Genomic DNA, 55,554 nt, shown 5'->3' with positions numbered 1-55,554 from the left:
CCCCCGCCAAAGCTGCTGCCAAGGCAGCCGCCAAGCCTGTTGCCAAGGCCCCTACCAAGAAAGCGGCTGCAAAGAAGGCCGCGCCTGTCAAGGCAGCGGCAAAGCCTGCAGCCAAGGCCACCGCCAAGAAGGCTGTGGCCAAGAAGACCGCAACACGTGCCGCTGCCGACGCAGCCCCCAGCACGCCGTCGGCCAGCTGATCACGGCTTGCCAGCGGCAAGCACCCAGCCCGCACCAAGCGGTCCGCGCGCCACGGCGCCTGGACCGCTTTTCTTTTTTTGGTGAAACCCGTGAAGTGCGCTAAAAGCGATCTGGGAGCGACACGCGCGCCCTCTTCTCATGTCGCACTGCAGCATGACTGTGTGGGTTAGAGTAGCCATCAGAGACAACGCAACAACGACACACAACGACGCGAAGGGGCCCACACACATGGTGAAGAAAGCGCCACGCCGCACCGCAGAACGCATTCTGGAAGTGACGCTGGACCTGTTCAACCGGTTCGGTGAACCCAACGTCTCCACCACCCTGATCTCGGCCGAGTTGCGCATCAGCCCTGGCAATCTCTACTACCACTACCCCGCCAAGGACGAGCTGATCAACGCGCTGTTTGATCGTTACGAAGGCTCGCTCACCGAGCTGCTGGCCGCAGCAGATGGTGTGCGCAATGTGGAGGACGCCTGGTTCTTCATGCACTCGCTGTTCGAGCTGATCTGGCAGTACCGCTTTCTGTACCGCGATCTCAACGACCTGCTGTCCAAGAACCGGCGCCTGGAGACGCACTTCCAGGCCATCCTCAAAAACAAGACCCGCGCCGTGCGCGCCATGCTCGATGGCATGGGGCGCGCAGACGCCCTGCACATCGACTCGCGCGAGCTAGAGGCCACCGCCACCAGCATGGTCGTGGTGCTCACCTACTGGCTCAGTTTTGAATACGTGCGCGACCCGCGCCGCGCGCTGGAGCCTGAAAGCGCCCAGGCCGCGCTGCTGCGCGGAGCCCACCATGTATTGAACCTGCTCATGCCCTACCTCGAAAGCGGCCAGCGGGCCCACCTGCTGGAGCTGGTCGGCGCCTATGCCGCAGTGCCTGGCTGATACAGAAGCAGCCCACCACAGACACCCAACCACAAGAACTTCCGGAGACACACACCATGGCCAAATGGACCCCCTTCCCCCACGCAGGCGACTACCAGTTCGACGCTGCGAGCGTCAAGAAGCAATGGGCACGACTGCATGGCGGTGATGCCGAACCCTGCCCCAAGGACGCAGCCGCGCTGGAAGCGTGGGCACTGTTCCACAACGGCGACTTTGAGAAAGCGGCGGCTGCAGGCCTGGCGGCCGGTGGAGCGGGCATTACCGCAGCCAACAAGGCCACCTCCATCTACGCCAACTACCTGGAGCCCAAGGAAAAGACGCGGCTGGACCTGTTCATGCAGGTGGCCGAAAGGGCCGAGGCCCAGGCAGCCGCAGAACCGAACAACGCCAACGCCTGGTACTGGCATGCGTATGCGCTGGGCCGCTACAGCCAGGGCATCAGCGTGGCCAAGGCGCTGGCGCAGGGCCTGGGCGGCAAGGTGAAGGAGTCGCTGGAAAAGGCCATCGCCCTGTCGCCCAAACACGCCGATGCGCGCATTGCGCTGGGTGCGTTCCATGCGGAAGTGATCGACAAGGTGGGTTCGCTGATTGGCGGCATGACCTATGGCGCCAAGAAGGACACGGGCCTCAAGTTGTTCCAGGAGGCCCTCAAGCTCAACCCGGGATCGGCCATCGCCATGATTGAGTACGCCAATGCCCTCGTCATGCTGGAGGGCGACAAGAAGATGAAGGAAGCCACTGCGCTCTACGAAAAGGCCGCCACCGCAGAACCCATGGATGCCATGGAGCGGCTGGATGTGGAAATGGCGCGGAGTGAACTCGAAGAAGAATAAGTTCGGTACATCCCCCTGAGGCGCTTCGCGCCTTCCCCCTTCTCTCGACTGGCTACGCCATTCGGGAAGGGGGACGACACCCTCGCTGCGGGACGGCCCTTGCTCGGTGTCCCTGGCGTGGGCAGCGCCAGTTTTGCAGGTCGATGGTCATAGAAAACCGCTTCACGCTGATGCAGCGACAGCGTTACAAGGCCCTCAGCCCCCAAACCGCCGCGCAGCAATCTCCAGAAGTCCGTCAAAAATCAGGTTGTCCACCAGCTCGAACGGCCGTGTCATGCTGGGTGCCATCTTCCAGCCCGCGCCGCCAGTCATGATGCAGGCGGGCTCCTGGCCGCAGTGCTGCAGCAGGTGCTGGTACATGCGCTCCACGGCCCCTGCGATGGCATAGGTGCCGCCACTGGTCAGGGCATCGCTGGTGTTGGTGGGAAAGGGGCGCACTTCACCGGTGGGCACATGCAGCCCGGCCGTGCCCGATTCGAGTGCGCGCAGCATGATGCCGTGGCCGGGCAAGATCAGGCCGCCCATGAAGCGGCCTTCGGTGTCGATGCATTCCACCGTCACGGCCGTGCCCACCATCACCACCACCAGCGGCCGTGCGGGGCCGCGTGCCAGCACATGGTGGCGCGCGCCGATCATGGCCACCCAGCGGTCGGAGCCCAGGCGCGAGGGGTGGTCATAGCCGTTGGTCAGCCCTGCCTCTTGCGCTGATGACACCACCCACGAGGGGGTGACGTCCCACAGCTCCATTTGCTCCTGAACGCGGCGTTTGACGGCATCTCCTGCCACCACGCAGCCCAACATGCGCTCCGGGTGCGGCAGCGAAGCCCAACTGCCTTCGGCCAGGCGGTCGATGTGGTCGAGGAATTCGGCGCCATGCACGATCAGCGCAGCCCCGGGGCGGGGAGCGTCGTACAACGCCCATTTGAGACGGGTGTTACCGACGTCGATGGCCAGAAAAGTCATGCGGCGGATTATCCCGAGTTTTGGCATCGGGGCTGATCCCGCCGAGACAGCCCCACAGCGGCCCGCGCGGGAATGTGAAAAATCGTTTCACACCCTTCGTCTGACACGGGCGCGCCCTCCATTGCCGCTACAGTGGCCTCTCCTTTTTCTTTCTGCAACCTCAGGAGGTACGACATGGGTCTTTTCAGTTTCATCAAGGAAGCCGGTGAAAAGCTGTTTGGCGGTAAGGACGCGCAAGCTGCCACCGCCGCCGCTCCCACGCAGGATGAACTCAACGCCAAGGCGAGCAAGGCCATCGAGACCTACATCGCCGCGCAAAACCTGGGCGCTAGCAATGTGCAGGTGGCCTTTCAGGGCCCCGAAGGCAAGGTCACGGTAAAGGGCACCGCCCCCACCCAAGCCGCCAAAGAGAAGATCACCCTGTGCTGCGGCAACGTGGCCAGCGTGACCAGCGTCGAGAACCTGATGGAGGTGACCAACCCCGAGCCCGAAGCCCAGTACCACGACGTGGTGCGCGGCGACACGCTCAGCGCCATTGCCAAGAAGTTCTACGGCGACGCCAACAAGTACCCCGTGATCTTCGAGGCCAACAAGCCCATGCTGAGCCACCCCGACAAGATCTACCCCGGCCAGAAGCTGCGGATTCCGCCACTGTCAAAGTAAGCCCGACTGGATCTGAGTGCCCAACGTCCGTCCGTGTTTGCTTGCAGACGCGGACGGTGGTTTTTGGTCGTTGCGGAAAATCTTGGGCCACGACTGGTCAGTCCATGGAGACCTAGACCATGCAGCACTGGTCAGGCGTCTTTCACGGAAAGGCCGTTGCGCAGGAACCGCATGTAGGTACCGATCACCTCATCGGGTCCGGCTCCAGGAGCGCGCAGCGGACTTTGCGTGTAGATGAAAAGATAGTCACGGGCGGCGATCAGCATGTATGCGAGGGTTCCCATTTCATCCTTGGAGTAGCCCGCAATCTCCCCGCGTTCAACCGAGCGGCAGAGAAACTTCACATAGCGCTGGAAGACCTCCGCATGGTGCGCCGCCCAAGCCTTGGGTGCCTCGACTTCAGCCTCGTTGAGCACACGCCAGAACCAGGGATGCTCCTGCAGGTAGTCAAATACCGCACGCACCCCGATCTCCTCGACTTCAAAAAAACCATTGGCTCCGCGGGCTCGGGCTCGGACATGCCCCAAAAGGTCCCGACCAAAATGCGGTAGTAGTTCATCGAACAGTAGCTGACGCGACTCAAAGTACAGATAAAAAGTGCCCTGGGCGATGCCCGCGTGCGAGGTGATGCGCTGTACCGACGCCTCCCGGTAGCCGTACTCGCCCACAACCACTGCGGCCGACGACAGCAGCTTGTCTCGGGTCAACGCAGCCTTCTCGGCCCGCTTCATGCGGGGCCTTGGCGGCGGCACAACGCCCTGGCTGTGCAAAAGGTTTGCCTTGCCACTGGCGGACTTCGGTGACTGGGCCAATCCGTTTCCTCTCATGTTGCGCGGTGATGCATCAGGCGTCACCGCAATTCAGTCTAGCGGAACGTCCTCGGGCTAGCGATCTCGGTGTTTACCCGCAATGTGATGCAATGGACTGGACAAAAATGAATTATGACTCACAATTCATTTTATTCCATCAAAATGACACTCCATGCACGCTACCACTCCATCGCACGACCCGACAGACTGGCACGCCGAGCTGGATGCAGAAGCTGCGTTTCGCCAGGCCGTGCGGACCTTTTGCATCCATGAACTGCCGCAGGGTCTCAAGGACAAAGTGCATGGCAACCTTTTCCTCAACAAGCAGGACAACCTCACATTCCTGCACGCATTGCACCGCCGTGGCTGGGCCGCCGGGCACTGGCCGCAGCAATACGGCGGTTGCGACTGGAGCCCGTTGGAGCGTTTCATCTTTGAAGAGGAAAGCACGCTCAACGGCGCCCCCTGGCTGATTCCTTTTGGGGTCAACTATGTCGGCCCTGTGATCTACACCTTTGGCTCACCGGCGCAAAAGGAAAGGTTCCTGCCGCCGATCCTGGCTTCCACCGAATGGTGGGCCCAGGGGTACTCCGAGCCCGGCGCCGGCTCAGACCTCGCATCGCTCAAGACACGCGCCGTGCGCACTGGCAGCGTCTACCGGGTGACAGGCCAAAAAATCTGGACAAGCTATGTGCAATGGGCTGACTGGATGTTCTGCCTCGTGCGCACCAGCGATGAAGGACGGCCCCAACAAGGCATTTCGTTTTTACTGATCGATATGCGCACTCCGGGCATCACGATCCGACCGATCCGCACGATGGATGGTTGCCACCATGTCAACGAGGTGTTTCTGGACGACGTGGAAGTCCCCGTGGAAAACCTCGTGGGTGAAGAGGGCCGAGGCTGGCACTACGCCAAGTTCCTGCTGGGCAATGAGCGCGTGCTTGCTGCGGAGACGGGGCGTTCCATGCGGCAGCTGCAGCACCTGCAGCGCCTGGTTCGTGATCGCGCAGGTGGCGAAGGCGTGAACCTGCTGGAGTTTGAACGCCGCCTGCACAAGCTGCAGCTGCAGTTGCACGTACTGCGTTCCTTTTGCCTGGAAACAGCACGCCACATGAGCGCGCAGGACAGCGCAGGCGTCGAGGCATCGATCATGAAGATCCGCGGCTCCGAACTGCAGCAGGCCATCTCCGAAGCCACCATGGACTGGCTAGGCGCCAGCGCCACGGTCTATGACCCGGCACTGGTGCATGGGCAGCAAGCTACCTCGCTGCTGGGCCCCCCCGAAACCGCAGGCGCCGTGCGCGAATACCTGCATGGCCGGGCCTCCACGATTTATGGCGGCTCCAACGAAATCCAACGCAACATCATCAGCAAGGCAGAGCTGGGACTATGAAACCAACGCAATGGCTCGACGAGACCGACGCAGCACTGGCCGAAGCCGCACAACGCTACCTGAAAGACCAATACCAGCTCGATGCCCGCATGCGCATGGATGGCGCCCAGCGCCGTTTTGATGCACGTGTCTGGAGTGATCTCGGGCACATGGGCTGGCGCGCCGTGTCGGCCGAGGATGCACTCGGTGGCCTGGGTTTCAGGCCATCATCGATCATGCTGCTGTCACAGGCTGCAGGCCGGGCGCTGCTGACAGAGCCTTTCATCAGCAGCGGCGTGGTGCCAGCGCAGTTACTGTCAGCCTGCGTCCCGAGCACGGATCGCGACCGGCTCCTGGCCGAGGTGATCGCCGGGCAGCAATGCCTGGTGGCCACGCCACTGATCAGGGCAAGCGCCATTACATCGGTAGGCCTGCATGCCCAATGGCCGTGGGTGCCCGATGCAGACATCGCGCAGACCCTGCTCGTTCCCACGGAAGGACTGGGTTTGTATGCCATACCGACAGGCAGCCCAGGACTCATCATGCAGACATTGCCGCTGCTGGATGGCAGAGGGGCGGCGTCGGTCGCCCTGCGCGACTGCGGTGCGGTGCTTTTGCCTGAATCCAGTCCGGGCGCAATGGCCAAGGCACACGCACGAGCGCTGCTGCTGGCCACCCTGGCGGTCGCAGCCGACTCAGTAGGCGTCATGCAGGGAGCCATAGCACTCACGCTCGACTACCTCAAGACGCGTAGACAGTTTGGCGCCACGCTGGGGTCGCACCAGGTCCTGCAGCACCGCGCGGTGGACATGTACATCCGCCTGGCCGAGAGCGAGTCTGTAGTGCGCCAGGCCATGCGCCAACTGGCCAACGAGGCGCCGGACAGTGCAGCGCAGGTCCATGCCGCCAAAGCTGTGGCGTGCGACAGCGCGCGCCTGGTGACACAAGAGGCGGTGCAACTGCACGGCGGCATTGGTATCACCGAGGAATGCGCCGTCAGCCACTACCTGCGGCGCGCCCGCGTCAACGAACAGTTGTACGGATCCACCGAACACCATTTCAAGGCGTTCACCAAAGCCTGCAACGCATTGCACCCTTGAACACAAGCCACGGAGGCCCCATGGACTTTGACGACTACCAATGCATCCGCTTCAGACGCCAGGGGCGGGTGCTCACACTGGCGCTGAACCGGCCGCAACAACGCAATGCGGTCAACGCCCGAATGCACTACGAACTGTCCCAGGTCTTCACTGATGCGCAGCGCGATCCCGACAGCGACATCGTGGTCTTGACCGGTGAGGGAGCCGCGTTCTGCGCCGGTGGCGACATAGACTGGATGCAGCGCTCTGTGGACGATCCGGCAGAGTTCGAAAAAACAGCCCGCGAAGCCAAGGACATCGTCTTCAGCCAGCTGGACATGGAAAAGCCCCTGCTGTGCAAGCTCAATGGCCATGCCACAGGCCTGGGCGCCAGCCTGGCCCTGCTGTGTGACATCGTCATCGCTGCGGACACGGCCAAGATAGGCGACCCCCACGTCAGCGTCGGACTGGTGGCCGGGGACGGTGGTGCACTCATCTGGCCCCAGCTGGTGGGCTATGCCAAGGCGCGCAAGTACCTCTTCACCGGAGAGCTGATGACCGCAACAGAAGCCGAACGCATCGGGCTCATCACCGAAGTCGTAGCACCCCAGACGCTGGACGACGCCATCGCACAGCTGGCGGCCCGGTTGGAGCAAGGTGCTACCAAGGCCATTCGCTGGACCAAGATTGCCACCAACCTGCCGCTCAAGCAGCTGTTCCACAGCTATTTCGATGCTGGCGTCGCCTACGAGTGCCTCTCCAACCGCACATCCGACCACGCCGAGGCCGTCAAGGCGTTCTCCGAAAAGCGCAAGCCAGTGTTCACCGGCCGATAGCCCCCAGTCAGTAGAAGTCAGCAGAAATACCCACAGGAGACAACCATGAATCCCGCCAATCGCAGAGACATTCTGAAGTACGGCGCAGCCGCAGCCGCGTCCACCTTGCCCCTTCCCGGGCTGAACCTCGCGCGCGCCCAGACCGCCCCCCTCAAGATTGGGCTCATCACGCCGCTGAGCGGACCCCAGGAGTTCATAGGTTCCTACGTCAAGAACGGCGCAGAGATCGCTGTGGACCAGATCAACAAGGCCGGGGGCATACTGGGCCGGCAGATCGCCCTCGAAATCCGTGATGACAAAGCCAACCCCGCGGCCGCACTGGCCGCCGCACGCGAGCTACTGGGCGCAGGTATCAACCTGCACACAGGAGGTATTTCCAGCGCTGTGGTGCTCGCACTGATTCCAGTGATGCAGCAAGAAAACGGTGTGTTCATGACCTGCGGAGCCGGCACCGAGAAGATGAACCACGAGAACTACTCGCCAAACCTGTTTCGCCCGGGGGATGCCCCAGATGCACGGGGCCGCGCCCAGGCCCGCCTGATGGCAGAAAAATATCCACAGGTCACCCGCTGGACCGGCCTGATACCGGACCACGAATACGGCCGCACAATGTGGGGCATCTTCGTGGACGGGCTGCTGGAGTTCTATCCGGCAATCACTGGCAAAAAGCCGGAGATCCTCGACCCGATCCTCTTGCCCTACGGCGTCTCCGACTACCGCAACTCCATCACCCAGGCCCTGCGCCAGCAAGCGGACGGTGTGTACAACGCGACCTACGGGGGCGATGCAATCACCATGTTCCAGCAGGCGCGCGGGTTCGGGTTGATGCAACGCTACAAGGTGGTGTGCGATGCCGCCAATGAATTCCTCGTGGCCCGGGGCATGAAGCAGCAATTGCCCCCCCACTGGACCGGCATGCACTACTACGCCGAGGCCAACAAGGGCAACGCCATGAGCGACCGCTTTGTGGCCGACTACCTGGCCAAGACCAAGGACCCCGAACCCCTGGGCTGGGCCGCCGAAGCGCACGCCAGCATCTATGCACTCGCCAAGGCCATCGAGAAGGGCAAATCCGCAGACACCAAATCGGTCATTAGCAACCTCAAGGGCCTGACCTGGGACACCGTTACGGGCCCGCGCACGCTGCGCGCAGAGGATAACCAGGCCATCAAAGATGTGGAGCTTGTCTATATCGAGCCAGCCACCACCGACAAGGGCTACCGAGTAGCCCAGTACCAAAAGGTCGAGGGCAAGTCGGTGCTGCTGCCCGCATCGCCCGGCAAGAAGCTCGTGCTGCGCACAGCCTGACGGATAGATGCCATGGTGTTCGCTGACGTTCTGACCCTGCTGGTCAACAGCCTGACCTGGGCGATGGCGACCTTTCTGGTCGCCGCCGGGCTCACGCTGATCTTCGGGACCTTGCACATACTGAACTTTTCTCACGGCGGGTTTTTCATGATTGGCGCTTACGCGGCGTACTCGCTGACCCAAGCTCTGGGCGGCAGCGAATCCATGGCGATGTACCTGTTCGGTGCACTGGCGGGGGGCATGACGGTGGCTGCGCTGGGCCTGACGGTCGATCGCCTCATCCTGCGCCGCCTCAGCGGCGTGGATGACGCCTATGTGCTAATTGCCACCTATGCGCTGCTGCTTGTGTGCGAGGGCAGCACCAAGCTCATCTGGGGACTCAATTACCGCAGCGTCATGCCGCCTGCCGTGCTCGACGGCGCCTGGCTGGCTGGGCAGGCAGTTATTCCAAAGATGTCTGTGTTCATCATTGCCTGTGGCATCGCAGTGTTTGTGGCGATGGAGTTCTTCCTGAACCGCACACGCTCGGGCCGGCTGGTCAAGGCCATTGCCGTCGATGCCTGGATGGCCAAACTGCTGGGTGTGAACGTACGTATGGTGTACACCGCCACCGTGGCCATCGGCTTTGCGCTGGCAGGTCTGGCTGGAGGCCTGCTGCTGGCCAACCAGACGCTGTCTCCCTCACTGGCCAGCGGCTTCGTGATCCAGGCTTTCGGCGTGATCATCATTGGCGGCATGGGCAGCATCAGCGGCGCTTTTCTGGGCTCCATCCTGCTGGGGCTGATTGACGCCGTCGGTCAGTGGGTGCTGCCTAGCCTGCCAGGCCTGCCCTTCTTCATCGCCATGACGCTGATTTTGCTGCTGCGCCCCCAGGGGCTCATGGGCCGGAGGCACTGAACCATGCAAGCCAGTCTGTTCGTGGGCTCCCACCTGCGCCGTGACCTGTTGATCCTGCTGGCGCTGGCGGTCGTGGGCCTGCTGGTGCCGCACTTGCTCAACCGCGGCCTGATCTTCATTGCCGGCATGGTCTGGATCAATGCGGTCTTTGGCCTGTCGTTCAACCTGCTGTTTGGCACATCGGGGGTGTTGAGCTTCGGGCAGGCCATGTTCTATGCAGCGGGGGCGTATGCCACCGCCGTACTCACCCAGCAGTTGGGCTGGCCACTAGTGCCGTCTTTGTTGATCGCAGCGATCACAGGTGGCTTGCTGGCAGGTTGTATCGGTTTTGTGGCGCTGCGCCGCAGCGAAGGGGTGTATTTCTCTATCCTGACGCTGGCTTTTGCCGAGCTGCTGCACCTGCTGGTGGCCAATACGGGCTTTCTGGGCAAGAACGATGGCCTCAACGCCCTGCCACGCCCCCGGTTCAGCCTGGGCGGATGGGAGTGGGACCTGGGCCGGGGTGACTCGTTCTACTACTTCATCGTGCTGGTGAGCGTGGCGCTGATCGCATTGCTGCGCTGGGTGACGGGCACCGGCTTCGGGCGTGCCTTGCAGGCGATCCGCCAAGACCCGGAGCGGGCAGAGTTTCTGGGCATTCCGGTTCAGCGGTACCGCTGGATGGTGTTCACCCTGGCGAGTGCCACCACTGCAGCTGCCGGCTCGCTGGTGGCGCCCTGGGCCCAGATCGTCACCCCCGAACTGGCGCACTGGTCCCAATCGACCAACCCCATCCTGTACACGCTGCTGGGTGGCAGTGCGTATTTCTGGGGACCCGTGCTGGGTGCCGTGGCACTGAGCACGGTGTTCTATGTCACACGCACGCTGGTGGGGCTGTCGGACCTGGTCACCGGTCTGCTACTGCTGCTAGTGGTGCTGGCACTGCCTGGCGGCATGCTGGGCGTGCTCTCGCGCTGGACCGCCCGTTCGCGCACCGACTCCCCCAACAACCAGGAGCCCCGGCCATGAACACCACCTTGCTGGACGCGCGCCAGCTCGACAAGTCCTACGGCCGCATCACTGTGCTGCGCAATGTCAGCCTCACCATCGGCGAAGGCGAGTCGCATGTGGTGATTGGCCCCAATGGAGCGGGCAAGACCACGCTGTTCAAGGTGCTCACTGGTGAACTGCTGGCCGACCGGGGGCTGGTGCAGTTTCGGGGCGAGGACATCTCGGCACTGCCTGCGCACCAGCGGGTGCAGCGCGGCTTTGGTCGCACCTTTCAGGTAGCGCGGGTGTTCGGCAAGCTCACCGTGCAGGACAACCTGCAGATCGCGCTGGAGGCCCATGCCCGCTCGCCCCGCGCACAGGCAGGGCCACCCATCGACGAGAGGCTGTCGGCGCTGCTGAACGATATTGGCCTGACACCGCTCAGGCATGCGGTCGCAGGCAGCCTGGCCTATGGCGACCGCAAGCGGCTGGAGATGGCCATGGTGCTCGCACTAGAGCCGGTAGCGTTGTTCCTGGACGAACCCACGGCAGGCATGTCTACCGCCGAACGGCAGGCCACAGTGCAGTTGCTGCGGCAAATCAAGCAAACCCGTGCACTGTCGCTGCTGATGACCGAGCACGACATGGACGTGGTGTTCGGCCTGGCCGACCGCATTTCTGTGCTGCACCATGGCCAGTTGATCGCATCGGGCAGTCCACAGGCCATCCGCGAAGACCAACGGGTCAAAGACATTTACCTCGGAGACGGTGACGACCATGCTTGAAGTTCGCGATCTGCATGCCCGCTACGGCGACAGCAAGGCCTTGTTCGGCCTGAGCCTGCGGGTACCCACCGGTGGCGGCGTCGCGCTGCTGGGGCGCAACGGTGCAGGCAAGTCCACCTTGCTCAAGGCCTTGCTGAATGCCGGCCCCCAGACCACGGGCAGCGTGCAGCTGGAAGGCCGCAGCCTTGAGGGCATCAGCACCGAGGCCCGTGCCCGCATGGGGCTGATGCTGGTGCCTGAAGACCGGCGCATCTTCACCAACCTGACCGTCCGCCAGAACCTGGAACTGGCGCTGCATGCTGCAGGAAGCCGTACCCCGCACATGACAGTGGAGATGGTGTGTGACCTCTTTCCGCTGCTCAAGGACCTGCAGGAGCGCCTGGGCTACCAGCTGTCCGGAGGACAGCAACAACTGGTGGCGGTGGCACGCGGGCTGATGGCGTCCCCCAAGGTACTGCTTCTGGACGAACCCGCGGAGGGCCTCGCGCCCAAGGTCGCCCACGACCTGGCCTTGCAGGTGCGCGCCGCTCGTGAGCGCCTGCAGCTAACCCTGCTGCTGGCCGAGCAAAGCATTGCCTATGCGCGGCAATGTGCCGAATACGTGTACCTGCTGGACAGTGGCAACCTCGTCTTTGAGGGAGACTGGGCCCAGTTCGATGCACAACCCGCCCTCAAGACCCAATACCTCGCCGTCTGAAAGAGTTCTACCGATGCAACGCCAGAGCCTCGCTTTTTCCATCCATCAAGACATCAGCGGCTGGCCCGTTCGGCTCGATCCTGTCCAGGCTGCACAATGGCGCGCCGATGGCACCTGGCAGAACACCACGGTGGCACAGTGCGCCCGCCGCATGGCGGAGCAGGAGCCACAGCGCATCACCCATGTCAGCGACGGCGTCCCCCACCAGGTGGGCACCTTATGGACCGATGCGCAGCGCCTGGCCACTGCCCTCTGGCAGCGCGGCTACCGGCCCGGTGATGTACTGGCTTTTCAGACACCCAACTGGCATGAGAGCGTGCCCATCGATCTTGCAGCGAGCCTGCTGGGTCTGGTACTGTGCCCTATCGTGACGATCTACCGGGACCACGAGGTGGAACTGATCCTGCGCGACAGCCGCGCCAAGGGCATGTTCGTGGCCCAGGAATTTCGGGGCTTTGACCATGCGCAGATGATGCAGCGCCTGCAACCCCGGTTACCTCACCTGCAGCATGTCTGGACGGTGCGCGGCAATGCACAGGGCGGTGCATGGGAAGACCTGACCGCCCTGCTGGCCCACACAGGCCCTACGCCGCAGTGGCCCGCCGTGTCGCCCGATGCCATCAAGCTCGTGCTGTACACCTCGGGCACCACCGGACACCCCAAGGCCGTGCTGCACTCGCACAACACCCTGATGCGTGCCGTGCTGATGTGCGCGGCCCACTGGCAACTGCAGCCGGGTGAGACCACACTGATGCCTTCGCCAGTCACGCATGTCACTGGCTTCAGCCATGGCATAGAGATGCCGTTCTACCGCGGGGTGCGTGCCGTGCTGATGGAAAAATGGGACGCCGCGCAGGCCATGGACATCATCGAGCGCGAGCAGGTGGCATTCACCATCGGTGCGACGCCGTTCCTGCAGGAGCTCATGGACCGTGCAGAGGCCACCAGCCGCACCTTGCCATCGCTACGGCTTTTCCCGTGCGGCGGGGCCGCAGTGGCACCCGAGGTCATCTACCGCGTCCCCCGCACACTGAGCCACTGCCGTTCATTCCGGGTGTATGGCTCCAGCGAAGCGCCCATGATCACGCTGGGTTTCATGCAGCCACAAGAGCAGCGGCTCGCCGCCGAAACCGACGGCAAGGTGGTGGACTATGACGTGCGGATAGAAACCGCCGATGGGCAGGAGGCCCCCTTGGGCCAGGAAGGCGAGATCTGCGTGCGCGGACCTGCTTTGTTCCTGGGCTATGCCAACCCAGAGCACACTGACGAGGCGTTCGACGAGGCTGGCTACTTTCACACGGGCGACGTGGGCCGGCTCACGCCCGAAGGTGCTATCGTCTTCACGGGTCGCATCAAGGACCTCATCAACAGGGGCGGCGAGAAGATCAGCGCCAAGGAGGTTGAGGATCTGTTGCACCAGCACCCGGGTGTCCAGGCCGCCGCAGTGGTCGCCATGCCCCATGCGCGGCTGGGAGAGACGGTGTGCGCCTATGTCATTGCGCGGCCCGGCACTGCACCGACTGCACAAGACATCCTGTCGCTGCTCGATCACGCGGGCGTCGCACGGCAAAAGTACCCAGAACAGATCTTTTTTGTGAACCAGTTTCCGGTCACAGCCTCAGGCAAGATCAAGAAAGACCTGCTGCGCAAAGATGCACAGCAGCGCCACATCAACTTCGCGCCCATGTCGTCTTGAGCCACTGCACTGCCACGGAGTGGGTGTACCACCTCCCGGGCACGGGCTGAGCCAAGGTGTCAACCCTGCTTCCACGGCAGGCCATGAAAGCGCCAGCCGCCCTTCTTGCCGCGCTGCCCTTGCGCGTCTGCATCGCCTTCAAACCCTTCGAGGATGTTGTACGCAGTGATGCCCAGCTCGGTGGCGCGGCGCGCGGCGGCGATGGAGCGCACGCCGCTGCGGCACAGCAGCACGGCCCGCGCGCCCTCGGGCACGGCGGCGCGCATCTGGGTATCAAAGTCGGCGTTCATCGCCATGCCCGGCCATTGTTTCCAGGCCACGGCGGCGGCGCCGGGCACGTAGCCGACCCACTCGCGTTCGGCGTCGCTGCGCACGTCCACCAGCACGGCCTGCCCGGCCTGCACCCATTGCCAGGCCTGCTGGGGCGTCACGTCACCGGCATAACCGTCGGCGGGAGAAATCTTGGCTTCGGTCATCGTCAAGGTCCTTCTTTCAGTCCCACAAAGGGGCAGGTTCGTCGCGGAGGTGGCTGCGCAGCTGGGCGTAGTCGGGCACCACAGTGGCCACGGTGTCCCAGAAGCGGGGGCTGTGGTCCATCACGCGCAGGTGGGCCAGTTCGTGCGCCACCACGTAGTCGATGATGGCCGGGCGGTAATGCAGCAGGCGCCAGTTCAGGCGGATGGAGCCGTCGGCCTTGGCGCTGCCCCAGCGGGTGTTGGCGCTCGACAGGCGCAGGCTGGCCCAGCGCACGCCCAACAGCGGCGCAAAGTGGTCCAGCCGCTCGGTGAAGTGGCGGCGCGCGTCGCGCATCAGCCAGGCCTGCACAGCGTCGCGGATCTGCGCGGGGCTGGCGCTGTGGGGCAGGCCGATGTGCAGGCTGGGTTGTTCCGTGGCAGTGACCAGCGCCCCGCCCTTGCCCGCAAAGCCGTGGCTGGGGTCCAGCACCACCGTCAAGGGCTCGCCCAGGTAGGGCAGTACAGCGCCATGGGCCCAGACGATGCGGCAGCCTTCCATGCGCTGATGGCGCTCGCGTGCCTCGCCCAGCTTGCGCAGGATCCAGTCGGATTTTTCGCGCAGTGCAGCATCCACCGCGCCCAGCGTGACCCAGCTGGGTGCCCGCACCGACAGGCCGTCGGGCCCCACCGAGAAGCCGATGCTGCGGCGGCGCGCACGCTGCAGCGCGTAGGCCACCACGGCATCGCCCAGCAAAACCTCACGGTTGGCCTGGGGGTGGCGGAATTCAGCGGGGGACAGCAGCGAGGGCAGCGGCACTGCGGGTGCCGCTGGGCGCTGCACTATCGTTTTAGGAGCTACTGGCGCTTGATCGACTAGCGCTTGCGGCTGATTTGGCTTCAAACCCGCAGCCACGGGGCTGGGGGCTGCTGCAGGCGCGCCCGGCGGGTCGAACAGGTCCAGCGCCAGTTGCACAAGCCGCTGCATCACGGTCGGTTCACTTCCCGCTGGGGGCCGTCGTGTTGGCCACTGGGGCCGGGTAAGCATCGGGATCCAGTCGGCGCATCTCGGCCTCGATCCAGGCCTCCACCTCGCGCATCAGCTCGTCGGGCTGGCGCCCCACGCTGGAGATGGGCTTGCCGATTGACACATCCACCACGCCGGGGCGCTTGATGAACGCCTTGCGCGGCCACACCTTGGCCGAGGTCACGGCAATCGGGATCACGGGTGCGCCCGTGTCGATGGCCAGGCGCGTGCCGCCGGTCTTGTAGTTGCCCTTCTGGCCCCGCTCAATGCGCGTGCCCTCGGGGAACATGATGATCCAGATGCCCTTGGCCAGCAGGTCCTTGCCCTGCTGCACCACCTTGTTGAAGGCCTGCGTGCGCTGGTTGCGGTCGATGTGGATCATGTCCAGCCGCCCGATGGCCCAGCCGAAGAAGGGCACGTGCAGCAGCTCCTTCTTGAACACGTAGGCCAGGGGGTGCGGCATGATCACCGGCATCAGGAAGGTCTCGTACGTGGACTGGTGCTTGACCAGCAGGATCGCGCCTTCGTTGGCGCCCTGCGGCAGGTTTTCCATACCGGTCACTTCGGCGCGGATGCCCAGAACCACCCGCGCGCCGCTGATGCACAGCGACAGCCAGGCCCGCGCGATGCGGTACAGGGGCACGCCCCGCACGCCCAGCAGCGTGCCCAGCATGATGGCCAGCGCGTAGGGCACCACGGTGATGCCCATCCAGAGAAGGTGAATGACGGAACGGATAAGAGCCATTGGAAAGTTTTTTAGGCCGCAAGCGCTAGTGGAATATGCGCCAACAGCTATTAATTAAATAGCATCAGGATGTTGCCACGCCTGTGATGCCCTGTCACGACAGCGGCAAGGGCGCTGCGCCCAAAGCGCCCACAGCACCTGTAGCGCCAGGCACCACCGGCAGCAGTTGGTCCACAAAATCTGCGAGGCTGGCGTGCACTTGCGTGCCCGCTGGCAACCCCACAGGCAATGCCCCGCCCGGCCGCAAGGCGGCCGACTGGCCGGTGCACACCAGGTGCAACTGGGCCCCCAGAGCGGCACCCGCCTGCAGGTGGGCCTCGCAGCTGCCCACCACGCGGACCTCGTTGCGCTCCACGCCGTAGCGGTCGCAGATCTGCTCGAGCAGGCCCGGAGCGGGCTTGCGGCAGCTGCAGTCCTCGTCGGCAGCGTGGGGGCAATAGAACACCGCGTCGATGCGCCCACCCACCGCTGCCACCTGCCGGTGCAGCTTGGCGTGGATGGCGTTGAGCGCCATCACGTCGAACAGGCCCCGGCCCAGGCCGGACTGGTTGGTGGCCACCACCACGTGCCAACCCGCGTGGTTCAGGCGGGCAATGGCTTCCAGTGCTCCGGGCAATGCGGTCCACTCATCGGCCGTGGTGATGTATTCGTCCCCCATCGGGTTGAGGGTGCCGTCGCGGTCGAGGATGGCGAGTTTCATAGGAGGGGTTTGCCTTGTGAGAACCACCAGCCTACCAGCACCCGGGGTCAGACCGCCAGACGGGACAGATCGGCCACGCGGTTCATGGCTTCGTGCAGCGTCTTGAGCAGGCCCTGGCGGTTCAGGCGCAGGTCCAGTTGCTCGGCGTTCACCATCACATCGTCAAAGAAAGCGTCCACGGGCGCGCGCAACACGGCCAGGGTCTGCAGGCTGGCGGTGTAGTCACCGGCATCGAACTGGGCGTTGGCTTCGGGCACAAAACGCTGCAGCGCGGCAAACAGATCCTGCTCGGCCTTCTCTTGCAGCAGCTGGGGGTTGACGTGGGCATCCACAGGGCCTTCGACCTCGGCTTTTTTCAGGATGTTGCCGACGCGCTTGTTGGCGGCTGCCAGGGCCGGGCTTTCAGGGAGGGCGGCGAAGGCGCGGACTGCAGCGAGTTGCTTCTCGACCAAGGCCAGGCGCTGTGGGCGCAGGGCCAGTACGGCGTCCACTTCCTGGGCGCTGTAGCCTTGCTCGCGCAGGCTGCCAGCGAGGCGGTCGTAGATGAAGTCAGCGAGTTGCGCCGATGCATCGGTGATCTTGTCGCCAAACGCAGGCACGGCACCGGCCAACAGTGCGTTCAAGTCCAGTGGCAAATCCTTCTCGACCAGCATGCGGATCACGCCCAGCGCATGGCGGCGCAGCGCAAACGGATCGCGGTCGCCCGTGGGCAGGTTGCCGATGCCGAACATGCCCACCAGGGTTTCCAGCTTGTCGGCCAGGGCCACCACAACACCGGCCGTGTTGCGGGGCAGCGTGTCACCCGCGAAGCGTGGCTTGTAGTGGTCTTCAATCGCGTTTGCCACGGTCTCGCCCAGGCCGTCATTCAGGGCGTAGTAGCCGCCCATGATGCCCTGCAACTCGGGGAACTCGCCCACCATGTCGGTCACGAGGTCGGTCTTGGCCAGCAAAGCGGCTTGGTCAGCGTCTGCCACCAATTGAGCGTCGCCCAGTTCTTGAGCGATGGCCTTGGCGATGGCGCGGACGCGCTCCACGCGCTCGCCCTGCGTGCCCAGCTTGTTGTGGTACACGACCTTGCCCAGGCCCTCGACGCGCGAGGCCAGGGTCTTCTTGCGGTCCTGGTCAAAGAAGAACTTCGCATCGGCCAGGCGCGGGCGTACCACGCGCTCGTTGCCACCGGTCACAAAGCTCGTGTCTTCGGGGCTGATGTTGCTGACCACCAGGAATTTGTTGGTCAGCTTGCCTGCGGCGTCCAGCAGCGGGAAGTACTTCTGGTTGGCCTTCATCGTGAGGATGAGGCACTCCTGCGGCACGCCCAGGAACTGCTCTTCAAACTGGCAGATGACGACGTTCGGGCGTTCCACCAGCGCGGTCACTTCGTCCAGCAGGGCTTCGTCTTCGATGGGACGGGCGCCGTTGCCGACCTTGGCAGCGGCAGCGGCCAGCTGGCGGGCGATCTCGGCCTTGCGCTCGGCAAAGCTGGCAATCACGGCGCCGTCTTTTTGCAGCGTGGCGGCGTAGCTGTCGGCGTCCTGCAGCACCACGGGCGACACGGCAGCTTCAAAACGGTGGCCGGTGGTGCTGTTGCCGGCCGTCAGGCCCAGCGCCTTCACGGGCACCACCGTGCTGCCATGCAGCGCCACCAGGCCGTGCGCGGGACGCACAAAGTTCACGCTGGTCCAGCCGGGCAGCTCGCAGTCGGTTTCAAGCTGGTAGCTCATCACCTTGGGGATGGGCAGCTTGGCAATGGCTTCATCCAGCGCCTTTTGTAGACCCGCCTGCAACGTAGCGCCGGGCACCACGCTGTCGTAGAACAGGGCTTCGGCCTTGCCGTCCTGAGCGCGCTTGAGCGCGGCTACGGCGGCTGCGGGGTTGGACACATCGGCGCCCAGCGCCTGCAGCTTTTTCAGCAGCGCAGGCGTGGCGTTGCCATCCTTGTCCAAGCCCACGGTCACGGGCATCAGCTTTTGCTGCACGGCCTTGTCGGCAGCCTTGTCGGCCACGGCGGTCACGTGCGCAGCCAGGCGGCGGGGCGAGGCAAAGGGCGTGACCACCGAAGCGGCCGTCGCCAGGCCCTGGGCCTTGAGCTGGTCGCCCAGCACGGTGGCAAAGGCATCGCCCAGTTTTTGCAGCGCCTTGGGGGGCAGTTCTTCGACAAACAGTTCAACGAGGAGGTTTTGGGTCGTCATGTTCTTGTTCTTTCGCTCGTTCACGCTGCCTTTTTGACCATCTGTTCCACCCACTCGCGTGGCGCCATGGGGAAGCCCAGGCGCTCGCGGCTGTCGTAGTAGCTCTGCGCCACGCTGCGGGCCAGGTTGCGGATGCGGCCGATGTAGGCAGCGCGTTCGGTCACGCTGATCGCGCCGCGCGCATCCAGCAGGTTGAAGCTGTGTGCGGCCTTGAGCACCTGCTCATAGGCGGGCAGCGCCAGCTGCTGCTCCATGAGGTACTTGGCCTGCTTTTCGTGCGCATTGAAGGCGGTGAACAAGAAGTCCGCGTCGCTGTGCTCGAAGTTGTAGGTGGACTGCTCCACCTCGTTTTGCTTGTACACGTCGCCGTAGCTCAGGGTGTCGGTCCACTTCAGGTTGTAGACGTTGTCCACGCCCTGCAGGTACATGGCCAGGCGCTCCAGGCCATAGGTGATCTCACCGGTGGCGGGCTTGCAGTCGATGCCGCCAACCTGCTGGAAGTAGGTGAACTGCGTCACTTCCATGCCGTTGAGCCACACCTCCCAGCCCAGGCCCCAAGCGCCGAGCGTGGGGTTCTCCCAGTCGTCTTCCACAAAGCGGATGTCGTTCTTCTTCAGGTCGAAGCCCAGGGCTTCGAGGCTGCCCAGGTACAGCTCCAGGATGTTGGCCGGAGCAGGCTTCAAGACCACCTGGTACTGGTAGTAGTGCTGGAGGCGGTTGGGGTTCTCGCCGTAGCGGCCGTCCTTGGGGCGGCGGCTGGGCTGCACGTAGGCGGCCTTCCAGGGCTCGGGGCCGATGGCGCGCAGGAAGGTGGCGGTGTGCGAGGTGCCGGCGCCCACTTCCATGTCATAGGGTTGCAAAAGGGCGCAACCCTGCGCGTCCCAGTAGGACTGCAGCTTCAAAATGATTTGCTGGAATGTCAACATGGCGTCTGTGGCTGAGGCACTGGCAAGCCAGGGCCGGGCAAGTAAGGGGAAAGGAAGAAAACGCGGTGCGTGAGCAAACCCCAGGCCTGTCGCCCCACAAGGCAATCAGGGCGGGCATCGCGCGCGCAAACCGGTGATTTTACGGCGCCCCGCCGCGTGTGCTGCGGCAGCGCCCACAACATCGGCCCGCGCCCATGAAAAAAGGCCGGAGCCCTTTTGGAGCCCCAGCCTTCCCAACCAGTCACGCGAGCTATAAGCCGGTGCGTACCGGTGGCCACACGGGTGTGGCCGTCAACGCATGCATCGCGTCAAAGCATGGCGTTCAAACTTCAGAACCGGGATCAGTACTCCCAGAAAATGCGTTGCAGCTCCTTGCTGTCGTTGGTCTTGGTCAAAGCGACCATAGCCAGGATGCGGGCCTTTTGGGGGCGCAGGTCATGGGCCACGACCCAGTCATACTTGTCGTCCGGCTGCTCGGCATTGCGCAGCACAAAACCATCGGGCACGCGGGCCGAACGGATGATCTGCACACCCGAGGCGCGCAGGGCCTTGAGCGAATCGACCGCCTGGGCGGCCACCGAGCCGTTGCCGGTGCCAGCGTGGATCAGCGCCTTGACGCCGGCCTTGCCGTAGGCGTCAATGCCGGTGGTGTTCATGTTGCCGTAGCCGTACACGATGTCCACGGCAGGCAGAGCCTTGATGTCGTCGATGTTGAACTCGGAGTTGGTGGTGTGGCGCTTGACCGGGGCACGGAACCAGTAGTTCTTGCCTTCCACCACCATGCCCAGCGGGCCCCACTGGCTCTTGAAGGCCTCGGTCTTGATGTTGATGGTCTTGCTCACGTCGCGACCGCTCTGGATCTCGTCGTTCATCGTGACCAGCACGCCCTTGCCGGCGGCGTCCTTGCTGGCGGCCACGGTCACGGCGTCGTACAGGTTCAGCGCGCCGTCGGCCGACAGGGCCGTGCCGGGGCGCATGGAGCCCACCACCACGATGGGCTTGTTGGTGCGCACGGTGAGGTTCAGGAAATACGCGGTTTCTTCCAGCGTGTCCGTGCCGTGGGTGATCACGATACCGTCCACATCGGCTTGCTTGGCCAGGGCCGACACGCGCTGGCCGAGGCGCAGCAGGTGCTCGTTGGTGAAGCTCTCGGAGGCGATCTGGAACACCTGCTCACCCGACACCTTGGCCACATTGGCCAGCTCGGGCAGGCCCGCCAGCAGCTTGTCCACCGGCACCTTGGCGGCGGCATAGGTTGCGCTGTTGGCGGCCGAGGCGCCCGCACCGGCAATGGTGCCGCCCGTGGCCAGCACCACCACATTGGGCTTGGCCGCCTGCGCCATGGCGACGGCAGAGGCAGCGGACAACAGCAAACCCGCGAGCCAGCGGCTGGCGGTGGGGGAGGAAGCAATGCGCATGAAGAGGTCTCCGGATTTTTTTGGGTCGCAGCGCGTGTTACGCCGCTTTGTTCAGAACCGCCGGTGAAGCGGTGTCGCATCCTATGAGAAACCAGAACACAGTCATGCGGAATAATTGACCCACCCTTATGAACTGGGTTCACACCCCTGAATGGCCGTTTGACGACCATCAAGGGCCCATCGGCCCACGCCACGAAACGAATCCGCCATGAACTTGCGACAGCTGGAAGTTTTTCAGGCCGTGCTGCAAACCGGCAACATGAGTGCTGCCGCACGCCTGCTGTGCATCACCCCTTCGGCCGTCAGCAAGGCCGTGGCACACACCGAGCTGCAGCTGGGCTACCGGCTGTTCAACCGCTCGCCGGCAGGCCTGACCCCGACCCCTGAGGCCCAGGTGCTGGCCACCGAGTCCACCGGCATCTACCGGCAGCTGGATGCCCTCAAACGCACTGCGCGCAACCTGGCGACCAGTGATTCGGGCGATGTGCGGCTGGGCGCCATCCCTTCCATCACCCACGAGTTTCTGCCGCGCCTGCTGCAGCACCATGCCGAGCAGCATCCGCAGGTGGGCGTGGAGGTGCGCACCCTCCACCAGGACCAGATGACCCAGGCCCTGCTCACACGCAGCGTGGACTTTTGCCTGGGCTTCTACAAACACCCCCATCCACAAATCGCGAGCGACCTGCTGGTGAGTGGCCGCCTGTATCTGGCGGTGGCAACCAGCGTGTGGGCGCGGGCGCCCCGCGCCGCCAGCCCCGGCGCACGGCTGGCCCAGGTGCCCGTGATCCGCCTGGTGGGGGATGACCCCATGCGCCAGGCGATTGACGACATCGCGCACCGCCTCGGCTCACCCGCCGGGCCGGGCATCCAGGTGCAGACATCGCGCCTGGCGCTGGAACTGGTGCGCCGGGGCATGGGCTGGACGGTGGTGGACTTTCTCACCGCCAAAGGGCTGGACCCCGCGCAGATGGTGGCGCAGGAGCTGCACGAACTGGCGCCCATGTCGCTGTACAGCTACCACGCGCGCGCCTTTCCGCCCGGGCTGCAGGCCACGCGCATGCTGGGCATGCTGCCCGCCTTGCTGCACGAGGCCCTGCAGCCCAACCCCAAGGCCACCAGGCGCTGAGCGTGGTCGTTCACGCCATGAAAAACGGCCTGCCCGTCCGAAGACAGGCAGGCCGTGGCGCAAGCCAAACCATCGCTCCGCGAGGGAGCGAGGCGGTCAGTCGTTCCAGCGGCGCAGCACCAGGCTGGCGTTGGTGCCGCCAAAGCCGAAGCTGTTGGACAACACGGTGGTCAGCTGGGCATCGCGCGTCTGGGTGACCAGGGGCATGTCGCCCAGGGCCGGGTCGGGTGTCTCGACATTGGCCGAGCCAGCGATGAAGCCCTTGTTCAGCATGATCATGCAGTAGATGGCTTCTTGCACGCCTGTGGCACCCAGCGAGTGGCCGGTGAGCGACTTGGTGGACGAGAACGGAGGCACCTTGTCGCCGAACAGGGCACGCATGGCGCGCACTTCCTGCATGTCGCCCACCGGGGTGGAGGTGCCATGGGTGTTGATGTAGTCGATGGGCGCGTCGAGCCCCTCCATGGCCTGCTGCATGCAGGCAATGGCGCCGTCGCCGGAAGGAGCCACCATGTCTTCGCCATCGCTGGTGGCGCCAAAGCCCACCACCTCGGCCAGGATGGTGGCGCCGCGTGCCAGGGCGTGGTCCAGGCTTTCCAGCACCACGGCGCCGCCGCCGCCAGCGATCACGAAGCCGTCGCGGTTCGCGTCGTAGGCGCGCGAGGCACGTTCGGGCGTTTCGTTGTACTTGCTGGACATGGCGCCCATGCCGTCGAACAGCAGCGACATGCCCCAACTCAGCTCTTCACCGCCGCCCGCAAACATCACGTCCTGCACGCCCCATGCGATCTGCTGCGCGGCCGCGCCAATGCAGTGCGCCGACGTCGAGCAGGCCGAGGTGATGGAGTAGTTGATGCCCTTGACCTTGAAGTTGGTAGCCAGGCACGCGGACACGGTGGAGCTCATGCAGCGCGTGACCTGGTAAGGCCCCACGCGGCGAATGCCCTTCTCGCGCAGCGTGTCGGCCGCTTCGATCTGGTTGGCGGGCGAGCCGCCGCCCGAGCCCATGATGAGGCCGGTGCGCGGGTGGCTGACCTGCGCGGGCGTCAAACCCGCCTGCTGGATGGCGTCTTCCAGGGCGATCTGCGCATAGGCCGCCGCGTCGCCCATGAAGCGCAGCTGCTTGCGGTCGATGCGCGCTTCAATGTCGATCTCGGGAGCGCCACCCACCTGGCTGCGCAGGCCCAGCTCCTTGAACTTCTCCACGGCCTTGATGCCGCTGGTGCCTGCACGCAGCGAGGCCTCCACGGTGGCCAGGTCGTTGCCAATGCACGAGACGATGCCCGCGCCAGTGATGACTACACGCTTCTTGGTGGTCATGCTGCGTCCTTGTCGTCGCCCTCGCGCTTGAACAGACCCACGCGCAGGTCGTTGGCTACATAGATTTCCTTGCCGTCCGCCAGCAGGCGGGCGTCGCCGATGGCCATGACCAGCTTGCGCTTGATGACGCGCTTGATGTCGATTTCGTAGGTGACCAGCTTCACATCCGGACCCACTTCGCCGGTGAACTTGACCTCACCCGCGCCCAGCGCGCGGCCCCGGCCTGGCAGTTGCAGCCAGGTCAGGTAAAAGCCGATGAGCTGCCACATGGCATCCAGGCCCAGGCAGCCGGGCATGACCGGATCTCCCTGGAAGTGGCAGGCAAAGAACCACAGGTCGGGCTTGACGTCGAGTTCGGCACGGATCTTTCCCAGCCCGTGCGCGCCACCATCGCCGTCGATGTGCGTGATGCGGTCAAACATCAGCATGGGTGGCAGCGGCAGTCGCCCGCTGTCAGCGCCGAACAGCCGGCCTTCGCCCGAGGCGATCAGTTGTTCGTAGGAAAAGGAATCTGCCATGTTCAGTCGTGCTCCAGAACGGCGGGAGGCCCGCCTCAAATCATCGTTTTACGCAACACCAGCCCCCGGTTGCGGGGCTCTATTATCAAGGCATAGGGAGCCGCCTCTAAACACCGGCCTGCGCGGGCCCCTGCGCAAGCAGGCGCAATGCCTGACCTGGATCAATCGCCAAGCGCCCTTCGGCCCCTGGCGGCGACCATGGCAACCAGCAGCGCCAGAGCCCCCAGGCCCCACAGCGGCCACAGCCCCCAGCGGGACACCCACCATGCGTAAGGTGTGATGGACCAGCCGCTCTGTGCGTCCAGCCCCCGGCCGTGCACCTCGCCTTTGAGCACGCCACGCGTGTATCGGGCCAGCTGGTGCGTGACCACGCCCCGGTGATCGATGATGACCGTGGCGCCCGTGTTGGTGGCGCGCACCATGGGGCGCTCGAACTCCAGGGCGCGCATGCGGCTGATGTGCAGGTGCTGGTCAATCGCCAGGGTGTCGCCAAACCAGCCAATGTTGCTGAAGTTGACGAACACCGTGGGCGCCTGGGCCGGGTCGATGAACCGCGCACCCAGCTCCTCGCCAAACAGGTCTTCGTAGCAGATGTTGGGCGCAATGCGCTGCCCCGCCACGGCAAAGGAGCCCTGGCCCACCGTGCCCCGGTTGAAGTCGCCCAGCGGGATGTTCATCATCTCCGTGAACCACTTGAAGAACGGCGGGATGAACTCGCCAAACGGCACCAAGTGGTGCTTGTCGTAGCGGTACGGCTCGGCCTGCGTGGCAGCACTCATGCCCAGTACGGAGTTGGTATAGCCCTGGGCCTCATCCCCCAGCGGAATGCCCACCATCGCGGCTTGGCTGCTTTGTGCATAGCGTTGCTGGATGCCCTCCAGATACCCGGGAATGAGCTGCTGCGGCAGCAACGGAATGGCCGTCTCGGGCGCCACCACCAGGTCGGCCTGGGCGTTGCGCAAGGCCTCGGCATACCACTGCAAGGCCACGGGCACGCCGCTGCCGGGCTGGAATTTTTCATCCTGGGGGATATTGCCCTGGAGCAGCTCCAGGCTCAGGGGCGCCGGGCGGCGATGCGCCGGGGTGTGGCACAGGTCCACGGCGCAATGCCGGTCTACCGTGGCCCAGGCCAGCAGTCCCCCCATGGCCAGCAGCAGCGCCCACCAGCGCACGCTGCGCAGGTCGGCCGCGCGCACTTGCACCAGGCCCATTGCCAACGCAGCGGCCACGGCACTGATGCCATACACCCCCATGTGGCGGGCCAGCACGGCCAGCGGACCGTCCACATGCGCATAGCCGCCTGCGCCCCACGGGAACCCCGTCCACCAGATGCCCCGCGCCAGCTCGGCCAGCAACCAGAGCGCTCCGAAAAAGAGAGCACCTCCGCCACGATGGACCGGCGCATAGCGGCAAAAGAGTGCCAAAGCGGCTGCGTAGTAGCTGGCCAGAAACGCTGCCAGGCCCAGCACCGCAGCCACCGCCAGCGGCGCTGGCAGGCCGCCATACGAATGCATGGAGATGAACAGCCACCAGAAGGTACCCGCCAGCCAGGCGGTGCCAAACACCCCGCCGAGGATTGCGCCCCGCTGCCAGCGCATCGTGCGGAGCCCTGAGCCTGCGCTTGCGGCAGGTCGCACCAGCCAGGCCAGCACCGCCATCGACACCAGCTGCAGCCACCACAGGGGTTGACCGTTACCCGGCCAGGCCAGCGAGGCGGCCTGGGCCAGGCCCGCGACCAGTGCCAGCAGCAGTTGCGGCAGCAGCGGCCCGCTCGCCGTCCGAGAGTGCCGCGACATCAGTCGGCGGCGTCGGTGGCTTCGACCCGGGACACCTTGAACCAGCGCACCGCACCGCCCTTGGTGTGCAGCACCACAAAGTGCAGGCCGCTGAGCTGAAGGTGCTCGCCGCGCTTGGGCACATGGCCCATCTCGTGGGCGATCAGGCCGCCGATGGTGTCGAAATGCTTGTCCGGGTCGCTGCCGGCAATGGCCACCTCGAAGGCTTCAGCCACGCGTTCAATCGGCGTATCGCCGCTCACTCGGTAGGTACGGTCGGCCAGGCCAAAGATGTCGCCCTGGTCTTCGGGGATGTCGAACTCGTCCTCGATCTCCCCCACGATCTGCTCCAGCACATCTTCAATGGTGATGAGCCCGGCCATGCGGCCAAACTCGTCGATCACGATGGCCAGGTGGTTGCGGTTGCCCCGGAACTCGCGCAGCAGGTCGTTCAAGCCCTTGCTTTCGGGCACAAAGGCTGCGGGGCGCAGCAGTGCGCGGATGTTGAGCTCAGGGGCGCGCTGCAGCTTGAGCAGGTCCTTGGCCATCAGGATGCCGATGATGTTCTCGCGCTCGCCCTGGTACACCGGAAACCGTGAATGCGCCGTGCTGATCACCAGGTGCAGCAGCTCTTCGAAAGGCGCATCGATGTTGACGAGGTCCATGCGCGGAGCGGCCACCATCACATCGCCCGCCGTCATGTCGGCCATGCGGATCACGCGCTCCAGCATCACGCGCGATTCGGCGCCGATGACCTCGTTGTCCTCGGCCTCGGCCAGGGTTTCGATGAGCTCTTCCGTCGAATCCGGTCCAGGGTGGATGAACTCGGCCACTTTCTGCAGGAAGCTGCGCTTGTCTTCCCTCTCGGGCGGTCGCCCGGGGTGCGCGGGGTGCGGGTCAGACACTGTTTGAGAGCGTGTTATGCACTTTTGCGTGCCCACGAAAGCCGGGGAAAGGCCCGGCAACTAGGCGCAGGACGTGCAGCGGTATGAATACCGCAAACGTGCTGCAACAACGTGGCCGGGCCTTTCCCCGGCTTTCCCAAAGGGTTGGGCCCTGAGGCCAGCGCTCGCATCGTTGCGGACCTCGCCAAGGCGACCAGCCTTGGCAGTGGCCCGCGCCTCACGATCACTGGCCTCAGGGCCCAACGTGGGTACGAAAAAGTGCGTAACACGCTCTTTGGTGCAGGACGTGCGGTAGTGAATCAGGCCCCTAGGATAGCGGATTGCCGTGACAGGACCACACCGGCCGATCTCACGACCCGGCGCGGCCCGGGTCGCTCACTCGGCCGACTGGTGGCGCGCGTGCTGCACGCCGCTGCGCACTTCCTGCACGCTGGCCAGGAAATCCCAGAACTGCTTGGCCTGCTTCTTGAGCTGGTAGTCCACCTCGGCGAACTGTTGCTCGACCATTTCGGTCATGCGCGTGTCGAGGCTGGCGGGCGGAATCTGCAGGTAAGCCTCGGACTCGGACCCATCGCGGCGCACCGTGGCACCGGCGTTGCGCGCGATCTTGAGCATGGCGGTGTTTTCAGACAGCGCATGGATGAACACCATGTTCACGCCCTCATTGCGCGCATGCATCACGGCGCGCTCGAACAGACGCGCGCCAAAGCCACGGCCCCGCGCCTGCTTGAGCACGGACACGCCAAACTCGGCACAGGGCTTGTGTTCGGGGTTTTCCGAGAACGCCAGGTGGGCCATGGCGATGAGCTCAAGGCGGCGGTTGTAAATGCCAAAAATTTCGTCGCGCTCGAAGTTGAGCTGCTCGGCGTAGCGGCGGATCTGCTCGTCGTTGGCGGCATAGCCAAAGCGCAGGTAGCGGTCTGCAGGCTCCAGCTGCAGCAGGTGCTGGGTGATCCGCTCCCGATAGGAGGGGCCCAGGGAGCGGATAGGAACCATCACGGGCGTCTCCTGCTGGTGGATGTGAATGTCAGAGGCAGAAGAGCCGCCGGTTACCGGGCGCAGCATGTCCCGGCCTGCGTACCAGGATGCCTTGAGCCAGTCTTTGGTTGCGAACATGTCGCCAAATATAAGGGTTTTCCCTCATCTTTTCCAGTCCAAATTGCTGCGCCGCAACAAAATAGTGATCCGACTCAAAACACCGACAAATCGCCACCAAGCGCTAGAAGATCATGCCTCAATAGCTATCAATTTAAGAGTATCTGTACTCCCAATCTCCTCTGCAGGGGTCGCAGACGCGACGGCTGGGGCGGCTGCACTCTGATTTGCGCCAAGCCTTCTTTGCACAAGGCGGAGCGTAAATCGCGGACCGCCCTACAGCAACCTCCGCCACATCAATAGACGCCACAGCGAGTCACGCCTGTGACCTGCCCGGGCACATCCCCGGGCCAAGGCCCGCGCCGGGTTACACCGGCACGGCCGTGGTCGCCTTCACGCGGTCGAGCACAAAGCTGGTCTTGCAGTCCTGCACGCTGGGGTGCTTGAGCAGGGTGTCCATGATGAAGCGGCTGTAGTGCGCCATGTCGGCCACCACCACGCGCAACAGGTAGTCCATTTCGCCGGTGAGCGATGCGCACTCCACCACCTCGGGCCAGGTCTGCACGCTGGCGCGGAACAGATCCATGGGGTTGCGTTTGTGGCTTTCGGTGTGCTTCTCCAGCCGTACGTTCAGGTACGCCGTGAGCCCCAGCCCCACCGCCTCGGGCTGCACCAGGGCCACGTAGCGGTGGATCACGCCGCTGTCCTCCAGCCGCTTGACGCGGCGCAGCACCGCGCTGGGCGACAGGCCCACCTGCTCTCCGATGACGTCGTACGTCTCGCGGCCGTTGTCCTGAAGGCGGCGCAGGATGGCGCGGTCCAGCTTGTCGAGTGCGTCAAAGGCTTTCATGACGCAGGATTTTACGAACAACTGCACAGTTTCTGCATGGTGCGGCGCACACGCGGGTATGTCCCGATAGTGACTCTAGGGGCTGAATACAAGAATTGATCTCGCAAAAAAGAACGGTCGTTCGTTTTTGCAAACATAAGAAACCATACCAACGGAGACAAACACATGACCGGATTTTTCAGCCGCTTTTTGCGGCGACTGGTGCTCACAGCCACAGCGGGGTTGCTGTTGCTGGGCGTGGGCGCGCAGGCGCAAACGGGCTACACCCAGACGCGCTACCCCATCGTGCTGGTGCACGGCCTGTTCGGCTTTGACTCGGCCCTGGGCATCGACTACTTCTACGGCATCCCCGACGCGCTGCGCCAGGGCGGCGCCAAGGTCTACGTGGCCCAGGTGTCGGCCGCAAACAGCACTGAGGTGCGCGGCGAGCAGTTGCTGGCGCAGGTCAAGACCATCCTCGCGCTGACCGGGGCGTCCAAGGTCAATCTCGTGGGCCACTCGCACGGTGGCCCCACCACCCGCTATGTAGCCGGTGTGGCGCCACAGCTGGTGGCATCGGTCACGTCGATTGGCGGCGTGAACCGGGGTTCGCGCGTGGCAGACATCTTGCGCGGCGTAGCGCCCGCAGGTTCGGTGTCCGAGGCCGTGGCCAGCGCCGCCGCCAAGGCGCTGGTGGGTCTGATCAACCTGACCTCCGGCGGCACAGGCCTGCCCCAGATGCCCACGGCGGCGCTGGACTCGCTGACCACCGCGGGCTCGGCCCAATTCAACAGCCGCTTCCCCCAAGGCGTGCCCACCTCTGGCTGCGGCAGCGGGGCCGAGCTGGTGAACGGCGTGCGCTACTACTCCTGGACCGGCACCCTGCCCCTGACCAACGTGCTCGACGCCAGCGACGCGCTGCTCGCCACGCTGAGCCTGACCTTTGGCGAAGCCAACGACGGCCTAGTGTCGGCCTGCTCGTCACGCCTGGGCAAACACCTGGGCGACTACCGCCAGAACCACCTCGACGAAGTCAACCAACTGCTGGGCCTGCGCGACTGGTTCTCCACCGACCCGGTGACGCTGTACCGCCAACACGCCAACCGCCTCAAGCAACAAGGCCTGTAAGCCATGGCCCAGCCCTCGCGCACCTGGGCGGTTGCCGCCGCAGTCCTTGCCCTCACCACGGCCGCCGTGGTCTGGTGGCTGGGAGGCCCTGCCGGGTTGGGCGCGGGGGATACGCATCAACCACCCGTGGGGGCGGCCGCCGCCACCGCCGGTGCCCAGGTACAACCATCGCCAGCACAGGGCGCGGACAACAGCTTTTTTGCACGCCGCCGCGCCATCACCGCCGATGGCCCGGCCGACCCGCTGCTGGTGCACGGCCTGCGCGATACGCTGGAAGCCCTGCTGATGGAAGCCGGCGACGTCAGCGACCCGGCCACGCTCAAGCAGCGCCTTGCCGCCTTGGTGAACCAGCATTTCCCCGCTGCCCTGGCCACGCGGGCGCTGGCCCTGGCCGAGCGCTATGTGGACTACCGCGTGGCCCTGGGCAGCCTGCGAGCGCCACAGGATTTGACCGACCCACGCGCCCTGCGCGATGCCCTGGAAGCGCGCCACAAGGTACGCCTGCAGTTTTTTGACGACGCCGAATACGACGCCCTGTTTGCCCGCGAGGCTGACCTGGACCGCTACACCCTGGCACGCCTGGAGATTGAGCGCAACACCCAGCTCAGCCCCGAGCAGCGCGCCCAGGCGCTACAGGCGGCCGACAACGAACTCTCCGCCGAGCGCCGCGCCGAACGCAGCACCGCCATCGAACACATGGCCGCCGCCGCGCAGACGGCCGCGTTCAACGCCAGCAACGCCGACGAGCGCACCCGCTACGCCGCCCGCAGCGCGCAATACGGCCCAGCCGCCGCGCAAGCCATGGCCCAGCTGGACCGGGAGGAACAGCACTGGAACCAGCGCCTGGACCAGTACAGCCAAGCCCGCGCGCAACAGGGCGAGGGCCCTGGCCTGCAGCAATTGCGCCAGCAGCTTTTCTCGCCCGAGGAGCAGCAACGCATCGACGCCGCGCTGGCGCTGCGCCGGCTCAACGCGGGTAGTTCGGGCTCCTAGCTCTTCTGGCACCGACGCAGCCCGGGGCGGCAATCCAGCGGCAGCGCGCCGCCAGACTGCGCGAAATTTTGACCATTCACAAGATTCCTGCAAATCAAGCGGCCAAGCCTCTTGATTTCGCCAGAAACATGAGACAGGCCGCGCCTACAGTCCATGACATTCATCAACGAATGCCGGAGACACCCCATGAACGCCGCCCTGCCGCAAGAAACCGCCGCCCAGCTTCAAGCCTGGGACAACCCCATGGGCCTGATGGGCTTCGAGTTCGTCGAATTCACCTCGCCCCAGCCCGGCGTGCTGGAGGCGGTGTTTGAAAAGCTGGGCTTCACCCTGGTGGCCAAGCACCGCTCCAAGGACGTGGTGCTGTACCGCCAGAACGGCATCAACTTCATCCTGAACCGCGAGCCCCACAGCCAGGCCGCTTACTTTGGCGCCGAGCACGGCCCCTCGGCCTGCGGCCTCGCCTTCCGCGTGAAGGATGCGCACAAGGCCTACAACCGCGCCCTGGAGCTGGGCGCCCAGCCCATCGAGATCCCCACCGGCCCCATGGAACTGCGCCTGCCCGCCATCAAGGGCATTGGCGGCGCGCCGCTGTATTTGATCGACCGCTTTGAAGACGGCAAGTCCATCTACGACATCGACTTCGAATTCATCGAAGGCGTGGACCGCCGCCCCGTGGGCCATGGCCTGAACGAGATCGATCACCTCACGCACAACGTGTACCGCGGTCGCATGGGCTTCTGGGCCAACTTCTACGAGAAGCTGTTCAACTTCCGCGAGATCCGCTACTTCGACATCCAGGGCGAATACACGGGCCTGACTTCCAAAGCCATGACCGCGCCCGACGGCAAGATCCGCATCCCGCTGAACGAAGAGTCCAAGCAGGGTGGCGGCCAGATCGAAGAATTCTTGATGCAATTCAACGGCGAAGGCATCCAGCACATCGCGCTGATCTGCGATGACATCCTGGCCACCGTGGACAAGCTGCAGATGGCCGGCGTACCCATGGCCCCGGCCCCCAACGACATCTACTACCAGATGCTCGAAGGCCGCCTGCCCGGCCATGGACAGCCCGTCGGCGAACTGCAGTCGCGCGGCATCCTGCTCGATGGCACCACGGCCGACGGTACGCCGCGCCTGCTGCTGCAGATTTTCTCGACCCCCATGCTGGGCCCCGTGTTCTTCGAATTCATCCAGCGCAAGGGCGACTACCGCGACGGCTTCGGCGAAGGCAACTTCAAGGCGCTGTTCGAGTCGCTGGAGCGCGACCAGATCGCCCGTGGCGTGCTTGAGACCAAGAAGGCCTGAACGGGAGCCAACGCCATGGCCACAGAGTCCATTGTCAAACCCGTCGTGTATGGCGCCAGCGAGCGCCCCCCGCGTGGCGACTACAGCCGCGCCAGTGCCGACTACACCTGCTCGCAAGACTACGCAAGCTACACCGCCGTCGACCACGACACCTACCGCCGCCTCTACGAGCGCCAGCGTGCGCTGCTGCCCGGCCTGGCAAGCCAGGCGTTCATCGACGCACTGCCCTCGCTGGGCGCGAGCGACCGCATTCCTCGATTTGAAGAGGTGAACGAGCGCCTGTCCAAGGCCACCGGCTGGGAGCTGGTGGGCGTGCCGGGGCTGATCCCTGAGGTGCCGTTCTTCACCTTGCTGGCCAACCGCAAGTTCCCGGTAACGGACTGGATCCGCAAGCCCGAGGAATTCGAGTACATCGTCGAGCCGGACATTTTTCACGACCTGTTCGGCCATGTGCCGCTGCTGTTCAACCCGGTGTTTGCCGACTATGTGCAGCGCTACGGCCAGGGCGGGCTGAAGGCGCAGGGGCTGGGGTCGTGCGAGATGCTGAGCCGGTTGTACTGGTACACGATCGAGTTCGGGCTGATCCGCGAGGCGGGGCAGTTGCGGGCGTATGGCGCAGGCATCCTGAGTTCGTCGGGCGAGTTGGCGTATTCGGCCCAGAGCCCGGAGCCACAGCGCATTCCGCTGCAATTGGAGCGGACCATGCGCACGCGCTACAAGATCGATACGTACCAGCAGACGTATTTTGTGATCGACAGTTTTGAGCAGCTGTTTGAGATGACGGCGGCGGACTTTGCGCCGATCTATGAGCGGCTGCAGGGGCTGCCAGAGTTTGCTGCGGATGAGCGGGAAAACGTATCCTAGGACTCACAATCTGTGTCCATGACCGCACTTTTTGAAGCCCTGCACCTGCGCAAACGTTATGGCGAGACCACGGTGGTGGACGACGTGTCCTTCGCCATTGCTCCCGGCGAGTGCCTCGGGGTCATCGGACCCAACGGGGCGGGCAAGACCACCACCATCCGCATGTGCCTGGGCCTGGCGTCGCCCGACGGGGGCGAAGTGCACTTCACGCCGCAGCCGGGCAACGAACCGCTGCTGATGCCACGCGATGCACTGGCCATCAAGGCGCAACTGGGCGTGGTCACCCAGTTCGACACGTTGGACCCGGACTTCACCTGCGCCGAAAACCTGCGCGTATTCGGCCGCTACTTCGGCTTGAAGGGCGCTGTGATGGACGAGCGTGTGCCCCAATTGCTGGAGTTTGCCGCCCTCACCCACAAGGCGAATGCCAAGCCGGGTGAGTTGTCCGGCGGCATGAAGCGGCGCCTGTCGCTGGCGCGCGCGCTGGTCAACAACCCGCGCCTGCTGCTGCTGGACGAGCCCACCACCGGCCTGGACCCGCAGGCCCGCCACCTGATGTGGGAGCGGCTGCAACTGCTGCTGCAGCAAGGCAAGTCCATCCTGCTGACCACCCACTTCATGGACGAGGCCGAACGCCTGTGCTCGCGCCTGCTAGTGCTGGACCATGGCCGCAAGATCGCCGAAGGCCGCCCGCGCGAGCTGATCGCCCAGCACCTGGAGCCCGATGTGGTGGAAGTGTTTGGCGTGGGCGCCGTGCAGATGGCGGAAGACACCGCCCTGCGCACCCTGGCCGCCCGCGTGGAGATCAGTGGCGAGACCGTGTTTTTCTACACACAGAATGCGCAGCCGCTGCTGCAGGCGCTGGGCCAGCACGGCCACCTGCGCACGCTGCACAGGCCCGCGAACCTGGAAGACTTGTTCCTCAAGCTCACGGGGCGGCAGATCCGCGAGTAATACCGACGGGGGAGCCGGCCACCCGGCCCTGCCACCAGTTTTCCAGATCTTGTGGCGCACAAGGCTGGGAAAAGAGGTAGCCCTGCAGTTCGTCGCAGCCCAGCCGTGCCAGCCACTGGGCCTGGTGCTCGGTTTCCACCCCCTCAGCCACCGTACGCAGGCCCAGCTTTTGCGCCAGGGCCACGATGGCGTCCACGAGCGCTTCGCCCCGGTCGTTGCTCCCCAGGTCGTTGACAAAAGAGCGGTCGATCTTGAGCTTGCGCACCGGAAACCGCTTGAGCTGGCTGAGTGACGAATAGCCGGTGCCGAAGTCGTCAATGGCCAGCTGCACGCCCAGCGCCGTGAGGCGCTGCATGGTCTGCAGGGCCTGCTCCACGGGCTCCATGATGGAGCTTTCGGTGATCTCCAGTTGCAGCAGATGGGACGGGCACCCCGTGCGCTGCAAGGCGCGGTCCACCACCCGGTCCAGATCGGGCTCCTGGAACTGGCGGGCCGAGAGGTTCACCGCCACCGGTATTTCGCCCCATCCGGCATCCAGCCACCGGCGCGCCTGCGCGCAGGCCTCGTTCAGCACCCATTCGCCCAGGGGCACGATCAGCCCCGTGTCTTCGGCAATGCCGATGAACTGCAGTGGCGACACGAGCCCCCGCTCCGGGTCTGCCCAGCGCACCAGCGCTTCGACCGAAGACACCTGGCCCGTCCGCGCATCCATGATGGGCTGGTAGTGCAGGCGCAGCCCGCCGTGTTCGATGGCGTGGCGCAGGCCGGCTTCCACCCGCAAGCGCTCGGTCAGCACGTCGGTCATGTGCGGGCTGAAAAAAGCCAGCCGGTTGCCGCCGAGGTCCTTGGCGTCGTACATGGCCACGTCCGCATTGCGCAGCAACAGGTCGCCGGAGTCCCCATCCTGCGGGAACACGGCGATGCCCAGGCTGGTGCCCAGCAACCAGCTGGATGCGCCGGTCTCGACGGGCAGCGTCAGCGCCCGCAAGATGCGCCGCGCCATCGGCTCCACCACCGCCGCGTCCGGCAGGTCGGGCAGCACCACCACAAACTCATCCCCTCCCAGCCGCGCCACCACGTCGCCAGGGCGCACGCAGCCCTGCAGCCGGGCCGCCACATCCCGGAGCAAGGCATCGCCCCGTGCATGGCCCAGGCTGTCGTTCACCCCTTTGAACCGGTCCAGATCCATGGCTAGCACCGCCACGCAGTACGCCTGCTCCCGGGCCCGCTCCAGCGCCGCGTCCAGCCGTTCGGTCAGGCTGTAGCGGTTGGCCAGATGCGTCAGCGGATCGCGCCGCGCCTGGCGCTCCAGCGTTTCGGTGTGCTGCGCGATGGACTGCTGCTGGCGCAGCAGCGACTCCGCCATGCGGTCCAGCGCCCGGGCGACCTGCCCCAGCTCGCCGGGGGGATAGGGTGCGCCGATGGGTTCGGCGTAGTTGCCAGCGTCCAACCGGCCAATGGCGCGGATGGCACGCATGGCGTGGCGGCGGACAGAAAACTCCACCAACAGCCAGGCCGCCACAAACACCACCGCCGCCAGCGCCAGCACCCCCAGCAGTGCACGGCGGAACTGGTGCTCCACGGGGCCTCGCAAGTCATCTTCGGGCACAGCCAAGGCCAGGCGCAAGTCCGCGCCTTGCGAGCGTGGCAGCGGGGCGCGCACCCACACACGCCGCACACCATCGCGGCCCTCCATCAGGGCATGACCGTCGGCAGGCTGCAGCATGAAGGCACGTTCAGCCCCGCCCGCAGCCAACGTCGACACCTCGGGCCGGTGGAAGTCCATGACCACGGATCCATCGGCATTCCAGACCTGCAGATTCATGCGCTCGTAGCGCTGCGCATGCACCATGGTCTGGCCGTAGTCCTGCATGTCCAGCGAGGCCAGCAGGATGAAGCGCAAGGCCCCCGCAGGGTCGCGCACCGGGTAGGCCACCTGCAGCACGCCTTTGCCCGTCAGGCGGCCAATGGCGGCCTCCAGCACCGGGCCCGTGGCCGTCTGCGCACGCTGGAAGTAGCTGCGGTCACGCAGGTCCAGCGCCCGGCCGCTGCGCAAGGAATCGCAGAACAGGGAACCATCGGGCTGAATAGTGAGGATGCCGGTGTACTGCGGATGCTCCTTGAGGACATCCGCCAGAAAGTCTGAGCAGGCCGCCTTGTCGCCCGCTGCCAGCAGGGGCACGCGCCCCAGGCCAAACAAGAGCTGCCCCGTGCCCGCAATCTTGTCGTCCAGATCGCTCGCGATGATGCTGGCCCTGGCCACCAAACGGTCACGCGCCTGGGTGGTGGTGGCCGACCGGAACTCCAGCAGGAGCCACACAAGGGCCGGCACCGGCAGCAAAGAGGCCGCCAGCACCAGCCACAGAATGCGTGCACTCAGGCTCACAGGGTTGCTCCTTCACAAGCGCCATGGCACCGGCCTGCACCTGCTGCAGGCCTGGGCCGTCAGGCCACGCGGGGCCTGACCTTGCCCGCAGCCAGCTTGGCGTTGGCCCGCGCGCTGTCCACATTCTCGGCGCGTGCCAGCGCCACGCCCATGCGGCGCTTCACAAAACTCTCGGGCTTGCCAAACAGGCGCAGGTCGGTGCCCGGCACCCGAAGGGCGTCTTCCACACCGTCAAACACGATGCCCTGGGCCTCCACACCGCCGTAGATGACGGCACTGGCGCCCGGGTTGCGCAGGCTGGTGTCCACCGGCAGGCCCAGGATGGCGCGGGCGTGCAGCTCAAACTCGCTCTGGTGCTGGGTGCACAGCGTCACGAGGCCGGTATCGTGCGGGCGCGGACTCACTTCGCTGAACCACACGTTCTCGCCTTTCACGAACAGCTCGACACCAAACAAACCCTGGCCCCCCAGGTTGTCAGTCACGGCCTTGGCGATCTGGCGCGATTTTTCGAGTGCTGCCGGATGCATGGGGTGGGGCTGCCAGCTTTCCACATAGTCGCCGCTCACCTGCACATGGCCGATGGGGTCGCAGAAGCTGGTGACGATCTGGCCGTCCGCACCCACAGAGCGCACGGTCAACTGCGTGATTTCGTAGTCAAAGTCGATGAAGCCCTCGACGATCACGCGGCCGTGGCTCACGCGGCCACCGACCATGGCGTAATCCCAGGCTTTTTGCACGTCGGCCGGACCGTCGATCTTGCTCTGGCCTTTGCCCGAGCTGCTCATCACGGGCTTGACGATGCAGGGGTAGCCGACACCGGCATCAATCGCCGCCTGCAACTCTTCGAGCGAGTTGCAGAACTTGTAAGGGCTGGTGGGCAGGCCCAGCGTCTCAGCAGCCAGCAAACGGATGCCTTCGCGGTCCATGGTCAAGCGCGCGGCGCGGGCGGTGGGGATCACCCGCACGGTGCCCGCGGCTTCCAGCTCTTCGAGCATGGGAGTGGCGATGGCTTCGATCTCGGGCACCACCAGGTGCGGGCGCTCGGCTTCGATCAGCGCCTTGAGCTGGGCCGGGTCGCTCATGGTGATGGTGCGCGCGTGGTGGGCCACCTGCTGGCCGGGCGCGTTGTCGTAGCGGTCTACGGCGATGGTCTCGACCCCGAGACGCTGCAGCGCAATCAGCACTTCCTTGCCCAGCTCGCCCGAGCCCAGCAGCATGACTTTGGTGGCGTGGGAGGACAAGGGGGTTCCGAGGGTGGTCATGGTGGTAGTGCTTTCGTTGGGGGATGGGGCAGAGCGCCGTGGGAGAGGCTGGCAATCCACGGCGCGAACACAACTTTACGGCATCTGGGCGCTGACAAATCAGGCCGCCCCAGGTTGCCCCATCGCGCCGCTGGCACCACCCACCCGCATCGTTGCAATGGCCTTGCTAGGAGCCTGCGTGGGGTGATTTTCGCCGCGCGGTGACCGCGCCTGTCGCAGCCTGCGTGGTGAACGCTGGCAGCGGCCGCGCCATGACCTCGGCCGCATCGGCCGCCGCCATTCCCAGCCCGCGCAGCACCATCTGCAGCAGCGCGTTCACAAACGCAGGAGAGTCAGCCACCTCCCCTTGCGCAATGCGCACCTGCGCGCGGATGCAGGTACCGAACACCATGTCGATGGCGGCCTCTTCATCCACCACATCAAAGCGCCCCTGCGCTTTCGCTCGCCGCAGATCGGCCAAGGAATACGGCTTGACCAGCTCAATGGCCTGGGGGTGGGCCATCGCCAGCTGAATCATCAGCAGGGACCAGGGTGCGCTCACTTCCGCCAGCCAGAGGAACCGCCGCATGCCGATGCTCATGCGCTGCGCCCCGTCCTCAATGTGCTGGTAGCTCTGCACCACACGCTCGTTGAGCGTGGTGAACAGCGCCAGAGCCAGCGCTTCAAAGATCTCTTCCCGCGTGCTGAAGTGGTTGTAGACCGTGCCGGGCGCCATGCCGGCCACACGCGCGATCTCCTGGATGGTGGTGCCGGCCACGCCCCGCGATGCGATCACCTCCACCGTGGCGTGCAGCAGTTGCCGCCGCGTGCGTTCGCGCTTGGACGGCCGCTCGCCTTCTCCCGGCAGGAGGAACCGCGCCAAAGGCTCCGGCAGCGGGGGCATTGACGGAGCACCATAAATTGATTCAGAATTCATTTTTGAATATTCAATTCAATTTTCGATTGTTTAATCAATTTCAGGAGCATACCGCCATGCCGAATTCCCTCCGCCTTGCCTATCTGGTGTTTGAAGCCCGCAAACCCGCCCGCTGGGAGCGGTTCATGAAAGACATGCTCGGGCTTCCCGCGCCCGCCGTCCATGCCGACGGCAGCACAGGCTGGCGTGTGGATGGTGCCAGCCAGCGCCTTGTGGTGACGCCAGGTCCCCGTGACGACCTGGCGGCCGTGGGCCTGGAATGCGCCGATGAACACGAACTGCGCCAGTTGGTGCAACGCTTGCAAGCAGCCGGGCACCGTGCCGAGCAAGGCGATGCCGCCCTTTGCAGCCAGCGCAAGGTCCAGCACCTCTGGCATGTGAACGACCCCGAACAGGGTCGCGTGGAACTGTGCGTGGGCCTTGCCGAAGCGGCGACGCCGTTTGCCAGCGCCGCCTTTCCCGATGGCTTTGAAACCGGTGCGCTGGGACTGGGGCATGTCGTCCTGGTCGCGCAGGACCTGGCCGCGATGGAGGCGTTTTATGGCGGACTGCTGGGGTTCGGCGTGACAGAGCGACTCCAGACGCAAGTGGGCCCGGTCCACATCCGCGGCACGTTCATGCATTGCAACCAGCGCCACCACTCGCTCGCGCTGTTTGACCTGCCGTCCTCGTTCCGCATTCACCATTTCATGTTGCAGGCGCGCAGCCTGCGCGATGTGGGGCGGGCGTTCGAGCGGGCCGAGTCGCTGGGGCTGCCCATCGACCTGGACCTCGGCCAGCACCCAGAGCCGGACGGTACCTTTTCGTTTTACGCAGAGACACCCTCCGGTTTTGCTTTTGAAATCGGAGCGCAGACCCAAGCCATCGACCCAACGGGCTGGCAGACCATGCACACCCACGAGACCAGCACATGGGGCCACCAGCCCCGGCTGCGCCTGAAGCTCAAGATGGCACGCGAGCTGATCAAGTCGCGCTTCCGAGGGCGCCGCAGGCACCCGAGCCAGGCCGCCGGCACGGCTGCGGGAGCAACATCATGAAGCGCTGGTTGCGAAGAACCCTCTGGGCGGGAGCGGCGCTGGCCGCTGTGGCCACAGCCCTCATCGCTGGCGGCACACAGATGGCTGAGCGCAAGATGAATCGCCCGCTCGCGCTCGAAGTCGCCTCGCCCGCCATCGTGCAGGACGCCGCCAGCATCGAGCGCGGCCGGTACCTGTTTGCCTCCCGTGGATGTGTGGACTGCCACGGGGCGAACGGTGCGGGGCGCACCTTCATAGACGATGCCAACGGCCTGCTGGTACGCGGCCCCAACCTGACACCTGGCGCAAACAGCGTGGTGGTGGGCTACCGCAGCGCCGACTGGGACCGCGTGGTGCGCCATGGCATCAAGCGCGACGGTCGCCCGGCCCTCATCATGCCCAGCGAGGACTACAACCGCTTCACAGACCAGGACCTCGCAGCGCTCGCGGCCTATGTGCAGCAATTGCCCGCTGTGGATGGCGAACCCGGCATCGTCCGGCTGCCGGTGCTTGTGAAGCTGCTCTACGCCGCCGGGGTCGTGAAAGATGCCTACGAGAAGATCGACCACACGCTGCCTGTACAGACGCCGGTGGCCGAGGGCGTCAATGTGGCGCATGGCGCCTATGTGGCCAATATGTGCATGGGCTGCCACGGTGAAAAGCTGGCTGGAGGCAAGATTCCCGGAGCGCCCCCAGACTGGCCAGCCGCCTCCAACCTCACATCGGCCCCGGAAGGCGCCATGCACCGCTACCTCAGCGCACAACAATTCCGCCAGATGCTCACCACGGGCACACGCCCCGACGGCTCAGCGGTCAGCACCGTCATGCCTTTCGGCTCGCTCAAGTCCATGAGCCAGACCGACGCCGACGCCCTGTACCTGTACCTCAAGGCCCTGCCGCCCGTGCCCACCGGCAGCAAACGCTAGCACCCGCACACGCCATTTTTGCAAGGTGCGTTGGCGAGGCCCCAGGGCCAGACACAAGCGCTCAACAAAGTCGGGGGGCCGCCCCAGCGAGGCTCGGCAACGCAGAGGACGGCCCGGCGGGGCGAAGCAGGCGCAAAACTTGCGACGCACCGGCATGCGTACCCCTATGCCACCGCACTCCCCACCCAGCCCCGCCACCGACTGGCACGCGCAGGAGCTGCTGCTCATGCGCGAGGTGATGCGCCTCATCGGCCGCAGCCTGGCGCCCGGGCTGGTGCTGCGCGAGATGCTGCACCTGATGAGCGAGCTGCTGGGCCTGAACCGGGGGCGCATCGTGCTGGTGGACGCAGCGCCCACCGCCCCGGCCGGCGCGCCGCGCACCGCCTCCATCCAGCACGCCTACGGCCTCACCCAGGCCGAGGTGCGGCGCGGGTGCTACGCCTGGGGCGAGGGCATCACCGGTCGGGTGCTGGCCACGGGGCAGCCTTCCATCGTGCAGGACATCGATGCCGAACCGCTGTTCCTGGCCCGCGCGGTGGCGCGCAGCCAGCTGCCACCCGAGACGGTGGCCTTCATCGCCCTGCCCATCGAGGTCAATAACGCGCCCATCGGCGTGCTGGCCTGCCACCGCATCCGCAGCCGCCAACGCCACCTGAACGACGACCTGGCGGTGCTGCGCGTGCTGGCCACGCTGGTGGGGCAGCTGCTGCAGCTGGAAGCCCTGGTGGCCGAGCAGACGCGGCAGCTGGAGGCACGCAACGCCGTGCTGGCCAATGCGCTCAATACCAAGAGCGCGCGCTACGGGCTCATTGGCAGCTCGCCGCCACTGCTGCAGGCCCTGAGCGAGCTGGAGCGCGTGTCACAAACCCAGGCCACCGTACTGCTGCTGGGCCAGTCGGGCACGGGCAAGGAGCTGTTCGCACGCGCCGTGCACCTGGCCAGCGGGCGGCGCGACCGGCCCTTCATCAAGGTCAACTGCTCGGCCATTCCGGATGCGCTGTTCGAGTCTGAACTGTTTGGCTACGAAAAAGGCGCGTTCACCGGCGCCAGCACAGCCCGCGCGGGCTGGTTCGAGCAGGCCGACAGCGGCACCATCTTTCTGGACGAGATTGGCGAGCTGCCGCTGGCCCTGCAGTCCAAGCTGCTGCGTACGCTGCAAGAGGGCACGCTGGTGCGCCTGGGCGGGCAGCGCGAGGTCAAGGTCAACGTGCGCCTGGTAGCGGCTACCCACCGCGACCTGGCAGCCGATGTGGAGGCCGGCCGCTTTCGGCAAGACCTGTACTACCGCCTGCACGTGATCCCGATCCACCTGCCCTCGCTGGCCGAGCGGCGCGAGGACATCCGCGCGCTGGCACTGCACTTTGTGAGCCGCGCCAACCAGGCACACCAGCGCAATGTGAACCTGTCGCCCGACGCGCTGGCGCGGCTGGAAGAACACCCCTGGCCCGGCAACATCCGCGAGCTGGGCAACGTGATCGAACGCCTAGTGCTGCTGACCAATGACACGCTGGTGACGCGGGCCGAGCTGGACCGGTTTCTGCCGGCTGCGTCCGTGCCCCTGCCTTCGCCGCCCGCACCGCAGCCCCCAGCCACCACCGGCGCAACAGCACAGTCGGCCGCCGCCCCGGCGCCGCTGGTGCGTGACTACGCGCCCGCCCAGTCGCACAGCGTGTTGGTGCTGCAGACAGCATTGGCCGAGCACCACGGCAACCAGTCGCGCGCCGCGCAGAGCCTGGGGCTGACGCTGCGGCAGTTCAGCTACCGGCTGCGCAAGGCGGGTCTGAAGTGACGACGGACAATGTGTCGACAATGTGTCGACACAGTGTCTGGTGCGGTCTGCTCCACCCTGGCTACTGACACATGGCCACGCCCGGTTTACTATCAAATCAATAGCTGCCACCGCATATTTCACTGGCGCATCCAGCCATTTTTATTCAAATTCCCTCATCCACAACCGCTCTGGCACACCTGTTGCGATAAGGAAGGCAGGCATCCCGCCCACCACCGCACCGAAAGGTTTTCCATGAGCACCGTGACCGCCACCGCCTCCGACGCCGTCCTCATCTCACCCACCCAGTTGTTGGCCCTGCAAGCCGCAGAACCTGTGGTGCTGATCGACACCCGCGACGCCGACACCTATGCCCTGGGGCACATCCCCGGCGCGGTGAACCTGCGCGAGACATTCACGTATCTCGCCACCTCCACGCCCCAAGGCCTGCAGGAACTGAAAGACACCTTTGCCGCGCACCTGGGCGCCATCGGCCTGTCGGGCGCCGAGACGGCCGTGTTCTATGAAGATGCGCTCAACAGCGGCTACGGCCAGTCGTGCCGGGGCTACTACCTGCTGACCTGGCTGGGCTACCCCAAGGTCAAGGTATTGAATGGCGGCTACTCGGCCTGGAAGGCGGCAGAGCTGCCCGTCTCCACCGAGGCCGTGGTGCCCACGCCCGCCATCTTCCCCACCCAGCTGGCCACCACCGATGTGATGCTGACCAAGGAGGATGTGATCGAGGCCCTGGGCACCGACACCGTGCTGCTGGACGTGCGCGATGTGGACGAGTGGATTGGCGACAGCTCCAGCCCTTATGGCAAGGACTTTGCGCCACGCAAAGGCCGCCTGCCGGGCGCCAAGTGGCTGGAGTGGTACCGCTTCATGAAGCCCTCGCCCCAGGGCCCCGTCTTCAAGTCGCCCGACGAAGTGCGCGCCGAATGCGCCACGGCGGGCATCAGCCCGGCAGACACGGTGTACCTGTATTGCTTCAAGGGCGCACGCGCGTCCAACACCTTCCTCGCGCTCAAGCAGGCGGGCTTTGCCGATGTGCGCATGTACTTCGGCTCGTGGAACGAATGGTCGCGCGACGACAAGTTGCCGATCGAAAGCGGGCTGCCGCTGGTCAAGTTCCCCAAAAAGCCTGCGCTCGCGCTGGCGGCCTGAGCCCTGCGCGTTGTTGCAGCGGGCGTGTCCGCTGCGAACCCTGTCCTTCTTTTTTGTATTCCCTTCTCTTTTTTCAAGGAACACCATGTCCACCGATCTGCTGGAACCCTCTGCTCCCGTCACCACCGTGCACACGCACCTGCGCCCCATCGACCGCGACGGCCTGATGGCCTTTGCCGACAAGGGCCGCAACAACCCCGCCAGCCGGGGCACTAACAAGGTCCATACGGTGATGGAGGGACAGTACCGCTCGCTGAGCTATGTGGGCAACCACGCGCCGGTGGTGGTGGACGAGCCGCTGCACCTGTTCGGCCAGGACACGGCACCTGCGCCCGGCGAAATCGTGCTGTCAGGCCTGGGCGGCTGCCTGGCCGTGGGGATCACGGCGGTGGCCACCTGGAAGCAGGTCAAGCTCAGCAAGATCGAGGTGTTCATGGAAGGCGACATCGGCAACCCCGCCGCCTGGGGCGCTGGCGGCGCGCTGCAAAAGACGCCGCCCGAAATGGGCTTCCAGGCCATCCGCGTGAAGGTGCTGGTGGAGGGCGACGCGCCGCGCGAGGTGCTCGACGAGATCGTGCAGCACGCCAACTTCTACTCGCCCGTGGCCAACAGCATGCGCAACCCCATTCCCTTCGAGATCAGCCTCGCGGACTAAATAGCCCCGCAACCGAGCCCGCCCTGCGCACCCAAGGAGCCCCATGAACCCTGCCGACCTCCCTCCCCAACTCCACCTGGACGGCGCCCTGCGGGGCGATGCACTGCTGGCCGCCGTGCGCCAGATTGCCCAGGGCCCACTGGCCGCGCAGGTGGAGGCGATTGACCGCACCGGCTACTACCCCTGCGCCGAGCTGCAGCAACTGGCCGCCGTGGGCGCGATGAGCGCGCACCTGGACAGCACGGCCGGCCCGGCCGACTACGGCCTGGCCATCCGCGCCATGGCCGAGGCCTCGCGGGTGTGCGGCGCCACCGGCTTCATGATGTGGTGCCAGGCGGTGTGCGGGCTGTACCTGCAGCAATCGGGCAACCTCGCGCTGATGGGCGATGCGCTGCAGCGCCACGCCAGCGGCGCAGGCATGGGCGGCACGGCGCTGTCCAACCCCATGAAGAGCTACGCGCAGATCGAAAGCCTGCTGCTCAAGGCCACGCCAGTGGAGGGGGGCTACCTCATCAACGGCACCCTGCCCTGGGTGAGCAACCTGGGGCCCGACCACTACTGCGGCGCGATTGCGGCGGTGGTGGAGGCCGACGGTGCGACCAGCCAGCGCGAGGTGATGTTCCTGCTGCGCTGCGACGCACCGGGCGTGGAGATGCGCGAATGCCCGAGTTTTTCGGCCATGGAGGGCACGGGCACCTATGCACTGCGGCTCAAGGACCATTTCATCGGCACGGCCGACACCATGGCCGACCCTACGCGCCCTTTCATCGCACGCATCCGCGCGGCGTTCGTGATGCTGCAATGTGGCATGGCCGTGGGCATCACCCAGGGCGCCATCGACTCGATGTGGGCGGTGGAGGCCCAACTGGGCCACGTCAACCAGTTCCTCGAAGACCGGCCCGACGCGCTGCAGGCAGAGCTGGATGCACTGACCGCACGCGTCATGCAACTGGCCCAGACGCCGTTCGACACAAGCACTGACTTCTTCATCGATGTGCTGGACGCCCGCGCCCACGGCGCGGAGCTGTGCCTGCGCGCCGCCCAGTCCGCCCTGATGCACCAGGGTGCACGCGGCTACCTCATGAGCTCGGACGTGCAGCGGCGCGTGCGCGAGTCGCACTTTGTGGCCATCGTCACGCCCGCCATCAAGCACCTGCGCAAGGAGATCGCCCGACTCAGCACCGAGGAGATGCCTGCATGACGCCCGCCCTCCCCACCGCCACCACGCCGTCAGTTGCCTCCGAGTTCGTGTTGAGCGCGGCATCGCAGGCGCTGTGCGATGCGTTTGCCGACGCGGCCACCCAGGCGCCCTGGCAAAGCTACATCTGCAACGCCTGCGGCTACGTCTACCACGAGGCCGACGGCGACCCCGATGGCGGCCTGCCGCCCGGCACGCGGCTGGCGGACATACCCGACGACTGGGCCTGCCCCTTGTGCGGCGTGACCAAGGCCGATTTTTCGCCGTACGAAGCCCCCACGCTGGAGGCGCTGCGGGCGCAGGCCAGCGCAGCGCCAGCCGCCTCCCTTCGCGTGCGTGGCGAGCCGGGCGTGCTCATCGTCGGCGCGGGCCGTGCAGGCTGGCAACTGGCCGAAACCCTGCGCCAACACAGCGCCACGCTGCCCATCACCCTGGTGACGGCCTGCGCGGGCGACCGGTACGACAAGCCTTTGCTGTCGGTGGCCATGGCACGCCAGCTGGACCCGCTAGCGCTGGTGTCCGAGACCGGCCGCGATGCAGCGCTGCGCCTGGGCGTCACCCTGCTGGCCCACACCCATGCCGTGCGCATCTGCGCCGACACCCGCCAACTGCGCACCACGCGGGGTGTGCTGCGCTACGGCCACCTCGTGCTGGCCCATGGTGCACAGGCCGCCTTGCCGCCGGGGTTGCCCGCCAGCCTGTGCTGGCGCATCAACCACCTGGGTGCCTACCAGCGCCTGCGCCAGCACCTGGGCGACCAGCCCAGGGACGTGCTCATCATCGGCGCGGGCCTGATCGGCAGCGAGCTGGCCAACGACCTGGCCCTGGGCGGCCACCGCATCACGCTGCTGGACACCGCAGCCGAACCGCTGGCGCGCTGGCACGACCAGCAGGCAGGGCCACAGCTGCTGGACGCCTGGAAGGACCTTTCCATCCGCTTCGAAGGCGGTCTGCAGGTGGAGCAGGTGGAACGCGTGGGCCCACGCTACCGCGTCACCACCACCAGCGGGCAGCGTTTTGCGGCCGACGAAGTGGTGGTGGCTGCGGGCCTTGTACCCCCCCAGCGCCTGGCGCAGAGTGCAGGGCTCGATTGGGCTCAGGGCATTGCGGTGGACGCAGACACGCTGCAAACCAGCGTACCCCGCATCCACGCACTGGGCGATTGCATCAGCATCAACGGGCAGTGCAGCCGCTATATCGAACCGATTGCCCGGCAGGCGCGCACGCTGGCGGCCGCCATCCTGGGCCAGCCGGCGGCACCCTATGAGCACCGGGCGGCGGTGGTGCGCGTCAAGACCACCAGCCGGCCGTTGACCCTGCATTGAGGCGGCCTCCGCCCAGGCGGTCGCCCTGCCCGGGCTGGCATCGAAAAAATTTTTTGCATCTTCTGCATCCAAACGGCGTTTTCGTGGGTAGTACCTCCAGCAGCGCAACTTGCTGCTGTCCTATCAACCCATAGACCAGAGAGAAACGCCATGACCATCCACACGTCTCCCATCTCCCGCCTGCTGCCCCTCGCGGGTGCCATTGCCGCCGCCGTGCTGCTGAGCGCCTGCGGCTCGATGATGTCGTCGCCTTCCAAATCCATGTACTCGCAGGACAGCCTGCCCGACAGCATCAAGGTTCCGGCGGGCAACAAGGTGGCGATGGAAACCGTGGGCGTGGGCGAGATCACCTACGAATGCCGCGACAAGGCCAACATGCCGGGCCAGACCGAATGGGTGTTCGTGGGCCCCAAGGCCGTGCTGAATGACCGCAGCGGCAAACAAGTGGGCACCTACTACGGCCCGCCCGCTACCTGGGAATCGAACGACGGCTCCAAGCTCACAGCCACCCAGCTGGCCGTGGCGCCATCGGGCGCTGGCAACCTGCCCTACCAGCTCGTCAAGGCCAACCCCGCCATGGGCTCCGGCGCCATGACCGGCGTGACCTTCATCCAGCGTGTGGCCTTGAAGGGCGGCGTGGCACCGGCTGCCGCCTGCACCACCGCCAACAAGGGCGAGCGCCAGATCGTGAAGTACCAGGCCGACTACATCTTCTGGAAGGCCGCGTAAACCACGCGCACGCAATCCCCTGCGCAGCGGGGGCTACCACCGGGGCGGTGACGGGTTTGCGGCTACGATGCGCCCACCCTTCAGCCACTGCCCCGCTGCCCGCACACCGTGCCCGACACCTCTGGCGATTTTGACTACGAAGCCGCTCTGGCCGCCTGCGCGGCCGGCGACCGGCAGGCCATGCAGCGCCTGTACGAACAGGAGGGCGCGCGGCTGCTGGGTGTGGCGCTGCGCATCGTGCGCCAGCGCGCGCTGGCCGAGGACATCGTGCACGATGCCTGCGTGAACATCTGGACCCGCGCCGCCAGCTACGACACGTCCCGTGGCAGCGCACGCGGCTGGATCTACAGCGTGGTGCGCAACCTGGCCCTGAACGCCGTGCGCGACGCAAGCCGCCACGTGGATGTGGACGGCACCACCACCCAAGCCCTGGAGGCCGACATGTCTGTGCAGGCCCACCACGAGGTGGAGGAAACCTTTGAACTCAACGCCAGCCTGGGCCGCCTGCAGCATTGCCTGGAGGCCTTGGACCCGGCGCGCCGCAACTGCGTGCTGCACGCCTATGTGGACGGCTGCTCGCACAGCGAAATCGCCGAACGTCTGGGCGCCCCGCTGGGCACCGTGAAAGCCTGGATACGGCGCAGCCTGGTATCGCTGCGGGAGTGCATGGCATGACCGATGTGCGCAACACACCGCCTACCCCCTCGCCGGACGACCTGCATGGGCTGGCGGGTGAGTACGTGCTGGGCACCCTGGCCGTAGCAGAGCGCCAGGCCGTGCAACAACGCCTGGCCGTTGACAAGGCACTGCAACAGGCGGTGGCCGAATGGGAAGCCCGCCTGCTGCCGCTGACCCAGCTGGCCGAGCCCATCACGCCGCCCGCTGCCTTGTGGGCGCGCATCGATCAATCGCTGCAAGCAGCCAGCGCGCAGCAGGCCGCGACCCCCGTTACCACGCCACCCCGCGCCAACACCGAGCGCAAGCCGTCCGTCCGCTGGTGGGATCACCTGGGCCTGTGGCGGGCCCTCGCCGGCTCGGGCTTTGCTATGGCGGCAGTGCTCGCGGCTGTGCTGGTCACGCGCACCGCGCCCGTGGCCGCGCCGCCGCAGTTCATGGTGGTGCTGGTCGCGCCGCAAGACAAGGCCCCCGGCTGGGTGGTGCAGGCCAGCTCGCCGCGGCAGATCAGCCTGATTCCGCTGGGCGTGGCCGAAGTGCCGGCCGACAAGGCCCTGGAGTTCTGGACCAAGGCCGATGGCTGGAGCGGCCCCGTGTCGCTGGGCCTGGTGCAGCCCGGTCAGCCCCTGCAGATCCCGCTGGACAAGCTGCCGCCGCTGCAGCCCAACCAGTTGTTCGAGCTGACGCTGGAGCCGCCGACAGGCTCGCCGATTGGCAAGCCCACAGGGCCCATCCAGTTCATCGGCCGCGCCGTCAAGGTGCTGTGACGAACACGGCCTGGGCCCAATTTCAGTACTGCTTGTAGGGCAGGAATTTGCCGGACAAGACCACATTCACGCGGTCGCCATTGGGATTGGCTTCGCGCTGGATGTCCATGCTGAAATCGATGGCGCTCATGATGCCGTCGCCAAACTCTTCGTGGATCAGTTCCTTGATGGTGGTGCCGTACACGCTCACCACCTCGTACCAGCGGTAGATCAGCGGGTCGGTGGGCACGGGTGTGGGCAGCGAGCCCTTGTAGGGCACCACTTGCAGCCACTTCTGCTCCTCGGCCGTGAGGCCAAAAATCTTGCCCACGATCTTGGCCTGCTCCGGGGTGGCGGTCATCTGACCCAGGCACAGGGCCGTCGTCCATTCCTTGGACTGGCCGACCTTCTTGGCAATGGCCTCCCATTGCAGGCCCTTGGCGACCTTGGTGCTGATGATCTTTTCGGTAACGTCGTTGCGGTTCATGGTGATGGCTCCTTCGGTTGGATGGGTTTTGGAACGGGGAACAAAAACTTCAGGGTGCAGCCCTCCCTGCCACCCACGAGGGGTGACAAGTCAGGGCTTGGTTATTCAATAAATCAGTGGGCTTTGGCTCGGGTGACCAGGAAGTCCACGATGTGGTTGCGCAGCGCGTAGTAGCCGTCCAGGTGGTGCAGGCTGGTGCGCGTGCGTTCGCGCGGCAGCGGGTTCACCACTACCTCGGCGATGCCACCGGGGCGATAGCCCTCGGGCGTCTCGTTGCCGTTGCTCATCAGCAGGATGCGGTCAGCCAGCAAAATGGCTTCGTCTACATCGTGCGTGATCATGAAGACCGTCTGCTGCGTCTGGCGCACGATGGTCATCAGCTCGTCCTGGATGGTGCCGCGCGTGAGCGCATCGAGTGCGCCAAAGGGCTCATCCAACAGCAACATCTTGGGCTGGATGGAGAACGCGCGCGCAATGCCCACGCGCTGCTTCATGCCGCCCGATAGCTGAGAAGGCTTCTTGTCGATGGCAGGGCTCAGGCCCACCAGCGCCACGAACTTCTCCACATGCGCATCGACCTGGCTCTTCTTCCAGTCGGGCCAGCGCGACTTCACGGCGAACCCGATGTTCTGGCGCACCGTGAGCCAGGGCATGAGCGCATGGCTCTGAAACACCACGCCCCGGTCCAGGCTGGGCCCGGCCACTTCGCGTCCGTCCATGATGACGGTGCCCGAGGTGGCAGTATCGAGCCCCGCCAGCACGTTCAGGATGGTGGTCTTGCCACAGCCCGAGTGGCCGATGATGCAGACGAACTCGCCCTTGTCGAGCGTGAACGACACGTCGGCAAACACGGGTTTGGTGGGTACAAAGGCTTTGCTCAGCCGGTCGATCTGGAGGAAGCCTTGGGTCACGGCAGAGGCCTTTCGTTGCGGTGCGTCTGTGGCAAGAGGGGCTGGAACAGCCGGGCGCTGGGCAACATCACTCCACATAGGTCACCACCTTCTGCAGCTGGCCAAACGCCAGGTCGAGCAACATGCCCACCACGCCGATCACCAGGATGGCAAAGATCACGTTAGTGAGCGACAGGTTGTTCCACTCATTCCACACGAAGTAGCCGATGCCTGTGCCGCCCACCAGCATCTCGGCGGCCACGATCACCAGCCACGCAATGCCCATGCTGATGCGCATGCCCGTGAGGATGGTGGGCGCTGCGGCAGGCAGGATCACCAGGAACGCCTTGCGCAGCGGGTTCACCTCCAGCGTGGCCGACACGTTGAGCCAGTCGCGTTTGACCGAGGCCACACCAAACGCCGTGTTCACCAGCATGGGCCACACCGAGCAGATGAAGATCACAAAGATGCCCGAGATGGATGAGTCCTTGATGGTGTAGAGCGCGAGCGGCATCCACGCCAGCGGGCTGATGGGCTTGAGCACCTGGATGAACGGGTCGAACGCGCGGCGCAGCAGCGGTGACATGCCGATGATGAAACCGAGCGGGATCGCCACCAGGCAGGCCAGGCCAAAGCCCAGCGCCACGCGGCCCAGCGAGTGCGCCAGCTGGATGGCGATGCCCTTGTCGTTGGGACCGTTGTCGTAGAACGGGTTGGACAGGTGGCCCCACACCGTGCTGCCCATCGCACCCAGCGTAGGAAAGCCACCGCTCTTGGATGCGCCCGGGTCCTTGCCCATCATCTTGGCGTACTCGATCTGCTCGGCCGTCATGCCCGCCGTGCCGCCGCTAGCGCCCGAGGACGACGTGGCCACGTACCAAATGCCCAGCAGCGTGAGGAAGATGAGCGCGGACAGCAGGCCCGCGCGCAGGTTGAGGTTTTTGGCGGCAGTCATGTCATGCCGCCTTGCGGATGGGGAAGCTCTTGGCGTACTCGGCCGCCTTCGCCGCATCGAACTCGCGCCCCATGATCTTGAACTTGGGGTACGCGCCGTCGGGCACCTTCTGGTCCAAGGCCTTCATTTGCTTTTTCGCGTCGGTGATGAGGAACACCTTCTCGGCGATCTGCTTGTAGTCCACATCGCCCTTGATGTAGCCCCAGCGCTGCATCTGCGTGAGCATCCACACGGCCATGCTTTGCCAGGGCATGGGGTCGAAGTCGGCGCGGTCGGGCACGTTCTGGATCTTGCCCAGCCCATCGGCGAACTTGCCGGTGAGCACCTGGTTGATCACGGCCTCGGGCTGGTTCAGGTAGGCCTGGGGTGCAATCACCTTGGCGATCAGCTCGCGGTTCTTGGGGTCGCGCGCCATGGCGGCCGAAGTGAGCACTGCGCGGTACAGCGCGGCAAAGGTGTTGGGGTTCTTCTGGATGAACTCGGTGCTGGTGCCAAAGGCGCAGCAGGGGTGGCCGTTCCACAGATCCTTGGTGAGCAGGTGGATGAACCCGACTTCCTCGAACACGGCGCGCTGGTTGAAAGGATCGGGGCCCAGGAAGCCATCGATATTGCCCGCGCGCAGGTTGGCCACCATCTCGGCTGGTGGCACCACGCGCAGCTGCACGTCGGTGTCGGGGTTCAGGCCCGCCTCGGCCAGGTAGTAGCGCAGCAGGAAGTTGTGCATGCTGTACTCGAAGGGGATCGCAAACTTGAAGCCCTTCCAGTTCTTCGGATCGCGGTTGTCCTTGTGCTTGAGGGCGAGCGTGATGGCCTGGCCGTTCACGTTCTGGATGGTGGCCACGTTCATGGGTGTGGCGTTGGAGCCCAGGCCCATGGAGATCGCGAGCGGCATGGGCGAGAGGAAGTGCGTGGCGTCGTACTCCTTGTTGATCATCTTGTCCCGGATCAGCGCCCAGCCTGCTGTCTTGGTGACTTCGACATTCAGGCCCTGCTTGCTGTAGAAGCCCAGCGGGTGGGCCATGATCAGCGGCGTAGCGCAGGTGATCGGAATGAAGCCGATCTTGAGATTGGTCTTCTCCAGTGCGCCCTGCTTCTCTTGCGCCATGGCCTGCAGGCTGGCCACGGGCAACACGCTGGCAATGGCCGCCATGGCCGTCCCCTTGCCCACGGCCTTGATGAAGCGGCGGCGCACCGCGTCTTGCGGAAACAGCGCCTTGACCAGCGTGGCCTCGATGAACTCGTTGCTGTAAAGCTCGAACTCGCGGGTCTCGCTGCGCTGGCGCAGGGTGGCTGCAGCGGCATCGGCCGAGACTTCGGCATGGTGGTCGGCCACCGTGTGGTCGCGGCCACAGCTGCATTTCAGCATCAACGGGCGGTCGGCATCGTAGGGCGAGAAGAATTCGGACATGGCACACCTCGAAGAAGTTGGTGCCAGGCGTTACGCAAAGCGCGGGCCAGTTTTTGCCGGTGCCGGCCCGCTGTCGTGAATTCGTGGGTGTGGTGTCTACAGCGTGTAGGGCCAGCACTACAAATCGGTCGTTCAACGCACCGAATTCACTCTGCCGGTGCGCCACGCGCCAGCAGCGCCAGCTCCACGTCATTGCGCGCGCCGGTCTTTTCGAGGATGCGGGCGCGGTAGGTGCTGACCGTGTTGGGCGCGAGCTTGAGCTGCGCACCAATTTCGCTCACGCTCTGCCCGGCCGTGAGCAGACGGAACACCTGATGCTCTCGATAGGAGAGCGCGTCTACTCCAGCGGGCGCGCCCTGCTGGGCGGCGCGCACCACCCCGGTGCGCTCCACGGCGCCCGCCAGGGCTTGCGCCGTGGCTTCTGTCAGGTAGCGCCCGCCCGCCGCCACCTTGCGCACGGCGGCCACCATGTCGTCGGGGTCGGCGCTTTTGTGCAGGTAGCCCGCTGCGCCCATCTGGATGCAGCGCACCGCATATTGCCTCTCGGGGTAGGTGCTGAGCATCAGCACCGGCAGCCCAGGCCAGGCCTTGCGCAGCGCCTGCAGCACTTCAAGGCCATCCATGCCCGGCATGGCGATGTCCAGCAGTACCAGGTCTAAGCCCAGCGCACCCGTGGGCCCCTGCAGCGCCGTGACCTGCTCCAGCACCTCGCTGCCCTGGGTGGCTTCAGCCACCACGGTGATCTCGGGCGCACCGTTGGCGGGGTCGCCCAGCACCTGCTTGAGCCCCTCCCGCACGATGCGGTGGTCATCCCCGATCAACACGCGAACCACGGAATTCATGACAGCTCCAGAGGAATCAGCAATTGCAGGCACGAGCCCTGCCCCGGCTCGCTGGTGATGCTCAGCTGGCCCCCCAGCTGCCGCGCCCGCTCGCGCATGCCCATCACGCCATAGGCGGTGGGCGCCTCCAGCGCTTGGCGTGTGGCGCCCACGCCGTTGTCGCGCACACGCAGTTGCAGCACATCGTCCTGCACGTCAATGGCAATGTCGATGGCGCTGGCCTGCGCGTGGCGGCCCACATTGCTCAGCATCTCCTGGAAGATGCGGAACACGGCGATGGCGGCGGGCTCGGGCAGGTGCAGGGTGGCGGGCACGTCCATGTGCCACGCCAGCTCCAGCTCTGCCGACTGCACAAACTCCTGCGCCTGCCACTCCAGCGCCGCCCACAGGCCCTGGTGGTCCAGGATGCTGGGGCGCAGGTCGGTGATGATGCGGCCCACGTTGTCCACGGCGTTTTCGATCAAGCGGCTCATGTTCTGGCATTTGCACCGCATCTGGGTGCGCATGTCGCCCGCGGCCTCGGGCGTGCGCTCGCCCTGCTCGCCCAAGCGCTTGTGCAGCCAGTTGACATCCATCTTCAGCGCCACCAGCAGGCTGCCCAGCTCGTCGTGCACCTCGCGGGCGATGCGGGTGCGCTCGTCCTCGCGCACCTGCTCTGAGTAGGCCGACAGCTCGCGCAGCTGCGCCAGCGCCTGCGACAGCTCTTGTGTGCGCGCGGCCACTCGGCGCTCTAGCTCGTCGTTGGCGCGGGCCAGCTCATCGTGCGCGCGCTGCAGCTCATCGGCGGCACGCTTGCGGCTGGTAATGTCCACAAAAGCGATCACGGCACCCTGCACCTGATCGCCTTCCAAAATGGGGTGGCTCGAATACTCCACGGCAAACGCCGAGCCATCGCGGCGCCAGAACACCTCGGTGTCCACCCGGCAGGGCAAGCCCTGGCGGAACGCGTTGAAGATGGGGCAGTCGCTGTCGGCGTAGGGGCTGCCGTCGGGGTGGCTGTGGTGGGTGAGCGCGTGCATGTTGCGCCCCATCACCTCTTCGGCTACAAAACCCAGCATCTGTGCGCCCGCCCGGTTGATGAACACGCAGTTGCCGGCCAGGTCGATGCCGAACACGCCCTCGCCTGTGGACTCAAGCAGCAGCCCGAGGCGGTTTTGCCACAGGGCGCTGGCACCGGCAGGCAGGTTCAGGACATGGGTGGACATGGCAGCACCCAAGCAATGGACGTGCCCAGCTGGTGGGACGCCGTCCCGACAGGCGGCCCAGGGGCTGTGCGTCCGCTCGCCAACATCGCACAATAAGCGAATGCAAACCGTTACCCCGTCCTCCGTGGCCTCTGTGGCCCCGCCCCCGCCGTCGGTGTGGCGCCCGCCCAGCCTGTCCGTGCGCTGGTGGCCCGTGTTCATGCGCAACCTGCTGGTCTGGCGCAAGCTGGCCATCCCCAGCCTGGTGGGCAACATTGCCGAACCGCTGATGTGGCTGGTGGCCTTTGGCTACGGCATGGGGGCCCTGGTGGGCCAGGTGAATGTGGGCGGCGCAGCGGGCGACACCAAGGTGCCCTACATCCTGTTCCTGGCCAGCGGCTCGATCTGCATGAGCGCCATGAACGCGGCCAGCTTCGAGGCGCTGTACTCGGCCTTCTCGCGCATGCATGTGCAAAAGACCTGGGACGGCATCATGAACGCGCCGGTGAGCCTGGACGACGTGGTGCTGGCCGAGATGCTGTGGGCGGCGTTCAAAGCGCTGTTCACCGTGACCGCCATCCTGGGCGTGATGCTGGCTTTAGGCATCAGCCACAGCCCCAAGCTGCTGGTGGCCTGGCCGGTGCTGCTGTTCGTGGGCATCATGTTCTCCAGCATCGCGCTCATCTTCAATGCGCTGGCCAAGGGGTATGACTTTTTTACCTACTACTTCACGCTGGTGCTCACG

The 55,554-nt window shown here is 65.4% G+C and carries 54 protein-coding genes and 1 pseudogene (2 of these 55 only partly in view); 31 read left to right on the top strand and 24 right to left on the bottom strand.

The genetic code is table 11. From position 1 onward, the window contains the following. The 3 genes from ACODSM_RS05470 to ACODSM_RS05460 all read left to right on the top strand — a co-directional run. A protein-coding gene (locus tag ACODSM_RS05470) for a phasin family protein (RefSeq protein ID WP_488804583.1) crosses the window boundary here: on the top strand, positions 1–200 show its 3' end. 406 nt of this gene lie to the left of the window's left edge; the window shows 200 of its 606 coding nt (coding positions 407–606); the start codon falls outside the window, past its left edge; its stop codon occupies positions 198–200. 229 nt (positions 201–429) lie between these two features. Next, entirely contained in the window at positions 430–1,092 is a 663-nt protein-coding gene (locus ACODSM_RS05465) for a TetR/AcrR family transcriptional regulator (RefSeq protein WP_056059478.1), read from the top strand. Between the two features lie 56 nt (positions 1,093–1,148). Beyond that, entirely contained in the window at positions 1,149–1,925 is a 777-nt protein-coding gene (locus ACODSM_RS05460) for a hypothetical protein (RefSeq protein WP_488804582.1), read from the top strand. A 195-nt stretch (positions 1,926–2,120) separates the two neighbouring features. Here the strand turns inward: ACODSM_RS05460 and ACODSM_RS05455 are convergent, their stop codons facing one another. Beyond that, positions 2,121–2,888 carry a type III pantothenate kinase gene (locus ACODSM_RS05455; RefSeq protein ID WP_488804581.1) on the bottom strand — a complete coding sequence of 256 codons (768 nt, stop codon included), beginning with the start codon at positions 2,886–2,888 and terminating at the stop codon, positions 2,121–2,123. Between the two features lie 174 nt (positions 2,889–3,062). On the opposite strand from ACODSM_RS05455, the gene lysM reads away from it, so the two are divergent. Next, the gene (gene lysM, locus ACODSM_RS05450; protein WP_488804580.1) at positions 3,063–3,551 is read left to right on the top strand and encodes a peptidoglycan-binding protein LysM; all 489 of its coding nucleotides are present in this window, start codon (positions 3,063–3,065) and stop codon (positions 3,549–3,551) included. 131 nt (positions 3,552–3,682) lie between these two features. Here lysM and ACODSM_RS05445 read toward each other — a convergent pair whose 3' ends face one another. Then, complete coding sequence (locus ACODSM_RS05445) at positions 3,683–4,282, bottom strand: TetR/AcrR family transcriptional regulator (RefSeq protein ID WP_488804579.1); 600 nt, start codon at positions 4,280–4,282, stop codon at positions 3,683–3,685. Between the two features lie 250 nt (positions 4,283–4,532). Here ACODSM_RS05445 and ACODSM_RS05440 point away from each other — a divergent pair, with 250 nt between their 5' ends. The 10 genes and pseudogenes from ACODSM_RS05440 (at position 4,533) to ACODSM_RS05395 (ending at position 14,002) form a co-directional block, all read left to right on the top strand. Then, positions 4,533–5,756: an acyl-CoA dehydrogenase family protein gene (locus ACODSM_RS05440; protein WP_488804578.1), complete on the top strand. Its 1,224-nt coding sequence runs from the start codon at positions 4,533–4,535 to the stop codon at positions 5,754–5,756. Beyond that, entirely contained in the window at positions 5,753–6,835 is a 1,083-nt protein-coding gene (locus ACODSM_RS05435) for an acyl-CoA dehydrogenase family protein (protein ID WP_488804577.1), read from the top strand. The genes ACODSM_RS05440 and ACODSM_RS05435 overlap by 4 nt, the downstream gene beginning before the upstream one ends. Further along, positions 6,832–7,650, top strand: a complete 819-nt coding sequence (locus ACODSM_RS05430; RefSeq protein WP_488804576.1) for an enoyl-CoA hydratase/isomerase family protein — start codon at positions 6,832–6,834, stop codon at positions 7,648–7,650. Before ACODSM_RS05435 ends, ACODSM_RS05430 begins: the two co-directional genes overlap by 4 nt. A 45-nt stretch (positions 7,651–7,695) precedes the next feature. Beyond that, the gene (locus ACODSM_RS05425; protein ID WP_488804575.1) at positions 7,696–8,958 is read left to right on the top strand and encodes an ABC transporter substrate-binding protein; all 1,263 of its coding nucleotides are present in this window, start codon (positions 7,696–7,698) and stop codon (positions 8,956–8,958) included. 12 nt (positions 8,959–8,970) lie between these two features. Continuing rightward, positions 8,971–9,855, top strand: a complete 885-nt coding sequence (locus tag ACODSM_RS05420) for a branched-chain amino acid ABC transporter permease (RefSeq protein ID WP_488804574.1) — start codon at positions 8,971–8,973, stop codon at positions 9,853–9,855. A gap of 3 nt (positions 9,856–9,858) precedes the next feature. After that, positions 9,859–10,863 (top strand): branched-chain amino acid ABC transporter permease, encoded by a 1,005-nt coding sequence (locus tag ACODSM_RS05415; RefSeq protein ID WP_488804573.1) that lies wholly within the window; start codon positions 9,859–9,861, stop codon positions 10,861–10,863. Positions 10,864–10,931: 68 nt separating this feature from the next. Continuing rightward, positions 10,932–11,363 (top strand): annotated as a pseudogene (locus ACODSM_RS05410) (ATP-binding cassette domain-containing protein); the annotation flags it as partial. 15 nt (positions 11,364–11,378) lie between these two features. Further along, on the top strand, positions 11,379–11,609 hold the full coding sequence (locus tag ACODSM_RS05405; protein WP_488804633.1) for an ABC transporter ATP-binding protein C-terminal domain-containing protein: 231 nt from the start codon (positions 11,379–11,381) through the stop codon (positions 11,607–11,609). Continuing rightward, positions 11,602–12,306: an ABC transporter ATP-binding protein gene (locus ACODSM_RS05400; RefSeq protein ID WP_488804572.1), complete on the top strand. Its 705-nt coding sequence runs from the start codon at positions 11,602–11,604 to the stop codon at positions 12,304–12,306. The genes ACODSM_RS05405 and ACODSM_RS05400 overlap by 8 nt, the downstream gene beginning before the upstream one ends. Before the next feature lie 13 nt (positions 12,307–12,319). Next, entirely contained in the window at positions 12,320–14,002 is a 1,683-nt protein-coding gene (locus tag ACODSM_RS05395; RefSeq protein WP_488804571.1) for an AMP-binding protein, read from the top strand. 59 nt (positions 14,003–14,061) lie between these two features. Here the strand turns inward: ACODSM_RS05395 and ACODSM_RS05390 are convergent, their stop codons facing one another. From ACODSM_RS05390 to ACODSM_RS05360, 7 genes are all read right to left on the bottom strand, one after another. Further along, positions 14,062–14,478 carry a rhodanese-like domain-containing protein gene (locus ACODSM_RS05390; RefSeq protein ID WP_209816275.1) on the bottom strand — a complete coding sequence of 139 codons (417 nt, stop codon included), beginning with the start codon at positions 14,476–14,478 and terminating at the stop codon, positions 14,062–14,064. A 16-nt stretch (positions 14,479–14,494) separates the two neighbouring features. Then, positions 14,495–15,442 (bottom strand): M48 family metallopeptidase, encoded by a 948-nt coding sequence (locus ACODSM_RS05385; RefSeq protein ID WP_488804570.1) that lies wholly within the window; start codon positions 15,440–15,442, stop codon positions 14,495–14,497. Between the two features lie 10 nt (positions 15,443–15,452). Then, positions 15,453–16,226: a lysophospholipid acyltransferase family protein gene (locus ACODSM_RS05380; protein ID WP_488804569.1), complete on the bottom strand. Its 774-nt coding sequence runs from the start codon at positions 16,224–16,226 to the stop codon at positions 15,453–15,455. Between the two features lie 94 nt (positions 16,227–16,320). Beyond that, complete coding sequence (gene gmhB / locus ACODSM_RS05375) at positions 16,321–16,926, bottom strand: D-glycero-beta-D-manno-heptose 1,7-bisphosphate 7-phosphatase (RefSeq protein WP_488804568.1); 606 nt, start codon at positions 16,924–16,926, stop codon at positions 16,321–16,323. 47 nt (positions 16,927–16,973) lie between these two features. Then, on the bottom strand, positions 16,974–19,115 hold the full coding sequence (gene glyS / locus ACODSM_RS05370) for a glycine--tRNA ligase subunit beta (protein WP_488804567.1): 2,142 nt from the start codon (positions 19,113–19,115) through the stop codon (positions 16,974–16,976). Positions 19,116–19,135: 20 nt separating this feature from the next. After that, positions 19,136–20,041, bottom strand: a complete 906-nt coding sequence (glyQ, locus tag ACODSM_RS05365) for a glycine--tRNA ligase subunit alpha (RefSeq protein WP_060985268.1) — start codon at positions 20,039–20,041, stop codon at positions 19,136–19,138. A 341-nt stretch (positions 20,042–20,382) separates the two neighbouring features. After that, positions 20,383–21,459, bottom strand: coding sequence for a type II asparaginase (locus tag ACODSM_RS05360; protein WP_056647122.1), 1,077 nt, complete (start codon positions 21,457–21,459; stop codon positions 20,383–20,385). Between the two features lie 208 nt (positions 21,460–21,667). On the opposite strand from ACODSM_RS05360, the gene ACODSM_RS05355 reads away from it, so the two are divergent. Then, positions 21,668–22,585, top strand: coding sequence for a LysR family transcriptional regulator (locus ACODSM_RS05355; RefSeq protein ID WP_488804566.1), 918 nt, complete (start codon positions 21,668–21,670; stop codon positions 22,583–22,585). 96 nt (positions 22,586–22,681) lie between these two features. On the opposite strand, the gene fabB is transcribed toward ACODSM_RS05355, so the two are convergent. From fabB to ACODSM_RS05325, 6 genes are all read right to left on the bottom strand, one after another. Continuing rightward, entirely contained in the window at positions 22,682–23,905 is a 1,224-nt protein-coding gene (gene fabB / locus ACODSM_RS05350; protein WP_488804565.1) for a beta-ketoacyl-ACP synthase I, read from the bottom strand. Further along, positions 23,902–24,423 (bottom strand): 3-hydroxyacyl-[acyl-carrier-protein] dehydratase FabA, encoded by a 522-nt coding sequence (gene fabA, locus ACODSM_RS05345; protein ID WP_015012407.1) that lies wholly within the window; start codon positions 24,421–24,423, stop codon positions 23,902–23,904. Before fabA ends, fabB begins: the two co-directional genes overlap by 4 nt. Positions 24,424–24,584: 161 nt before the next feature. After that, on the bottom strand, positions 24,585–26,219 hold the full coding sequence (gene lnt / locus ACODSM_RS05340) for an apolipoprotein N-acyltransferase (RefSeq protein WP_488804564.1): 1,635 nt from the start codon (positions 26,217–26,219) through the stop codon (positions 24,585–24,587). Continuing rightward, complete coding sequence (locus tag ACODSM_RS05335) at positions 26,219–27,103, bottom strand: CorC family transporter (protein ID WP_110961515.1); 885 nt, start codon at positions 27,101–27,103, stop codon at positions 26,219–26,221. The genes lnt and ACODSM_RS05335 overlap by 1 nt, the downstream gene beginning before the upstream one ends. 375 nt (positions 27,104–27,478) lie before the next feature. Further along, positions 27,479–28,219, bottom strand: coding sequence for a GNAT family N-acetyltransferase (locus tag ACODSM_RS05330; protein ID WP_015012404.1), 741 nt, complete (start codon positions 28,217–28,219; stop codon positions 27,479–27,481). 346 nt (positions 28,220–28,565) lie between these two features. Further along, positions 28,566–29,048, bottom strand: coding sequence for an Lrp/AsnC family transcriptional regulator (locus tag ACODSM_RS05325; RefSeq protein ID WP_015012403.1), 483 nt, complete (start codon positions 29,046–29,048; stop codon positions 28,566–28,568). A 165-nt stretch (positions 29,049–29,213) separates the two neighbouring features. On the opposite strand from ACODSM_RS05325, the gene ACODSM_RS05320 reads away from it, so the two are divergent. From ACODSM_RS05320 to ACODSM_RS05300, 5 genes are all read left to right on the top strand, one after another. Continuing rightward, entirely contained in the window at positions 29,214–30,155 is a 942-nt protein-coding gene (locus ACODSM_RS05320) for an esterase/lipase family protein (protein ID WP_488804563.1), read from the top strand. Between the two features lie 3 nt (positions 30,156–30,158). Beyond that, positions 30,159–31,148, top strand: a complete 990-nt coding sequence (locus ACODSM_RS05315) for a lipase secretion chaperone (RefSeq protein ID WP_488804562.1) — start codon at positions 30,159–30,161, stop codon at positions 31,146–31,148. Positions 31,149–31,334: 186 nt separating this feature from the next. Next, the gene (gene hppD / locus ACODSM_RS05310) at positions 31,335–32,456 is read left to right on the top strand and encodes a 4-hydroxyphenylpyruvate dioxygenase (protein ID WP_488804561.1); all 1,122 of its coding nucleotides are present in this window, start codon (positions 31,335–31,337) and stop codon (positions 32,454–32,456) included. 15 nt (positions 32,457–32,471) lie between these two features. After that, positions 32,472–33,320, top strand: coding sequence for a phenylalanine 4-monooxygenase (gene phhA / locus ACODSM_RS05305; RefSeq protein ID WP_488804560.1), 849 nt, complete (start codon positions 32,472–32,474; stop codon positions 33,318–33,320). A gap of 18 nt (positions 33,321–33,338) precedes the next feature. Next, positions 33,339–34,274, top strand: a complete 936-nt coding sequence (locus tag ACODSM_RS05300; RefSeq protein ID WP_488804559.1) for an ATP-binding cassette domain-containing protein — start codon at positions 33,339–33,341, stop codon at positions 34,272–34,274. On the opposite strand, the gene ACODSM_RS05295 is transcribed toward ACODSM_RS05300, so the two are convergent. The 3 genes from ACODSM_RS05295 to ACODSM_RS05285 form a co-directional block, all read right to left on the bottom strand. Continuing rightward, positions 34,249–36,660, bottom strand: coding sequence for a putative bifunctional diguanylate cyclase/phosphodiesterase (locus ACODSM_RS05295; protein WP_488804558.1), 2,412 nt, complete (start codon positions 36,658–36,660; stop codon positions 34,249–34,251). The genes ACODSM_RS05300 and ACODSM_RS05295 overlap by 26 nt on opposite strands. A gap of 59 nt (positions 36,661–36,719) precedes the next feature. After that, complete coding sequence (gene purT / locus ACODSM_RS05290) at positions 36,720–37,922, bottom strand: formate-dependent phosphoribosylglycinamide formyltransferase (RefSeq protein ID WP_488804557.1); 1,203 nt, start codon at positions 37,920–37,922, stop codon at positions 36,720–36,722. Positions 37,923–38,088: 166 nt separating this feature from the next. Continuing rightward, positions 38,089–38,805 (bottom strand): TetR/AcrR family transcriptional regulator, encoded by a 717-nt coding sequence (locus ACODSM_RS05285; RefSeq protein WP_488804556.1) that lies wholly within the window; start codon positions 38,803–38,805, stop codon positions 38,089–38,091. A gap of 89 nt (positions 38,806–38,894) precedes the next feature. Here ACODSM_RS05285 and ACODSM_RS05280 point away from each other — a divergent pair, with 89 nt between their 5' ends. The 10 genes from ACODSM_RS05280 (at position 38,895) to ACODSM_RS05235 (ending at position 49,064) form a co-directional block, all read left to right on the top strand. Beyond that, on the top strand, positions 38,895–39,875 hold the full coding sequence (locus ACODSM_RS05280; RefSeq protein ID WP_488804555.1) for a VOC family protein: 981 nt from the start codon (positions 38,895–38,897) through the stop codon (positions 39,873–39,875). Continuing rightward, entirely contained in the window at positions 39,872–40,780 is a 909-nt protein-coding gene (locus ACODSM_RS05275; RefSeq protein ID WP_476016215.1) for a c-type cytochrome, read from the top strand. Before ACODSM_RS05280 ends, ACODSM_RS05275 begins: the two co-directional genes overlap by 4 nt. Before the next feature lie 166 nt (positions 40,781–40,946). Then, complete coding sequence (locus tag ACODSM_RS05270) at positions 40,947–42,569, top strand: sigma 54-interacting transcriptional regulator (protein WP_488804554.1); 1,623 nt, start codon at positions 40,947–40,949, stop codon at positions 42,567–42,569. Positions 42,570–42,803: 234 nt separating this feature from the next. Beyond that, on the top strand, positions 42,804–43,715 hold the full coding sequence (locus ACODSM_RS05265) for a sulfurtransferase (protein WP_056745584.1): 912 nt from the start codon (positions 42,804–42,806) through the stop codon (positions 43,713–43,715). Positions 43,716–43,800: 85 nt separating this feature from the next. Continuing rightward, positions 43,801–44,370 (top strand): OsmC family protein, encoded by a 570-nt coding sequence (locus tag ACODSM_RS05260; RefSeq protein WP_008905298.1) that lies wholly within the window; start codon positions 43,801–43,803, stop codon positions 44,368–44,370. A gap of 43 nt (positions 44,371–44,413) precedes the next feature. Continuing rightward, on the top strand, positions 44,414–45,571 hold the full coding sequence (locus tag ACODSM_RS05255) for an acyl-CoA dehydrogenase family protein (protein ID WP_488804553.1): 1,158 nt from the start codon (positions 44,414–44,416) through the stop codon (positions 45,569–45,571). After that, entirely contained in the window at positions 45,568–46,893 is a 1,326-nt protein-coding gene (locus tag ACODSM_RS05250) for an FAD-dependent oxidoreductase (protein ID WP_488804552.1), read from the top strand. The genes ACODSM_RS05255 and ACODSM_RS05250 overlap by 4 nt, the downstream gene beginning before the upstream one ends. Before the next feature lie 150 nt (positions 46,894–47,043). Then, on the top strand, positions 47,044–47,622 hold the full coding sequence (locus tag ACODSM_RS05245) for a DUF3455 domain-containing protein (protein ID WP_209816351.1): 579 nt from the start codon (positions 47,044–47,046) through the stop codon (positions 47,620–47,622). A gap of 108 nt (positions 47,623–47,730) precedes the next feature. Next, positions 47,731–48,297, top strand: a complete 567-nt coding sequence (locus tag ACODSM_RS05240) for a sigma-70 family RNA polymerase sigma factor (protein ID WP_488804551.1) — start codon at positions 47,731–47,733, stop codon at positions 48,295–48,297. Next, positions 48,294–49,064, top strand: a complete 771-nt coding sequence (locus tag ACODSM_RS05235) for an anti-sigma factor (protein WP_488804550.1) — start codon at positions 48,294–48,296, stop codon at positions 49,062–49,064. The genes ACODSM_RS05240 and ACODSM_RS05235 overlap by 4 nt, the downstream gene beginning before the upstream one ends. A 22-nt stretch (positions 49,065–49,086) precedes the next feature. Here the strand turns inward: ACODSM_RS05235 and cynS are convergent, their stop codons facing one another. From cynS to ACODSM_RS05205, 6 genes are all read right to left on the bottom strand, one after another. Beyond that, the gene (gene cynS, locus ACODSM_RS05230; protein ID WP_008905293.1) at positions 49,087–49,530 is read right to left on the bottom strand and encodes a cyanase; all 444 of its coding nucleotides are present in this window, start codon (positions 49,528–49,530) and stop codon (positions 49,087–49,089) included. A gap of 113 nt (positions 49,531–49,643) precedes the next feature. Next, positions 49,644–50,519 carry an ABC transporter ATP-binding protein gene (locus ACODSM_RS05225; RefSeq protein WP_488804549.1) on the bottom strand — a complete coding sequence of 292 codons (876 nt, stop codon included), beginning with the start codon at positions 50,517–50,519 and terminating at the stop codon, positions 49,644–49,646. Then, positions 50,509–51,375 (bottom strand): nitrate ABC transporter permease, encoded by an 867-nt coding sequence (gene ntrB / locus ACODSM_RS05220; protein ID WP_488804548.1) that lies wholly within the window; start codon positions 51,373–51,375, stop codon positions 50,509–50,511. The genes ACODSM_RS05225 and ntrB overlap by 11 nt, the downstream gene beginning before the upstream one ends. A 1-nt stretch (position 51,376) precedes the next feature. After that, positions 51,377–52,783, bottom strand: a complete 1,407-nt coding sequence (locus ACODSM_RS05215) for a CmpA/NrtA family ABC transporter substrate-binding protein (protein WP_056647340.1) — start codon at positions 52,781–52,783, stop codon at positions 51,377–51,379. 146 nt (positions 52,784–52,929) lie between these two features. Then, positions 52,930–53,625, bottom strand: a complete 696-nt coding sequence (locus tag ACODSM_RS05210; RefSeq protein ID WP_488804547.1) for a response regulator — start codon at positions 53,623–53,625, stop codon at positions 52,930–52,932. Further along, positions 53,622–54,830 carry a sensor histidine kinase gene (locus tag ACODSM_RS05205; protein WP_488804546.1) on the bottom strand — a complete coding sequence of 403 codons (1,209 nt, stop codon included), beginning with the start codon at positions 54,828–54,830 and terminating at the stop codon, positions 53,622–53,624. The genes ACODSM_RS05210 and ACODSM_RS05205 overlap by 4 nt, the downstream gene beginning before the upstream one ends. 100 nt (positions 54,831–54,930) lie before the next feature. Between ACODSM_RS05205 and ACODSM_RS05200 the strand changes: the two genes are divergently transcribed. Beyond that, a protein-coding gene (locus ACODSM_RS05200; protein WP_488804545.1) for an ABC transporter permease crosses the window boundary here: on the top strand, positions 54,931–55,554 show its 5' portion. The gene runs 228 nt beyond the window's last position; the window shows 624 of its 852 coding nt (coding positions 1–624); the start codon lies at positions 54,931–54,933; the stop codon falls past the right edge of the window.

This window comes from Acidovorax sp. FG42 (assembly GCF_057809195.1).
This window is presented reverse-complemented; position numbering and strand designations above follow the sequence as displayed.

What these genes read in the sequence shown, in the direction of transcription:
- ACODSM_RS05395 (WP_488804571.1), top strand. Translation starts at nt 12,320, where the DNA reads ATGCAACGCCAGAGCCTCGCTTTTTCCATCCATCAAGACATCAGCGGC.
- ACODSM_RS05400 (WP_488804572.1), top strand. Translation starts at nt 11,602, where the DNA reads ATGCTTGAAGTTCGCGATCTGCATGCCCGCTACGGCGACAGCAAGGCC.
- hppD (WP_488804561.1), top strand. Translation starts at nt 31,335, where the DNA reads ATGAACGCCGCCCTGCCGCAAGAAACCGCCGCCCAGCTTCAAGCCTGG.
- ACODSM_RS05390 (WP_209816275.1), bottom strand. Translation starts at nt 14,478, where the DNA reads ATGACCGAAGCCAAGATTTCTCCCGCCGACGGTTATGCCGGTGACGTG.
- ACODSM_RS05320 (WP_488804563.1), top strand. Translation starts at nt 29,214, where the DNA reads ATGACCGGATTTTTCAGCCGCTTTTTGCGGCGACTGGTGCTCACAGCC.
- phhA (WP_488804560.1), top strand. Translation starts at nt 32,472, where the DNA reads ATGGCCACAGAGTCCATTGTCAAACCCGTCGTGTATGGCGCCAGCGAG.
- cynS (WP_008905293.1), bottom strand. Translation starts at nt 49,530, where the DNA reads ATGAACCGCAACGACGTTACCGAAAAGATCATCAGCACCAAGGTCGCC.
- ACODSM_RS05405 (WP_488804633.1), top strand. Translation starts at nt 11,379, where the DNA reads ATGTCTACCGCCGAACGGCAGGCCACAGTGCAGTTGCTGCGGCAAATC.
- ACODSM_RS05325 (WP_015012403.1), bottom strand. Translation starts at nt 29,048, where the DNA reads ATGAAAGCCTTTGACGCACTCGACAAGCTGGACCGCGCCATCCTGCGC.
- ACODSM_RS05250 (WP_488804552.1), top strand. Translation starts at nt 45,568, where the DNA reads ATGACGCCCGCCCTCCCCACCGCCACCACGCCGTCAGTTGCCTCCGAG.
- lnt (WP_488804564.1), bottom strand. Translation starts at nt 26,219, where the DNA reads ATGTCGCGGCACTCTCGGACGGCGAGCGGGCCGCTGCTGCCGCAACTG.
- ntrB (WP_488804548.1), bottom strand. Translation starts at nt 51,375, where the DNA reads ATGACTGCCGCCAAAAACCTCAACCTGCGCGCGGGCCTGCTGTCCGCG.
- ACODSM_RS05425 (WP_488804575.1), top strand. Translation starts at nt 7,696, where the DNA reads ATGAATCCCGCCAATCGCAGAGACATTCTGAAGTACGGCGCAGCCGCA.
- ACODSM_RS05465 (WP_056059478.1), top strand. Translation starts at nt 430, where the DNA reads ATGGTGAAGAAAGCGCCACGCCGCACCGCAGAACGCATTCTGGAAGTG.
- ACODSM_RS05380 (WP_488804569.1), bottom strand. Translation starts at nt 16,226, where the DNA reads ATGGCTCTTATCCGTTCCGTCATTCACCTTCTCTGGATGGGCATCACC.
- ACODSM_RS05205 (WP_488804546.1), bottom strand. Translation starts at nt 54,830, where the DNA reads ATGTCCACCCATGTCCTGAACCTGCCTGCCGGTGCCAGCGCCCTGTGG.
- gmhB (WP_488804568.1), bottom strand. Translation starts at nt 16,926, where the DNA reads ATGAAACTCGCCATCCTCGACCGCGACGGCACCCTCAACCCGATGGGG.
- ACODSM_RS05245 (WP_209816351.1), top strand. Translation starts at nt 47,044, where the DNA reads ATGACCATCCACACGTCTCCCATCTCCCGCCTGCTGCCCCTCGCGGGT.
- ACODSM_RS05265 (WP_056745584.1), top strand. Translation starts at nt 42,804, where the DNA reads ATGAGCACCGTGACCGCCACCGCCTCCGACGCCGTCCTCATCTCACCC.
- ACODSM_RS05460 (WP_488804582.1), top strand. Translation starts at nt 1,149, where the DNA reads ATGGCCAAATGGACCCCCTTCCCCCACGCAGGCGACTACCAGTTCGAC.
- ACODSM_RS05300 (WP_488804559.1), top strand. Translation starts at nt 33,339, where the DNA reads ATGACCGCACTTTTTGAAGCCCTGCACCTGCGCAAACGTTATGGCGAG.
- ACODSM_RS05455 (WP_488804581.1), bottom strand. Translation starts at nt 2,888, where the DNA reads ATGACTTTTCTGGCCATCGACGTCGGTAACACCCGTCTCAAATGGGCG.
- glyQ (WP_060985268.1), bottom strand. Translation starts at nt 20,041, where the DNA reads ATGTTGACATTCCAGCAAATCATTTTGAAGCTGCAGTCCTACTGGGAC.
- glyS (WP_488804567.1), bottom strand. Translation starts at nt 19,115, where the DNA reads ATGACGACCCAAAACCTCCTCGTTGAACTGTTTGTCGAAGAACTGCCC.
- ACODSM_RS05315 (WP_488804562.1), top strand. Translation starts at nt 30,159, where the DNA reads ATGGCCCAGCCCTCGCGCACCTGGGCGGTTGCCGCCGCAGTCCTTGCC.
- ACODSM_RS05255 (WP_488804553.1), top strand. Translation starts at nt 44,414, where the DNA reads ATGAACCCTGCCGACCTCCCTCCCCAACTCCACCTGGACGGCGCCCTG.
- purT (WP_488804557.1), bottom strand. Translation starts at nt 37,922, where the DNA reads ATGACCACCCTCGGAACCCCCTTGTCCTCCCACGCCACCAAAGTCATG.
- lysM (WP_488804580.1), top strand. Translation starts at nt 3,063, where the DNA reads ATGGGTCTTTTCAGTTTCATCAAGGAAGCCGGTGAAAAGCTGTTTGGC.
- ACODSM_RS05275 (WP_476016215.1), top strand. Translation starts at nt 39,872, where the DNA reads ATGAAGCGCTGGTTGCGAAGAACCCTCTGGGCGGGAGCGGCGCTGGCC.
- ACODSM_RS05210 (WP_488804547.1), bottom strand. Translation starts at nt 53,625, where the DNA reads ATGAATTCCGTGGTTCGCGTGTTGATCGGGGATGACCACCGCATCGTG.
- ACODSM_RS05285 (WP_488804556.1), bottom strand. Translation starts at nt 38,805, where the DNA reads ATGCCCCCGCTGCCGGAGCCTTTGGCGCGGTTCCTCCTGCCGGGAGAA.
- ACODSM_RS05360 (WP_056647122.1), bottom strand. Translation starts at nt 21,459, where the DNA reads ATGCGCATTGCTTCCTCCCCCACCGCCAGCCGCTGGCTCGCGGGTTTG.
- ACODSM_RS05215 (WP_056647340.1), bottom strand. Translation starts at nt 52,783, where the DNA reads ATGTCCGAATTCTTCTCGCCCTACGATGCCGACCGCCCGTTGATGCTG.
- ACODSM_RS05355 (WP_488804566.1), top strand. Translation starts at nt 21,668, where the DNA reads ATGAACTTGCGACAGCTGGAAGTTTTTCAGGCCGTGCTGCAAACCGGC.
- ACODSM_RS05420 (WP_488804574.1), top strand. Translation starts at nt 8,971, where the DNA reads ATGGTGTTCGCTGACGTTCTGACCCTGCTGGTCAACAGCCTGACCTGG.
- fabA (WP_015012407.1), bottom strand. Translation starts at nt 24,423, where the DNA reads ATGGCAGATTCCTTTTCCTACGAACAACTGATCGCCTCGGGCGAAGGC.
- ACODSM_RS05445 (WP_488804579.1), bottom strand. Translation starts at nt 4,282, where the DNA reads ATGAAGCGGGCCGAGAAGGCTGCGTTGACCCGAGACAAGCTGCTGTCG.
- ACODSM_RS05440 (WP_488804578.1), top strand. Translation starts at nt 4,533, where the DNA reads ATGCACGCTACCACTCCATCGCACGACCCGACAGACTGGCACGCCGAG.
- ACODSM_RS05260 (WP_008905298.1), top strand. Translation starts at nt 43,801, where the DNA reads ATGTCCACCGATCTGCTGGAACCCTCTGCTCCCGTCACCACCGTGCAC.
- ACODSM_RS05330 (WP_015012404.1), bottom strand. Translation starts at nt 28,219, where the DNA reads ATGTTCGCAACCAAAGACTGGCTCAAGGCATCCTGGTACGCAGGCCGG.
- ACODSM_RS05225 (WP_488804549.1), bottom strand. Translation starts at nt 50,519, where the DNA reads ATGTGGAGTGATGTTGCCCAGCGCCCGGCTGTTCCAGCCCCTCTTGCC.
- ACODSM_RS05385 (WP_488804570.1), bottom strand. Translation starts at nt 15,442, where the DNA reads ATGCAGCGGCTTGTGCAACTGGCGCTGGACCTGTTCGACCCGCCGGGC.
- ACODSM_RS05435 (WP_488804577.1), top strand. Translation starts at nt 5,753, where the DNA reads ATGAAACCAACGCAATGGCTCGACGAGACCGACGCAGCACTGGCCGAA.
- ACODSM_RS05280 (WP_488804555.1), top strand. Translation starts at nt 38,895, where the DNA reads ATGCCGAATTCCCTCCGCCTTGCCTATCTGGTGTTTGAAGCCCGCAAA.
- fabB (WP_488804565.1), bottom strand. Translation starts at nt 23,905, where the DNA reads ATGACCACCAAGAAGCGTGTAGTCATCACTGGCGCGGGCATCGTCTCG.
- ACODSM_RS05415 (WP_488804573.1), top strand. Translation starts at nt 9,859, where the DNA reads ATGCAAGCCAGTCTGTTCGTGGGCTCCCACCTGCGCCGTGACCTGTTG.
- ACODSM_RS05235 (WP_488804550.1), top strand. Translation starts at nt 48,294, where the DNA reads ATGACCGATGTGCGCAACACACCGCCTACCCCCTCGCCGGACGACCTG.
- ACODSM_RS05270 (WP_488804554.1), top strand. Translation starts at nt 40,947, where the DNA reads ATGCCACCGCACTCCCCACCCAGCCCCGCCACCGACTGGCACGCGCAG.